Origin of the sequence: Winogradskyella sp., from assembly GCF_025210595.1 — a bacterium.
Lineage (GTDB): Bacteria > Bacteroidota > Bacteroidia > Flavobacteriales > Flavobacteriaceae > Winogradskyella.
In genome coordinates, this window is record NZ_JAOARH010000047.1 from 1 (window position 1) to 52,778 (window position 52,778).

43 protein-coding genes and 5 tRNA genes are annotated in these 52,778 nt (G+C 32.4%); 8 read left to right on the forward strand and 40 right to left on the reverse strand.

The annotated features are described in order from the left end of the window. A partial coding sequence (locus tag N4A42_RS05070; protein WP_294070825.1) for a hypothetical protein occupies positions 1–5,022 on the reverse strand: 5,022 nt, incomplete at its 3' end. Between the two features lie 386 nt (positions 5,023–5,408). On the opposite strand from N4A42_RS05070, the gene N4A42_RS05075 reads away from it, so the two are divergent. Together N4A42_RS05075 and N4A42_RS05080 are read left to right on the forward strand one after the other, a co-directional pair. Beyond that, positions 5,409–6,998 carry a peptide chain release factor 3 gene (locus tag N4A42_RS05075; RefSeq protein WP_294070828.1) on the forward strand — a complete coding sequence of 530 codons (1,590 nt, stop codon included), beginning with the start codon at positions 5,409–5,411 and terminating at the stop codon, positions 6,996–6,998. A gap of 140 nt (positions 6,999–7,138) precedes the next feature. Next, positions 7,139–7,369 (forward strand): (4Fe-4S)-binding protein, encoded by a 231-nt coding sequence (locus N4A42_RS05080; protein WP_294070831.1) that lies wholly within the window; start codon positions 7,139–7,141, stop codon positions 7,367–7,369. A 324-nt stretch (positions 7,370–7,693) separates the two neighbouring features. On the opposite strand, the gene N4A42_RS05085 is transcribed toward N4A42_RS05080, so the two are convergent. The 26 genes from N4A42_RS05085 to N4A42_RS05210 all read right to left on the reverse strand — a co-directional run bounded on the left by N4A42_RS05085 (position 7,694) and on the right by N4A42_RS05210 (position 32,455). After that, positions 7,694–8,011: a DUF3467 domain-containing protein gene (locus tag N4A42_RS05085; RefSeq protein WP_294070834.1), complete on the reverse strand. Its 318-nt coding sequence runs from the start codon at positions 8,009–8,011 to the stop codon at positions 7,694–7,696. 169 nt (positions 8,012–8,180) lie between these two features. After that, on the reverse strand, positions 8,181–12,482 hold the full coding sequence (gene rpoC / locus N4A42_RS05090) for a DNA-directed RNA polymerase subunit beta' (protein ID WP_294070837.1): 4,302 nt from the start codon (positions 12,480–12,482) through the stop codon (positions 8,181–8,183). Positions 12,483–12,558: 76 nt separating this feature from the next. Next, the gene (rpoB, locus tag N4A42_RS05095) at positions 12,559–16,371 is read right to left on the reverse strand and encodes a DNA-directed RNA polymerase subunit beta (protein WP_294070840.1); all 3,813 of its coding nucleotides are present in this window, start codon (positions 16,369–16,371) and stop codon (positions 12,559–12,561) included. Between the two features lie 122 nt (positions 16,372–16,493). Continuing rightward, on the reverse strand, positions 16,494–16,868 hold the full coding sequence (gene rplL, locus N4A42_RS05100; protein WP_294070843.1) for a 50S ribosomal protein L7/L12: 375 nt from the start codon (positions 16,866–16,868) through the stop codon (positions 16,494–16,496). Positions 16,869–16,925: 57 nt separating this feature from the next. After that, a complete protein-coding gene (gene rplJ / locus N4A42_RS05105; protein ID WP_294070846.1) occupies positions 16,926–17,447 on the reverse strand; it encodes a 50S ribosomal protein L10 in 522 nt (173 codons plus the stop codon). Between the two features lie 19 nt (positions 17,448–17,466). After that, entirely contained in the window at positions 17,467–18,156 is a 690-nt protein-coding gene (gene rplA / locus N4A42_RS05110; RefSeq protein WP_294070849.1) for a 50S ribosomal protein L1, read from the reverse strand. Between the two features lie 10 nt (positions 18,157–18,166). Continuing rightward, the gene (gene rplK / locus N4A42_RS05115; protein ID WP_073081885.1) at positions 18,167–18,607 is read right to left on the reverse strand and encodes a 50S ribosomal protein L11; all 441 of its coding nucleotides are present in this window, start codon (positions 18,605–18,607) and stop codon (positions 18,167–18,169) included. A 69-nt stretch (positions 18,608–18,676) separates the two neighbouring features. Further along, positions 18,677–19,222: a transcription termination/antitermination protein NusG gene (nusG, locus tag N4A42_RS05120; RefSeq protein ID WP_111684314.1), complete on the reverse strand. Its 546-nt coding sequence runs from the start codon at positions 19,220–19,222 to the stop codon at positions 18,677–18,679. Between the two features lie 20 nt (positions 19,223–19,242). Continuing rightward, positions 19,243–19,437 (reverse strand): preprotein translocase subunit SecE, encoded by a 195-nt coding sequence (gene secE / locus N4A42_RS05125; RefSeq protein ID WP_294070859.1) that lies wholly within the window; start codon positions 19,435–19,437, stop codon positions 19,243–19,245. Between the two features lie 111 nt (positions 19,438–19,548). Then, positions 19,549–19,621: transfer RNA gene (locus tag N4A42_RS05130), tRNA-Trp, on the reverse strand. 65 nt (positions 19,622–19,686) lie between these two features. Continuing rightward, the gene (gene tuf / locus N4A42_RS05135; RefSeq protein ID WP_294070862.1) at positions 19,687–20,874 is read right to left on the reverse strand and encodes an elongation factor Tu; all 1,188 of its coding nucleotides are present in this window, start codon (positions 20,872–20,874) and stop codon (positions 19,687–19,689) included. 73 nt (positions 20,875–20,947) lie between these two features. Continuing rightward, positions 20,948–21,019: transfer RNA gene (locus tag N4A42_RS05140), tRNA-Thr, on the reverse strand. Positions 21,020–21,117: 98 nt separating this feature from the next. Further along, positions 21,118–21,190, reverse strand: a tRNA-Gly gene (locus N4A42_RS05145). 77 nt (positions 21,191–21,267) lie between these two features. Continuing rightward, positions 21,268–21,350, reverse strand: a tRNA-Tyr gene (locus N4A42_RS05150). Between the two features lie 61 nt (positions 21,351–21,411). Then, a tRNA-Thr gene (locus tag N4A42_RS05155) sits at positions 21,412–21,485 on the reverse strand. 110 nt (positions 21,486–21,595) lie between these two features. Beyond that, positions 21,596–21,904 carry a ribosome-associated translation inhibitor RaiA gene (gene raiA, locus N4A42_RS05160; protein ID WP_294070865.1) on the reverse strand — a complete coding sequence of 103 codons (309 nt, stop codon included), beginning with the start codon at positions 21,902–21,904 and terminating at the stop codon, positions 21,596–21,598. 70 nt (positions 21,905–21,974) lie between these two features. Beyond that, positions 21,975–22,865 carry a tyrosine-type recombinase/integrase gene (locus tag N4A42_RS05165; protein WP_294070868.1) on the reverse strand — a complete coding sequence of 297 codons (891 nt, stop codon included), beginning with the start codon at positions 22,863–22,865 and terminating at the stop codon, positions 21,975–21,977. 157 nt (positions 22,866–23,022) lie between these two features. Continuing rightward, the gene (locus N4A42_RS05170) at positions 23,023–24,189 is read right to left on the reverse strand and encodes an acyl-CoA dehydrogenase family protein (protein ID WP_294070871.1); all 1,167 of its coding nucleotides are present in this window, start codon (positions 24,187–24,189) and stop codon (positions 23,023–23,025) included. Positions 24,190–24,204: 15 nt separating this feature from the next. Continuing rightward, positions 24,205–25,080 carry a helix-hairpin-helix domain-containing protein gene (locus tag N4A42_RS05175; RefSeq protein ID WP_294070874.1) on the reverse strand — a complete coding sequence of 292 codons (876 nt, stop codon included), beginning with the start codon at positions 25,078–25,080 and terminating at the stop codon, positions 24,205–24,207. An 18-nt stretch (positions 25,081–25,098) separates the two neighbouring features. Continuing rightward, positions 25,099–26,973, reverse strand: coding sequence for a sodium:alanine symporter family protein (locus N4A42_RS05180; RefSeq protein WP_294070877.1), 1,875 nt, complete (start codon positions 26,971–26,973; stop codon positions 25,099–25,101). 234 nt (positions 26,974–27,207) lie between these two features. Then, complete coding sequence (locus N4A42_RS05185) at positions 27,208–28,239, reverse strand: TrkA family potassium uptake protein (RefSeq protein WP_294070880.1); 1,032 nt, start codon at positions 28,237–28,239, stop codon at positions 27,208–27,210. A 3-nt stretch (positions 28,240–28,242) separates the two neighbouring features. Next, positions 28,243–28,470, reverse strand: coding sequence for a PspC domain-containing protein (locus N4A42_RS05190; protein ID WP_294070883.1), 228 nt, complete (start codon positions 28,468–28,470; stop codon positions 28,243–28,245). Between the two features lie 13 nt (positions 28,471–28,483). Continuing rightward, a complete protein-coding gene (locus N4A42_RS05195; protein WP_294070886.1) occupies positions 28,484–29,755 on the reverse strand; it encodes a DUF2851 family protein in 1,272 nt (423 codons plus the stop codon). 111 nt (positions 29,756–29,866) lie between these two features. Continuing rightward, the gene (locus N4A42_RS05200; protein ID WP_294070889.1) at positions 29,867–30,847 is read right to left on the reverse strand and encodes a PLP-dependent cysteine synthase family protein; all 981 of its coding nucleotides are present in this window, start codon (positions 30,845–30,847) and stop codon (positions 29,867–29,869) included. 106 nt (positions 30,848–30,953) lie between these two features. Next, positions 30,954–31,151 carry a hypothetical protein gene (locus tag N4A42_RS05205; protein ID WP_294070891.1) on the reverse strand — a complete coding sequence of 66 codons (198 nt, stop codon included), beginning with the start codon at positions 31,149–31,151 and terminating at the stop codon, positions 30,954–30,956. A gap of 62 nt (positions 31,152–31,213) precedes the next feature. Then, complete coding sequence (locus tag N4A42_RS05210; RefSeq protein WP_294070893.1) at positions 31,214–32,455, reverse strand: FtsX-like permease family protein; 1,242 nt, start codon at positions 32,453–32,455, stop codon at positions 31,214–31,216. A gap of 9 nt (positions 32,456–32,464) precedes the next feature. On the opposite strand from N4A42_RS05210, the gene N4A42_RS05215 reads away from it, so the two are divergent. Next, positions 32,465–33,748: a DUF1343 domain-containing protein gene (locus N4A42_RS05215; protein WP_294070896.1), complete on the forward strand. Its 1,284-nt coding sequence runs from the start codon at positions 32,465–32,467 to the stop codon at positions 33,746–33,748. On the opposite strand, the gene N4A42_RS05220 is transcribed toward N4A42_RS05215, so the two are convergent. The 5 genes from N4A42_RS05220 to N4A42_RS05240 form a co-directional block, all read right to left on the reverse strand. After that, the gene (locus N4A42_RS05220) at positions 33,749–34,180 is read right to left on the reverse strand and encodes a hypothetical protein (protein ID WP_294070899.1); all 432 of its coding nucleotides are present in this window, start codon (positions 34,178–34,180) and stop codon (positions 33,749–33,751) included. Positions 34,181–34,330: 150 nt separating this feature from the next. Beyond that, positions 34,331–35,158, reverse strand: coding sequence for a glycerophosphodiester phosphodiesterase family protein (locus N4A42_RS05225; RefSeq protein ID WP_294070902.1), 828 nt, complete (start codon positions 35,156–35,158; stop codon positions 34,331–34,333). A 28-nt stretch (positions 35,159–35,186) separates the two neighbouring features. Continuing rightward, entirely contained in the window at positions 35,187–36,035 is an 849-nt protein-coding gene (locus N4A42_RS05230; RefSeq protein WP_294070905.1) for a sterol desaturase family protein, read from the reverse strand. Positions 36,036–36,040: 5 nt separating this feature from the next. Beyond that, the gene (locus N4A42_RS05235; RefSeq protein ID WP_294070908.1) at positions 36,041–36,940 is read right to left on the reverse strand and encodes a hypothetical protein; all 900 of its coding nucleotides are present in this window, start codon (positions 36,938–36,940) and stop codon (positions 36,041–36,043) included. 48 nt (positions 36,941–36,988) lie between these two features. After that, on the reverse strand, positions 36,989–37,483 hold the full coding sequence (locus tag N4A42_RS05240; protein ID WP_294070911.1) for a YkgJ family cysteine cluster protein: 495 nt from the start codon (positions 37,481–37,483) through the stop codon (positions 36,989–36,991). A gap of 72 nt (positions 37,484–37,555) precedes the next feature. On the opposite strand from N4A42_RS05240, the gene N4A42_RS05245 reads away from it, so the two are divergent. After that, positions 37,556–38,269 (forward strand): bifunctional 2-polyprenyl-6-hydroxyphenol methylase/3-demethylubiquinol 3-O-methyltransferase UbiG, encoded by a 714-nt coding sequence (locus N4A42_RS05245; RefSeq protein ID WP_294070949.1) that lies wholly within the window; start codon positions 37,556–37,558, stop codon positions 38,267–38,269. 85 nt (positions 38,270–38,354) lie between these two features. On the opposite strand, the gene N4A42_RS05250 is transcribed toward N4A42_RS05245, so the two are convergent. The 3 genes from N4A42_RS05250 to N4A42_RS05260 are packed head-to-tail and all read right to left on the reverse strand — an operon-like array spanning position 38,355 to position 43,733. Then, positions 38,355–40,082: a TonB-dependent receptor gene (locus tag N4A42_RS05250; RefSeq protein WP_294070914.1), complete on the reverse strand. Its 1,728-nt coding sequence runs from the start codon at positions 40,080–40,082 to the stop codon at positions 38,355–38,357. Positions 40,083–40,114: 32 nt separating this feature from the next. Continuing rightward, entirely contained in the window at positions 40,115–40,657 is a 543-nt protein-coding gene (locus tag N4A42_RS05255; RefSeq protein ID WP_294070917.1) for a gliding motility-associated C-terminal domain-containing protein, read from the reverse strand. A gap of 55 nt (positions 40,658–40,712) precedes the next feature. Next, complete coding sequence (locus tag N4A42_RS05260; protein ID WP_294070920.1) at positions 40,713–43,733, reverse strand: tetratricopeptide repeat protein; 3,021 nt, start codon at positions 43,731–43,733, stop codon at positions 40,713–40,715. 191 nt (positions 43,734–43,924) lie between these two features. On the opposite strand from N4A42_RS05260, the gene N4A42_RS05265 reads away from it, so the two are divergent. The 3 genes from N4A42_RS05265 to N4A42_RS05275 are packed head-to-tail and all read left to right on the forward strand — an operon-like array spanning position 43,925 to position 46,468. After that, on the forward strand, positions 43,925–44,608 hold the full coding sequence (locus N4A42_RS05265) for a cell division ATP-binding protein FtsE (protein WP_294070923.1): 684 nt from the start codon (positions 43,925–43,927) through the stop codon (positions 44,606–44,608). A 31-nt stretch (positions 44,609–44,639) separates the two neighbouring features. Continuing rightward, positions 44,640–45,533 carry a glycosyltransferase family 2 protein gene (locus tag N4A42_RS05270; protein ID WP_294070926.1) on the forward strand — a complete coding sequence of 298 codons (894 nt, stop codon included), beginning with the start codon at positions 44,640–44,642 and terminating at the stop codon, positions 45,531–45,533. Beyond that, a complete protein-coding gene (locus tag N4A42_RS05275; protein WP_294070929.1) occupies positions 45,530–46,468 on the forward strand; it encodes a glycosyltransferase family A protein in 939 nt (312 codons plus the stop codon). The genes N4A42_RS05270 and N4A42_RS05275 overlap by 4 nt, the downstream gene beginning before the upstream one ends. Here the strand turns inward: N4A42_RS05275 and N4A42_RS05280 are convergent. Both N4A42_RS05280 and N4A42_RS05285 read right to left on the reverse strand, forming a co-directional pair. Then, positions 46,448–46,861: an FdtA/QdtA family cupin domain-containing protein gene (locus tag N4A42_RS05280; RefSeq protein ID WP_294070932.1), complete on the reverse strand. Its 414-nt coding sequence runs from the start codon at positions 46,859–46,861 to the stop codon at positions 46,448–46,450. The two genes, N4A42_RS05275 and N4A42_RS05280, sit on opposite strands and share 21 nt — an antisense overlap. A 15-nt stretch (positions 46,862–46,876) precedes the next feature. After that, positions 46,877–47,971, reverse strand: coding sequence for a glycosyltransferase (locus N4A42_RS05285; protein WP_294070935.1), 1,095 nt, complete (start codon positions 47,969–47,971; stop codon positions 46,877–46,879). 37 nt (positions 47,972–48,008) lie between these two features. On the opposite strand from N4A42_RS05285, the gene N4A42_RS05290 reads away from it, so the two are divergent. Continuing rightward, positions 48,009–49,154, forward strand: a complete 1,146-nt coding sequence (locus N4A42_RS05290) for a glycosyltransferase (protein ID WP_294070938.1) — start codon at positions 48,009–48,011, stop codon at positions 49,152–49,154. 3 nt (positions 49,155–49,157) lie between these two features. On the opposite strand, the gene N4A42_RS05295 is transcribed toward N4A42_RS05290, so the two are convergent. From N4A42_RS05295 to N4A42_RS05305, 3 genes are all read right to left on the reverse strand, one after another. After that, positions 49,158–50,447 (reverse strand): O-antigen translocase, encoded by a 1,290-nt coding sequence (locus N4A42_RS05295; RefSeq protein ID WP_294070941.1) that lies wholly within the window; start codon positions 50,445–50,447, stop codon positions 49,158–49,160. Positions 50,448–50,458: 11 nt separating this feature from the next. Next, positions 50,459–51,766, reverse strand: coding sequence for an O-antigen translocase (locus tag N4A42_RS05300; RefSeq protein WP_294070943.1), 1,308 nt, complete (start codon positions 51,764–51,766; stop codon positions 50,459–50,461). Next, positions 51,767–52,778 (reverse strand): DegT/DnrJ/EryC1/StrS aminotransferase family protein (locus N4A42_RS05305; RefSeq protein ID WP_294070946.1); only part of this gene is annotated, 1,012 nt, incomplete at its 5' end.

Genomic DNA, 52,778 nt, shown 5'->3' on the forward strand with positions numbered 1-52,778 from the left:
TATGAAATTTAAAATAGCAGGATCAAATTGGTTTGCACCTGTGTTAACATCAAATGTTACATCCCCTGCTAATAATGCTGCTGTTGGATTTCCTGTTGGAATCACGTCAAGACAGGCATCATCACTACACTCATAGGGGGCAGTAAATACATTTGTATTATTTAACGTACAAGATACTTCATCAGAAAATGTTGCCATTAAATCTATTGCTCCACCATCTGCAGGAAGAACTACATCGACAAATGTATGTGGTGAGGTTAATCCAACTACTGAAACCGATGCCGAACCATCACCAGAAAGATCTAGAGTTCCAGAAGATGGAGCGCCAACAAAGGTTACTGTTATATCAGCAGTAAAAGTATCATCTAATAAATTACTTGGTGTACTATTGTCGTCGCAAGGATCAATATTTGAAGATGTAATATCGGAAATATTACAAATAACACAAGCAGACGTATTACTTGGGTCCGTAACACCAATATTTGTTCCAGGGTAAGTTGCTGAAACCACTGTTCCATTAGCGTTAACCTCTCCTTCGCCTAAAGTTAATGGATCTCCTAGTCCATATTGTTCTCCATCACCTGCATCAGCAGTAGGGTCTATATATGCTTCATTAGCATCGCTACAACCATCACCATCACTGTCTGTATCTAAATGGTTTGGCGTGCCATCATCATCTGAATCATACACGTCTGGTATACCATCATTATTAGTATCTGTATAATCTGTAGTTGATCCATCTCCGGTACCACCATTATCATTATTATCTGCAAAGTTTGGAACACCATCTCCATCTTCATCTCCTAAAGGATCATTTCCACCTTCGCTTTCAGCGGTATCGTAAATACCATCGTTATCATCATCTAAATCATCACTATCTACAACACCATCATTATCTGAGTCCAAAACATCTCTAAAATCAACATCATTTATTCCATCTGTATTTTGTAAAATAGCAGTATCATTTATTATACCATTAGGGTCTTCTAATCCTGTTGTAATATCAATGGCATCATCTAAACCATCAAAGTCTATATCATTTCCTGATAACGTAATTACCGCTTCAACTGTATCGCTTAAACCATCATTATCTGAATCTGGATCTAAATAGTCTGGAACAGTATCTGAATTTATTAATACTCCATCTGTATTAACTGGTGTAATACCATTACTACCTGCTGCTCCAGCTCCTGGAGTAGCATCATAAGTATCCGCCAATCCATCATTATCTGTATCATCTGGAATACCGTCACTATTAGAATCTAAAGGCGGTGTATAACCTGTTGTAGTTTGTGCTTCATTATTATCTGGCACACCATCACCATCAGAATCTAAATCATATCCATCTGGTATACCGTCACCATCTGTATCTGTAAAGTTTGTTAATGGATTATTGTCACCATCTATATTTGCATCTTCCTCTGTATCTAAAATACCATCATTATCATCATCAATATCTACTGTGTCTAAAATTCCGTCACCATCCCAATCAAGAGGATTTGGACCAATTTCACAACCAAAACCATCATTTGTTCCTGATGGATCAGCTACTAATATTTTCGTAAAGGCTGTTCCTGTAGTTGCAGTAGCAACATCAACTATTTGATAAATGTCACCATTACCATTGTTAAAGGCATAAAAATTTCCTTGAACATCTTGCCATACAGCACCAAATGTATTGGATGTCATTGGGTCTGTATTTGTTGTAGCATTTGCTATAGTTAGATTGAATCTTTGAGAAACACCTGTAGTAACATCTATTTTAGTTAGTCTAGGTATACCGCTATTTCTGGTCATACCATAAATATGGTTTCCTACTAAATCATAATCTGCTGCCGAACTAAACACCCCAGAGATGCTCACCTCATTAACAGGAATACTAGCTGGATAAGATGCAATACCTGTTACATCAAAAGTTACAATGGTACCACCACCTCCGCCATTCACGTATCCCACTTCATTTCCTAGTGAGAATAAGGTATTGTTAGTATTAACAGAAGCTCCAGTTAAAGTAATTACACCTATTTGATTGAAATTATCTGCAGGATCATAAACTCTAATTTCATTTCCACCTGATGGAGATGAATACACTAACTGTGTTGCTGCATTATAAGCACTATTCGTTGCATTAGTATTAGTTGAGCCTTGTAAAGTTCCTACTTGAACATAAGCTTGTAAAAAAGGGTTTAATCTAAAAACCTCTGCTGTAGACCCAGTACCTCTTGTTTGATATAAAGAATTAATAACACCGCACTGCAAAACAGCCGCAGCACAAACTGAAGATATACCATCGGTAACGTTAAAATTTGTACCCAAAGAATAAACGACACCTACTTCTATAACCAAACCATTTCCATTTACAGTAGCAGGATCAGTAATACCAAATTGACCTCCATCACCACCATCAGCTCCATTGTAACCATATGCCTCATTAGCATCACTACATCCATCGTTATCACTATCTAGATTTTGAAAATCATAACTACCATCTGTATTTGTATCTATTGGAGTTGCCAATTCTGCAGTATCATCTGCACCATTTGTATTGGTATCTGAAAAGCCTACATCATTTGAATCTATTTCACCATCATTATTGGTATCTTGTATACCATAGCCTGCTTCATCTACATCATAAATACCGTCATTATCGCTATCTAGATCTAAATAATCAGGAATACTGTCACCATCTGTATCTGTTGGGTTAGTTGTTGGATTATTATCACCATCTAAATCTTCATCTTCAACACTATCTAAAACACCATCATTATCATTATCTACATCACATATGTCGCTAACATTATCAAAATCCATATCTGGATTACCAGAAGCTGAAGCATCACAAGGGTCTAATGCATTGACATTTAAAACAACACATTCAATATTTTCACATAAATTATTTGAATTAGTAATAACAACACAATATTGATTTCCATCTAACGATAGATTTGTAACAATATCTAAACTTGCTGTTGTTACACCTGAATATACTGCATCATTATTTAATGCTGTTCCACCAGATGATGGATCACCTAAATACCATTGATAACTAAATCCTGTTGACACAGTATTTGCTGAAGGATCTAAATAATCTGGTGTTGTATTTGGCAATGCACCTGTATAAACAGCTGTGCTAGTTATAGTAGCACTGTTTACTTCTAAAGTAGCAGTATTACCTTCTGTTTCTGTCTGATTAGTTGGAGCTACATAATTTACTTGTGTAGCAACCGTCTCATCTCCAGAATACCCATCATAACCATCTGTAATACTTCCGCCTGTAGTTACTTGACCTGAAGTATTAAAACCATCACCATCTAATATACCATCATCATTAGAATCTGTACCTCCAGATTCAATTGTATCAAAACATCCATCATTATCACTATCTAAATCTTGAAAATCTGGTGTTCCATCACCATCTGTATCATATACATCGTTTATACCATCACCATTAGTATCTACAAAAACAGGAACTCCTGGATCGCTCTGATCCAAGTAATTTGGAATACCATCAGCATCAGCATCTAAAGAAGGATCTATACCTGTCCCACCATCTTCAACTGAATCTAAAATCCCATCGTTATCAGAATCAAGATCACACAAATCTGGAATACTGTCATTTAAAACAGAATTACTATCTGTATCTATAGTTTCAACTAAGTTATAATATGTAATTATACCTCCATTACTACCTGGTTGAGCATTATGTGCGTTCCCTATATTAGGAGCGTTGTTATGTACACCAGCACTACCTCCAGAAAGCAAAACATTTATTCCTGCTGGTAAGCTAGACAAGTTGTGCAATAGCACACCTCCACCACCTCCACCACCTGGACCATGGATTACACCTGTATTCAAACTTTGACCATCACCACCTGTAACGTCAATATTTAAATTTCCAGAATAAGATTTTATATCAAAAGCAACTGAACCACCAGCGCCACCGCCACCACCACCATCAATTCCGGTAGCTGTTGGTGTAGCATCAATTCCTGATACGTCTATTGTATTATTATTTCCTACTAAGGTTGTTGCTCTAATAACAACAATACCCCCTCCATTTGAAGCAATTGCAGAATTATTTGATGTTACAAAACCTGCTCCACCAGCACCACCAAAGAAAACTCGTCTTTGATTACTAATAAAAGGAGCAAGTGCATTTCCACCTATTCCTCCAGCTGTTGCGCCATTAACATCACACCATCTATCTCCACCAATTCCACCAGCACCATAGTTGGCACCACCACCACCACCAGAATCTCCTGATACTCCAGCTCCACCACCATTTCCTAATGGTGATCTACCTTTTTGGTTATTTACTCCTGGTACAGCAACACCTCCACCTTTAAACCAACTATCTGTATTAGCTACATTTAAATTATATTGAACATTTGGATTGATAAAACAATTATCTGGAGAGCCATTAGAAGTCATTTCAACACCTATATACCCAGAACCTGAAGCATTAACATTTGCATTAAGTGTTAGAGTGCCTTCAACAAATAATGCAATAATACCACCTTCGCCAGTAGCTGGATTCCAAGGCTGAGCTTGTAATTCAGATATTACATTAACATCACCAGAATAATTTGGAACACGAACTAATTGAATCACTCCGCTTGAATCATATGCGTTTTTTAAGGGTGCGGAAGGAGAAATTGTATTTCCTACTATGGCTCCTACATCAAAAAACTCATAATTACCAGCATTTCCTAAATCAATGATATCTCCACCTGTTGATGTATTAGTTTGATCTATTGTAGCACCTTTTAATTGTACTATTAAAACTTTGTCTCCAACAGAAAAAGCAGAGGCATCAGCAACATCAATATCATTAATACATAAAGGATTAGTGTCACATGTACCACATCCTGGATTAGTAATACTTGTAACAGATTCATAATCATTGATTATACCTCCAATATTTGTTTGAGAATGTAAACTTGAAAATATTAAAACTGCAAAAAATACTATCTTATATTTTACAATTTTAAAATTTAACGAGAATCGAGTAGTGATTTTCATATTTTTATATAGTTGATATGTAATTCATTATAACACAAAAGGCAGATGTATCTGCCGATAAAATGCAAATATATTCGTTGAAATGTAAAAAACAAATTTTTTTAACAAGAATATTCTGTTGTAAACAATGTTAATTATCTAAAAATCAATTCAGACGTGTTAGGAAGTCTGTAGGTTAAAATTGGAACTAAACTGTTTTTGTAATGAAGAGATTTGCTATTAATCAACTCCATTTCTAGTATAGTAAAAAATTATAAAAATTTCTTAAGGTAAAATTAATAAAAAGATTTATACAACAACAATAATTAAATAAATTAATCGATAACATACATCAAAAAAAAATGTTTTATACTATTATATTTGCATCACCTTTTCAAAAAGTTTAAATGAGTTTTATAGAAGAAATTAAAAGAAGAAGAACATTTGGTATCATTTCGCATCCAGATGCAGGTAAAACAACACTAACCGAAAAACTTTTATTATTTGGTGGTGCTATACAAGAAGCTGGCGCTGTAAAAAGTAATAAAATAAAGAAAGGAGCTACCAGTGATTTTATGGAAATTGAGCGCCAACGTGGTATTTCTGTTGCAACTTCTGTTTTAGCTTTTGAATATAATGGTGTAAAGATTAACATTCTTGATACGCCTGGGCATAAAGATTTTGCTGAAGATACATTCAGAACTTTAACTGCTGTAGATAGTGTTATCGTAGTAATTGATGTTGCCAAAGGTGTTGAGGAACAAACCGAAAAATTGGTAGAGGTGTGTAGAATGCGCAACATACCAATGATTGTTTTTATAAACAAACTAGATCGAGAAGGTAAAGACGCCTTTGATCTTTTAGATGAAGTAGAACAGAAATTAGGTCTTAGAGTAACTCCCTTAAGTTTCCCAATAGGAATGGGTTATGATTTTAAAGGCATTTATAATATTTGGGAGAAAAATGTTAACCTCTTTAAAGGAGAAAGCAAACAACATATTAATGACACCGTTGAAATTTCTGATTTAAATTCTGAAGAGCTAGATAAGTTAGTAGGCGAAAATGCTGCCCAAACACTTAGAGATGAAATAGAGTTGGTAGATGGTATTTATCCTGAATTTGACAAAGATGCTTATCTTAATGGTGAACTACAGCCTGTATTCTTTGGTTCTGCTTTAAATAATTTTGGTGTGAGAGAGCTATTAGATTGCTTTGTAGAAATCGCTCCTAAACCAAGACCTAAACATAGTGATGAACGCTTAGTAAAACCTGATGAGGAAAAATTCACAGGATTTGTATTTAAGATTCATGCTAATATGGATCCTAACCACAGAAATCGTTTAGCCTTTGTGAAAATAGTTTCTGGTGAATTTAAGAGAAATACTCCTTATCTACACGTAAGACATAATAAAAAGCTTAAGTTTTCTAGTCCTAATGCGTTTTTTGCAGAAAAAAAACAAATTGTAGATGTATCGTATCCTGGAGATATTGTAGGTCTGCAAGACACCGGTAATTTTAAAATTGGCGACACATTAACAGAAGGCGAAATACTTAATTATAAAGGTATTCCAAGTTTTTCTCCAGAGCACTTTAGATACATTAACAATGCCGACCCAATGAAATCTAAGCAGTTATACAAAGGTATTGACCAATTAATGGATGAAGGTGTTGCTCAACTTTTTACGTTAGATTATAATGGTAGAAAAGTAATAGGAACGGTAGGTGCTTTACAATATGAAGTTATTCAGTATCGATTAGAGCATGAATATGGTGCTAAATGCAACTATGAAAATCTAAATGTTCATAAAGCTTGTTGGGTACAAACAGATGATGAAAAGAGCGAAGAGTTTAAAGATTTTATGAGAGTAAAACAACGCTACTTAGCTAGAGATAAACAAAATCAATTGGTATTCTTAGCAGACTCTATGTTTACATTACAAATGACACAGCAAAAATACCCAAGCATTACCTTTCACATGACTTCAGAATTTGAATAATTCGGAGTGTATTTCGTCGAAAATCGCATTAAATCAATGCATTTGGTCGATGTAATTTGTTTTTTGACGATATTTTAATTATACTTGAGTATCAATATCTAATTTGATAATAAGATTAACCCCAAACTAATCTACTTATTATGGATATAAATGCAAATGTTTTCAGTAATGAAGATATTACTGTTACCTACGAACCACGTTGCTGCGTAAATGCAGGTATTTGCGCTAAACAACTCTCTGAAGTCTTTAGAAATTCTGTTATTCCATGGATTGATCTTGATGGTGCTAAAACTAAAACTATCATTAATCAAATAAAAAAATGTCCTTCTGGTGCATTAAAATACTATTCAAACAAAAAAGATGTCGCTTAAATTTTAATTATGTGCTAAAAAAATCCTTAAGGATATACCCTAAGGATTTTTTATTTTATCGTCTATTTTTGGCCTAAATAGTAAAATACCTCAATTAAACTCTTTTAAGAGCGTTTTAAAATTATTACATCAGATTACAAAGCCTAAAAATTTAAATCTAATAAAAGCAAAATATACGACTCATTTTTAATTGACTAATTAAATAGTAAAATGATCTTACATAAATAATTTCTATGTTAATAAAATACTATATCTGACATGTAATTCCGAAAAAATTTAAAGGAATATCATTGAAAACATTTCTCTAAACCACAAATTATAAATCTATGCCTGACCTGTTGGTCCGAAATTTAAAGGAATAGGTGGTTGATCGTAATCTTTGATTTCACCATGGGCTTTTTCGAAACGTTGTACATTATCGCCTAAAGCTTTTAATAATCGTTTTGCGTGTTGTGGAGTTAATATTATTCTAGATTTCACCTTACTTTTTGGTGTTCCTGGCATAATACTAACAAAGTCTACAACAAATTCTGATACGGAATGATTTATAATAGCTAAATTGGAGTACGTACCCTCAGCTACCTTTTCATCTAACTCTATATTTATCTGCCCTTTTTTCGGGTTGTTTTTTTCGTCTGCCATTGAAAATTTATTTTTGCTCCCAATACTAATTGAAAGCTTTATTAATGATTTATTTATAATTATACTTAGAAAAGCTCAGTACGAGCTACAATTAAAAAAGCCTTCAATCTATACAAGAATGAAGGCTTTTACTTTATTTAGATTTCTGCCTTCGCAGAAATGAAAAATTTTAATTGAAATTCATTTCTTGCTTAGCCTTCATCATTTCATCAAACTCTTCTTTAGAACCTACAATAATGCTATCGTATTCTCTCACACCTGTACCTGCTGGTATTCTGTGACCTACAATTACATTTTCTTTAAGTCCTTCTAAAGTATCTACCTTACCATTTACTGCTGCTTCGTTAAGAACTTTTGTAGTTTCCTGGAACGATGCTGCTGAAATAAATGACTTAGTTTGTAATGAAGCTCTTGTAATACCTTGCAATATTGGAGTTGCAGTTGCTGGACTTGCATCTCTTGCTGTTACAAGATTTTTATCTTCTCTTCTTAAAATAGAATTCTCATCTCTTAATTGTCTTACAGAAACGATTTGTCCTGATTGTAAATTCTCAGAATCACCAGCATCTTCTACTACTTTCATACCGAAAATCTTATCATTTTCTTCTATAAAATCAGACTTATGTACTAATTGATTCTCTAAGAAAATAGTATCACCAGAATCCATAATCTTAACTTTACGCATCATCTGTCTTACAACAACTTCGAAGTGTTTGTCGTTAATCTTCACTCCTTGTAAACGATATACTTCTTGTACTTCATTTACTAAATATTGTTGTACTGCTGAAGGGCCTTTAATGTTAAGGATATCGTTTGGTGTAATAGAACCATCAGATAACGGCATACCAGCTTTTACATAATCGTTTTCTTGTACAAGAATCTGATTAGATAACTTCACTAAGTACTTCTTAACTTCACCTAATTTAGACTCTATGATAATTTCTCGGTTACCACGCTTAATCTTACCGAATGACACAACACCATCAATCTCACTAACAACAGCAGGATTAGAAGGGTTACGTGCTTCAAATAATTCAGTTACACGAGGAAGACCACCAGTAATATCACCAGATTTAGAAGATTTACGTGGTATCTTAACTAAGATTTTACCAACTTCAATCTTTTCTCCATCATCGATCATAATATGAGCACCAACAGGTAAGTTATATGAACGAATTACATCACCGTTATTATCCTCTATCAATAACGTTGGTATCAACTTCTTATTTCTAGATTCTGAAATTACTTTTTCTTGACGGTTAGTTTGTTCGTCTATCTCTACTTGATAAGTTATACCTTGCTCAATGTTTTCATACTTCACCTTACCAGCAAACTCAGAAATAATTACACCATTAAATGGATCCCATTGACATATAGTGTCACCTTTCTTAATTTTTGATCCTGGTTTTACGAAAATATGAGAACCATAAGGAATATTATCTGTACTAAGAACAATACCTGTTTTAGCATCAACTAATTTTAATTCTGAAGTTCTAGAAATAACTACATCTACCTCATTACCTTCATTATCTTTAGTTTTTACAGTTTTAAGATCTTCTATTTCTGCAATACCATCAAAATTAACGATAAGCTTATTTTCTGCTGAAATGTTAGAAGCAACACCACCAACGTGGAACGTACGAAGTGTTAACTGAGTACCTGGCTCACCAATAGACTGAGCAGCTACAACACCTACAGCTTCACCTCGTTGTACCATTTTACCTGTTGCAAGGTTACGTCCGTAACATTTTACACAAATACCTTTTTTAGCTTCACAAGTTAATGGCGAACGTACTTCAATAGATTCAATTGCAGAATCACCAATTTGTTTAGCAACAGTATCATTAATATGACCACCAGCTTCAACAATTAATTCCTCTGTATGAGGATCGTAAACATCATTAAGTGATGTTCTACCAACTATTCTATCTTCTAGTTTTTCAACAACTTCATCTTTTTTCTTAAGTGCAGAAACTTCAATTCCTCTTAATGTACCACAATCTTCTTCATAAACAATAACATCTTGAGACACATCTACTAAACGACGTGTTAAGTAACCAGCATCTGCTGTTTTAAGAGCGGTATCTGCAAGACCTTTACGAGCACCGTGAGTAGAAATAAAGTATTCTAAAATTGAAAGTCCTTCTTTAAAGTTAGAAAGAATTGGATTCTCAATAATCTCACCACCACCTGCGTTAGATTTTTTAGGTTTTGCCATTAATCCACGCATACCGGTTAACTGACGAATCTGTTCTTTAGATCCACGAGCACCAGAATCTAACATCATAAATACTGAGTTAAATCCTTGCTGATCTTCTCTAATACGCTTCATAGACAATTCTGTCAACTCAGCATTAGTAGAAGTCCAAATATCAATAACCTGGTTGTAACGCTCGTTATTAGTAATAAGTCCCATATTATAGTTACCCATAATACCATCTACCTTCTTATTAGCAGCATCAATCATTCCGTGCTTTTCCGCTGGAATAATAATATCACCTAAACTAAATGATAATCCGCCTTGAAATGCAAAATTATATCCTAAAGTTTTAATTTCATCTAAGAACTCAGCTGTTTCAGGAACAGATGTTACTTTAAGAATACCATGAATAATATCTCTTAAAGACTTTTTAGTTAAGACTTCATTGACATAACCTGCAGCTTCAGGCACTTTTTCATTGAAAAGTACACGACCAACTGTAGTTTCTATAATTTGAGTAGTTAACTCACCTTCTTCATTAAAATCTTTAGTTCTTACTTTAATACCAGCATTAAGATCTACTCGCTTCTCATTGTAAGCAATTGTAACTTCTTCAGGTGAATAGAACGTTAAGCCTTCTCCTTTTACTGTAAAATCTTTGTCAGTCTTACGTAACTTAGTCATATAGTATAGACCAAGTACCATATCTTGAGATGGTACAGTTACTGGCGAACCGTTTGCAGGATTTAAAATATTATGGGAAGCCAACATTAATAATTGTGCTTCTAAAATAGCTTCTGGTCCTAATGGTAAGTGCACAGCCATTTGGTCACCATCAAAATCGGCATTAAATGCAGTACATACTAATGGGTGTAACTGAATTGCTTTACCTTCGATAAGCTTTGGCTGGAATGCTTGAATACCAAGTCTGTGAAGCGTAGGAGCACGGTTTAGTAATACTGGATGTCCTTTAAGAACATTCTCTAAGATATCCCAAACAACTGGCTCTTTTCTATCTATAATTTTCTTTGCAGATTTTACAGTCTTAACAATACCTCTTTCAATTAACTTTCTAATTATAAAAGGTTTGTATAGCTCTGCTGCCATATTTTTTGGCAATCCACATTCGAATAATTTTAATTCTGGTCCTACAACAATTACAGAACGTGCAGAATAATCAACACGCTTACCAAGTAAGTTTTGACGGAAACGTCCTTGCTTACCTTTAAGTGAATCTGATAATGATTTTAATGGTCTATTAGAATCTGTTTTTACAGCTGATGACTTACGTGTGTTATCAAATAAAGAATCAACTGATTCTTGTAACATACGTTTCTCATTACGTAAAATTACTTCTGGTGCTTTTATCTCAACTAATCTTTTAAGACGGTTGTTACGGATAATTACACGACGATAAAGATCATTTAAATCTGAAGTAGCAAAACGACCACCATCTAAAGGCACTAATGGTCTTAATTCTGGTGGAATTACAGGAACAGCCTTCATGATCATCCACTCTGGTCTATTCTCTCTATTTAAATTAGACTCTCTAAATGCTTCAACAACTTGTAAACGCTTTAAAGCTTCTGTTTTACGTTGTTTAGACGTTTCATTATTTGCTTTGTGTCTTAAATCGTATGACAATTGATCTAAATCAATTCTTGCCAATAAATCAATTAAACACTCAGCACCCATTTTAGCAATAAACTTGTTTGGGTCTGTATCTTCTAAATACTGATTTTCCTGAGGAAGAGATTCTAAAATATTAAGGTACTCTTCTTCAGTTAAGAAATCCATTTTTTGAACAGGTTCACCTTCTTCATTTAATGCACCACCTGGTTGAATCACCACATAACGCTCATAATAAATGATCATATCTAATTTCTTAGATGGTAATCCTAATAGGTAACCTATTTTATTTGGTAAAGAACGGAAATACCAAATATGAGCTACAGGTACAACTAAATTAATATGACCTACTCTATCTCTACGTACTTTCTTTTCTGTTACTTCTACACCACAACGGTCACAAACAATACCCTTGTAACGTATTCTCTTATATTTACCACAAGCACACTCAAAATCCTTTACAGGACCAAAAATGCGTTCACAGAACAAACCATCACGTTCTGGTTTGTGTGTTCGATAATTAATAGTTTCCGGCTTTAGTACTTCACCACGAGATGCTGCTAAAACAGATTCAGGTGATGCTAAACCAATAGAAATTTTATTAAACTTCTGTACTGTATTCTTATCTTGTCTTCTTGCCATGTTTTTTTATAGTCTTGAGTCTTGAGCCGTTAGTCGATAGAAAGAATTCTACCGACTATTGACTACTAACTATTTTTTACTCTTCTAATCTAATATCTAATCCTAAACCTTTTAATTCATGCATTAATACATTGAATGATTCAGGTAGTCCTGGTTCTGGCATTGGCTCACCCTTAACAATAGCTTCGTAAGTTTTTGCTCTACCAATAACATCATCTGATTTTACAGTTAAGATTTCTCTTAGAGTGCTCGATGCTCCATATGCTTCAAGTGCCCAAACCTCCATCTCACCAAAACGCTGACCACCAAACTGTGCTTTACCACCTAATGGCTGTTGTGTAATTAATGAGTATGGTCCTATAGAACGTGCGTGCATCTTATCATCAATCATGTGACCAAGCTTAATCATATAAATAACACCAACTGTTGCTGGTTGATCAAAACGATCACCTGTACCACCATCATATAGATATGTATGACCAAATCTTGGAATACCAGCTTCGTCTGTGTATGAATTAATCTGATCTAAAGTTGCACCATCAAAAATTGGCGTAGCATAAGTTCTTCCTAAATCTTTACCTGCCCAACCTAAAACGGTTTCATAAATCTGACCAATATTCATACGAGAAGGTACACCAAGTGGATTTAATACTATATCTACTGGAGTTCCATCTTCTAAGAATGGCATATCTTCTTGACGTACAATACGTGCCACAATACCTTTGTTACCGTGACGACCTGCCATCTTATCACCAACTTTAAGCTTACGTTTTTTAGCAATATAAACTTTAGCTAATTTGATAATACCTGCTGGTAATTCATCACCTACAGAAATGGTAAACTTCTCACGTCTTAATGATCCTTGTAGGTCATTTTCCTTAATCTTATAATTGTGAATTAAGTCAGCAACCAACTCATTTGTATGATCATCTGTAGTCCACTTACCAGATGTTAAATGTGTATAATCATCTACAGCATTAAGCATCTTTAATGTGTACTTTTTACCTTTAGGTATAATTTCTTCACCTAAATCATTATAGATACCTTGAGCAGTTTTTCCGTTTACAATAGTAAATAGTTTATCTACTAATATAGCTTGTAAATCATCGAAACGATTATCATAAGCATTTTCTAATGCTTCAATATCTTCTTTATCTTGTGCTCTCTTACGCTTGTCTTTTAAAGCTCTTGCAAATAATTTCTTATCTATAACAACACCATTTAATGATGGAGAAGCTTTTAAAGATGCATCTTTTACATCACCAGCCTTATCACCAAATATGGCTCTAAGTAACTTCTCTTCTGGTGTTGGATCTGATTCACCTTTTGGTGTAATCTTACCAATTAAGATATCACCTGGCTTAATCTCAGCACCAATACGAATCATACCATTTTCATCAAGATCTTTTGTTGCCTCTTCAGAAACATTTGGTATATCGTTTGTTAATTCTTCATTACCTAGTTTAGTATCTCTTACTTCTAATGAATATTCATCAATATGAATTGAAGTAAAAATATCATCGCGAACAACTTTTTCTGAGATTACAATTGCATCCTCAAAGTTGTATCCTTTCCATGGCATAAAGGCCACTTTCATATTTCTACCAAGAGCTAATTCACCGTTTTGCGTTGCATAACCCTCACAAAGTACTTGTCCTTTTGTTACCGTATCACCTTTTCTAACGATAGGCTTTAAGTTTATTGAAGTTCCTTGGTTTGTTTTTCTAAACTTAACAAGTGGATATTCTTTAATATCACTATCAAAGCTTACCATAGCTTCTTCTTCTGTACGTTCGTACTTTATAACTATCTTTTGTGCATCTACATACTCAACAACACCTTCTCCTTCAGCATTAATTAACACTCTAGAATCTGATGCTACCTGACGCTCTAAACCAGTACCTACAATTGGTGCTTCTGGGCGTAATAATGGAACTGCCTGACGCATCATGTTAGATCCCATTAAGGCACGGTTTGCATCATCGTGCTCTAAGAATGGAATTAATGACGCTGATATAGAAGCTATTTGGTTTGGTGCAACATCTGTATAGTTTACATTAACTGGATCTATAACAGGGAAATCACCTTCTTGACGAGCAATTACCTTATCGTGCTCAATTTTACCATTATCATCAACTTCTACAGTTGCCTGTGCTATTAACTTTTCTTCTTCTTCTTCTGCACTTAAATATGTTGGTGCATTTTTAATATCAACAACACCATCTTCTACTTTTCTATATGGAGTTTCAATGAATCCCATTGAGTTCACTTTAGCAAATACTGAAAGTGAAGAAATTAATCCAATATTTGGTCCTTCTGGTGTTTCAATAGGACATAAACGTCCGTAGTGTGTATAGTGAACGTCACGAACCTCGAAACCTGCTCTTTCTCTTGATAATCCACCAGGTCCTAAAGCTGATAAACGACGTTTGTGAGTAATCTCTGCTAATGGATTTGTTTGATCCATAAATTGAGATAACTGATTGGTTCCAAAGAATGAATTAATTACAGACGATAATGTCTTTGCATTAATTAAATCTATTGGAGTAAATACTTCGTTATCGCGTACATTCATTCTTTCTCGAATTGTACGTGCCATACGTGCTAAACCAACACCAAACTGTGATGATAATTGTTCACCTACTGTACGTACACGACGGTTAGATAAGTGATCAATATCATCAATCTCTGCTTTAGAGTTGATAAGCTCAATTAAGTATTTTATAATGGTAATAATATCTTCTTTGGTAAGTACTTGCTTATCCATTCCGATATCAAGACCTAATTTCTTGTTCATTCTGTAACGACCTACTTCACCTAGAGAGTAACGTTGGTCTGAAAAGAATAATTTGTCAATAATACCACGTGCTGTCTCCTCATCTGGCGGCTCAGCATTACGTAATTGACGGTAGATATGTTCAACAGCCTCTTTTTCAGAATTTGTTGGATCTTTTTGTAATGTATTGTGAATAATTGCGTAATCACCTTGTTGTGCGCTTTCTTTGTGTAAAAGAATTGTTTTAACACCAGCTTCTAAGATTTCTTCAATATTATCTTTATCAACAATAGTATCACGATCTAATACGATTTCGTTACGCTCAATAGATACAACTTCACCAGTATCTTCATCTACGAAATCTTCGTGCCATGTATTAAGTACACGTGCAGCTAATTTACGTCCTATAACTTTCTTTAAACCAGATTTAGAAACCTTTACTTCTTCTGCAAGGTCAAAAATTTCTAAAATATCCTTATCGCGTTCAAAACCAATTGCACGGAAAAGTGTTGTTACAGGTAATTTTTTCTTTCTATCAATGTATGCATACATTACGCTATTGATATCAGTAGCAAACTCTATCCAAGATCCTTTAAAAGGAATTACTCTTGCAGAATATAACTTAGTACCATTAGCGTGAAATGATTGGCTAAAGAATACACCAGGAGAACGGTGTAATTGAGATACAACTACACGCTCTGCTCCATTGATACAAAAAGTACCACTAGGAGTCATGTAAGGGATTGTACCTAAATAAACATCTTGAACAATAGTTTCGAAATCTTCATGCTCAGGATCTGTACAGTATAACTTTAATCTAGCTTTTAAAGGAACACTATATGTTAATCCTCTCTCAATACACTCTTCTATAGTATAACGTGGAGGATCGATAAAGTAATCTAAGAATTCTAGTACGAATTGATTACGTGTGTCTGTAATTGGGAAGTTTTCCATGAAGGTATTGTATAAACCTTCATTTTCTCTTGCCTCTGATTTTGTTTCTAATTGGAAAAAATCCTGGAAGGATTTAATTTGAATATCCAAAAAGTCTGGGTAATCTGTTCTATTTACAATAGAAGAGAAATTAATTCTTTCAGCCTTTTTTGCTAACATTGATGAACGAGATTTTTATTATATAAAAACTAAAAATGTATATAACGGTTATATACACAAAAGGGTTTAGGTCTTAGAGTGCTACTCCAGACCTAAACCATATGTTGTAGGTTAAGCTAAGCTTACTTAAGCTCAACTTCAGCTCCAGCCTCTTCTAAAGAAGATTTTAAGCCTTCAGCTTCATCTTTAGAAACACCTTCTTTAATTGTACTTGGTGCATCATCTACTAAACCTTTAGCATCTTTTAAACCTAAACCAGTTAATTCTTTAACTAATTTTACTACTGCTAATTTAGAACCACCAGCGGCTTTAAGGATTACGTCAAATTCAGTTTGCTCTTCAGCAGCTTCTCCGCCACCTCCTGGTCCAGCTTGCACTACTGCAGCAGCAGCAGCAGGCTCAATACCATACTCATCTTTTAATATAGTTGCTAATTCGTTAACTTCTTTTACTGTTAAGTTAACTAATTGTTCTGCGAAATCTTTTAAATCTGCCATTTTTCTATTGTTTTAATCTGTGTGTTTTATAATAAATTTTTGTGTGTAATTATGGAATTATCCTTCTCTTTCAGATAATGTTTTTACTAAACCAGCGATTGTTCCACCACCTGACTTAAGTGCTGAAATAACATTCTTAGCAGGAGATTGTAATAATGTAATGATATCTCCAAGAAGTTCTTCTTTAGACTTAATTTCAACTAATGTATCTAATAAATCATCGCCGATGTAAATTGCCTCTTCAATAAAAGCTCCTTTTAATAAAGGCTTTTCAGACTTTTTACGAAACTCTTTAATTACTTTCGCTGGCGCATTACCAGTTTCAGAATACATTACAGAAGTATTACCTTTTAAAGTTGTTGGTAAGTCACCAAAATCTTTATCTGATGCTTCCATTGCCTTTTCTAAAAGTGTATTCTTTACTACAGCTAACTTAATGTTAGACTTGAAACACGCTCTTCTTAAGTTTGAAGTTGTTACTGCATCTAATCCAGAAATATCTGTTAAATAGATATTAGTATTATCTGCTAACTGAGCAGTCAACTCTTCAATTACTACCGATTTTTCTTCTCTTGTCATAATATTCTAAGTTTAACTACTATCCTATTTTTGTGTCTATTGCAATACTTGGACTCATGGTACTAGACATGTAAATACTCTTCATGTATGTACCTTTTGCTGCAGTAGGCTTTAATTTCATTAATGTAGATAAAAGCTCATTAGCATTACCAACTAATTTTTCTGGGCTAAAAGACGCCTTACCAATTGGTGCATGAACAATTCCTGTTTTATCTACTTTAAAATCAATTTTACCTGCTTTTACTTCACTTACAGCTTTACCTATATCCATAGTTACTGTTCCTGTCTTAGGGTTTGGCATAAGACCTCTTGGCCCTAATATCCTACCTAATGGTCCTAACTTACCCATAACGCTTGGCATAGTAACGATAACGTCAACGTCTGTCCAACCGTCTTTTATTTTTTGTAAGTATTCATCTAACCCAACATAATCAGCACCAGCTTCTTTTGCTTCTGCTTCTTTATCTGGAGTTACTAATGCAAGAACCTTCATATCTTTACCTGTACCGTGAGGTAAAGAAACAACACCACGAACCATTTGGTTGGCTTTACGTGGATCTACACCTAATCTAACTGCTAAATCTACTGAAGCGTCAAACTTAGTGTATGTAATTTCTTTAAGTAAAGCTGAAGCTTCTTCTAAAGAGTAAAGTTTATTTTTATCAACTTTAGCTCTTGCTTCTTTTTGCTTCTTTGTTAATCTTGCCATTTCTAAAAATTTAGTTTGGAGCTTCACCTCCTTTAACAGTGATACCCATCGATCTTGCTGTACCAGCTACCATTTTCATAGCTGATTCGATTTCAAATGCATTTAAATCTTGCATTTTATCTTCTGCAATTGCTTTCACTTGATCCCAAGTTACTTTTGCTACTTTACGTCGGTTAGGTTCTCCTGATCCTTTCTTTACTTTGGCCGCTTCTAATAATTGTACTGCTGCTGGTGGAGTCTTAATTACAAATTCAAAAGATTTGTCTTTGTAAACAGAGATTACCACAGGTAAAACTTTACCTGGTTTATCTTGAGTTCTTGCATTAAATTGCTTACAGAACTCCATGATATTAACTCCAGCGGCACCTAAAGCGGGTCCAACCGGTGGCGATGGATTCGCAGCACCTCCCCGAACTTGTAACTTAACTACTTTGTCTAGTTCTTTTGCCATTTTTTAAAATTTAGTGCGATTGTCTATGTTGGAAGCTTAGACGTAACGCTATCTTTATTGTAACAATTATTATAACTTTTCTACTTGCATATAGCTTAATTCTAATGGTGTCTTTCTTCCGAAAATCTTAACCATCACTTCTAGCTTACGCTTTTCTTCAAATATTTTCTCAATAGTACCATCAAAACCATTAAATGGCCCATCGATAACCTTTACAGTTTCTCCTTTTGTAAATGGTATTGCTATGTTTGCATCTGCTTCTATAGCCAATTCATCTACCTTACCTAACATCCTGTTTACTTCAGACTGCCTTAAAGGCACTGGATCTCCACCTTTTGTTTCACCTAAAAAACCGATTACATTAGTTATAGATTTTATAATGTGAGGAATCTCACCGCTTAAATTAGCTTGAATCATAATGTAACCTGGAAAATAAACTTTTTCTTTATTTATTTTCTTTCCGTTACGTATTTGAATTACTTTTTCTGTTGGCACTAAAACTTGATCAACATAATCTTCTAAACCTAACCTAGATATTTCATTCTCTATATAGGTCTTAATTTTATTTTCTTGACCACTTACCGCCCTAACAACATACCATTTTTTATCTGACATCTTCTTTCTTGTATTTGTTATTAGCTTAAAATATCAAAATATGCTTTAACCGCTCTACTAAACACTGTATCCACACCCCAAATGGCTAAAGAAAAAATAATTGAAAAAACTGCAACAATAACAGTCAACCTTTGAGCCTCTGACCAAGGTGTCCAAGACACGTTGTTTTTCAACTCTTCAAATGATTCCTTTATGTATGTTATTAATCCTGCCATTTGCTTCTAGTTTAAAAGATTAAATAATTAATCTATTGTATTTAGCACGAGAATAAAACTCTTTATTAAATCCTTTCTAACAAAGCTCTCTTCTCGTTGTATTTTTGATTGCACGGGTTGAGAGACTCGAACTCCCGACACCTGGTTTTGGAGACCAGTGCTCTACCAACTGAGCTAAACCCGTAAACAATAATCAAGGCATCCTGATATTTCAGGACACCTTAATTAATTTATTTATAACTAATTTGTTTAGTCTAAAATTTCAGTTACCTGACCAGCACCAACTGTTCTACCACCTTCACGGATAGCGAAACGCAAACCTACGTTCATTGCAATTGGCTGAATCAACTCTACAGTAATTGTTAAGTTATCACCAGGCATTACCATCTCAACTCCATCAGGAAGCGCAATGTTTCCAGTTACATCAGTTGTACGAACGTAGAACTGTGGACGGTAGTTATTATGGAATGGTGTGTGACGACCACCTTCTTCTTTCTTAAGGATATAAACCTCAGCTTTGAATTGTTTGTGTGGAGTTACAGATCCTGGCTGAGTAATTACCATACCTCTAGAGATTTGGTTTTTATCAATACCCCTTAATAAAATACCAGCATTATCACCTGCCTCACCTCTATCTAAGATTTGACGGAACATCTCGATACCAGTAATTGTAGAAGTTAACTTCTCAGCACCCATACCAATGATCTCAACAGGATCACCTGTATTAGCAACACCAGTTTCAATACGACCTGTCGCTACAGTACCACGACCAGTAATAGAGAACACATCTTCAATCGGCATTAAGAATGGCTTATCCATATCACGCACAGGCTCTTCGATCCATGCATCAACTTCTTTCATTAAGTCTAACACAGTATCAACCCACTTTTGCTCACCGTTAAGTGCACCTAAAGCTGAACCAGCAACAACAGGACCATTATCACCATCATACTCATAGAATGATAACAAATCTCTAATTTCCATTTCTACTAACTCTAAAAGCTCTTCATCATCAACCATATCCACTTTATTCATGAATACAACGATACGAGGAATACCTACCTGACGACCAAGTAAGATATGCTCACGAGTTTGAGGCATAGGACCATCAGTTGCAGCAACCACTAAAATAGCACCATCCATTTGAGCAGCACCAGTAACCATGTTCTTTACATAATCGGCGTGACCAGGACAATCAACGTGCGCATAGTGACGATTAGCTGTTTGATACTCAACATGAGATGTATTAATAGTAATACCTCTTTCTTTCTCTTCTGGAGCGTTGTCGATTTGATCGAAATCTTTAGCCTCAGACAAACCTGCATCTGCTAATACTTTTGTAATTGCAGCAGTTAACGTTGTTTTACCGTGATCTACGTGTCCAATAGTACCAATATTTAAGTGTGGTTTTGAACGATCAAAAGTTCCCTTTGCCATGTTTAAATTTATTTAATCTTAATTTAATATTAGTGTTCAATAATTATTCTAAAGTTTATTTCAGAAAAAAAAGAGCCAACGACGAGATTTGAACTCGTGACCTCTTCCTTACCAAGGAAACGCTCTACCCCTGAGCTACGCCGGCGCAAAGTGCTTACATCCTCACTCCATAATGAGATTCTTACTTCCGCAAGAATATTAGAATAGAAGATCACGCTTTCCACATGATGACATTCCTTTTTGAGCGGGAGACCGGGTTCGAACCGGCGACATTCAGCTTGGAAGGCTGACGCTCTACCAACTGAGCTACTCCCGCATTTATAATTAAGCTTACTTAATTAATGGTATTCAAAATTTCAAAATATTAAATTTCCGCCTACACAGAAATTTTAGTGGGGAGAGCAGGATTCGAACCTGCGAAGTTAAAAAACAACAGAGTTACAGTCTGTCCTCGTTGGCCGCTTGAGTATCTCCCCTTCGCCTTAAATTCAAAAGTAAAAACATCTAGAAAACTCACAATTATCCTAAACATTTTAGAGCCGATAGAGGGACTCGAACCCACGACCTGCTGATTACAAATCAGCTGCTCTAGCCAGCTGAGCTATATCGGCTTTTTACTACTTTTATAATGTCAAAAAACGCTTATAAAAAAGCCCGCTATTTCTAACGGACTGCAAATGTAACGTTTTATTTTTTTATTCAAAACATTTTTCAAAAAAAATTAATTTTTTGTTCGAGATCTTAATTTTTCCTTTCGCTTTTTTATCTGTCTTTCTAAGGATGAAACGGCAATATCAGCCCCTTCTTCAAAAGTTTTACATTGCTTTTTTACCACGAAACTATCGCCTGGTACTAGCACTTTAGCTTCAAAAACCTTATTCTCTTTATCACTTGTGTTCTCTACTTTCAAATAAACATCGGACTGTATTATTTTGTCATAAAATAAATCTAACTTATCCATTCTTCTTTGAATGAAATCTATCAACTTTTTGTCTGCTGTGAAATTAACAGATTGTGTGTTTACTTTCATACGCTGTTTTTTTAGTTAAACAATAGCACTGAAAAATCTTCAATACTCATTTTTATGTTAAGACCTTTCCTTAACGTTTATTTCTTGGATGAGATTTAGCGTACACTTTTTTTAATTCTGCAATACTATTATGCGTGTACACTTGTGTTGCTGCTAAACTGGTATGTCCAAGAAGTTCTTTTACTGCATTTAAATTTGCTCCTTCATTTAATAGATGTGTTGCAAATGAGTGCCTTAACACATGTGGACTACATTTTGCCTTAGAAGATGCCATACTAAAATACTTATTTATTATTCTGTAAACAAGCATTTCGTAAACTTTAAGACCCTTTTTGGTTAAAAACAATGCATCTTTATCTTGCTTTTCTGATAAACTATCTCTAAAGCTTAAATACGTTTTTAATGTTTTTATTAAAGAATCTATTAATGGAATATATCGTTCTTTATTTCTTTTTCCTAGCACCTTTATTTGCTTATTGTTAAAATCGATATCAGATAACCTTATATTAACCAACTCTATACGTCTAATCCCAGTTGCGTAGAACAACTCTATAATGAGTTGATTTCTCGCACTTTCAAAATCGTTAACATCAATTGTTTTTTCAAGCACTTGCTTCAACTCTTCTTTGGAAAACGGTAATTGCGCTTTCTTACCTACCTTTAAAGCTTTATGCCTTTTTAAAGGATTATTTTCTATTTGTTGTGTCTTCTGTAAAAATTTAAAATAAGAATTTAAAGATGAAATTTTTCTATTAATCGTTCTATTAGAAATTCCGCTATTCACTAATTCTACGATCCATTGTCTTATTTCAGAATAATTAACATTGTTTATCTGTTCTGAATCGTGATTCTCTTTTAAGAATTCTTGAAACATTTCTAAATCCCTTATATAAGCTAAGACTGTATGCTTAGAATAATTCTTTTCTAAGGATAAATACTCTGAAAACGCTTTTATACTCATACCTCTACATGTAAAGTGATTCAAACTTTTCTAATTTCTTAAAAGTTAAAAGTCACTTCGATATGATTAAAAATAACTTTTTAGTTTGAATTATATGAATTCATGACAAAAAAATCCTGCGAAAAGCAGGATTCAAAATTCTTTTAAACTATTAAAATTAAGTTGCTGGTTTATATGATTTCTTATCTATTATCATTTTAGATAAGATTTCTTTTAATATCTCTGAAGTTCCTCCTCCAATAGGACCAAGTCTGCTATCTCTAAACAACCTTGCTAAAGGATATTCTTCCATATAACCATAACCACCTAAGAACTGAAGACAGTTATACGCAACTTCATCTGCCATTTTTGTAGATTTTAATTTAGAAATTGTTGCTTCTTCAACTACATATGCTCCTTTATTGAGTTGATCTGCTACCATGTAATTATAATTTTTACACAGTTGCATATCTGCATGCATATCTACAAATCTGTGGCGTAGTGCTTGGTAAGTGTCTAAAGAATTACCAAAGGTTGTTCTTTCAGACATATATTGCAATGTATATTCTAAAGCATATTCTGCTCTTGCATGAGCATTTATTCCCATAACCAAACGCTCTAGAGCAAAATGTTGCATTATGTAAGGAAATCCTTTTCCTTCTTCTCCCATAAGTTGGCTTACAGGAACTTTAACATTATCAAAAGCTATTTCACCAGTATCTGAAGCTCTCCAACCTAACTTATCTAATTTAGTAGCCGACACTCCTTCTGTATCACTATCTACCACAAATATACTTATACCTTTATTACCTAACTCAGGATTTGTTTTTGCTGCAACAACCATATAATCACCATAAACACCATTAGTAATAAATGTTTTTGACCCATTTATTATATAGTAATCTCCTTCTTTAACAGCTGTAGTTCTCATACCAGCTACATCACTACCTCCAAAAGGTTCTGTAACACAAAGGCACCCTATTTTATCACCAGATATACTAGCTGATAAATATTTTGATTTTATAGCATCATCGCCTTCTTTATTAAGATGCGTCATAGCCAAATAAGCATGCGCCCACATAGCTGCTGCAAAACCACCTGAATTAATTCGCTGTAATTCTTCAAGCAATATTACAGTATAGAACAAATCTAAATCTAAGCCGCCATATTTTTCTGGATAAGCCAAACCGAAATAACCCATATCTCCAAACTTTTTCCATATAAAACGTTCTATATAACCCGTTTCTTCCCATTTTTCAATATGTGGTACAACTTCTTTTTGTAAAAAGTCTCTAAGACTTTCTCTAAACAAATTATGTTCTTCTGTGAAATAAATACTAGACATTCAATTTAATTTTTTTTACAAACGCAAATATAACTTAATTATACCTATCTTTTTGATTGGAAAATCTTCAACTTTTGTTAATTCTTCTAAAGAATTAAAACCTTCCCTTAAAGTACGTTCTTCAATAATATTATTTGCTACTTCATAATCTATATACTTAACTGTAACCAACTCATCTCTTGTTGCTGTATTTAGATTATATGTTTTAATTACTCGAGGTGTCTTAACTGTAAAGTCATTTTTTATTCGCTCTATAACCTCTGGCATTAAACCGTAAACTTCAGATAATTCTATGTCAGATACAAAACCTCCTTTATACTTATTCCTATACTTAATAATACGTTCCGAAAGTTTTTCACCTACACCATAAACCTTCTGAAGTTGAACTGCAGAAGCCGTATTTAAATCTATCTTTTGCTCGAATGACTTTGACGTATTGTTATTAGAATAAGAATTGCTGTATGTTTTTGATTTTGGCTTTGGATTAATTACCCAATCTGGAAATTTAAAATATGGTGAAATTTTCACCAATAATGAATCGGAAACTTTAGTAACCTCTTGAAACTGTTTAGCTGAATTCACCCATTGATTAGCTTTTCTAAACTTATGAAGTCTATCTATTTCTTCATTTGTCATGCCAAGTGAATAGCCTTTATAATCGGAGATATAATTTGGATTAAAGGGATAAATTTTGGGTTTAGAATTTTCAATTTCAACCAAACGCAATGAATCTAACTCATTTCTAAAAGCGTTTAATTCATCAGTATTTACCGGAGTCTCATCCTTAGAAAAATCAACAAAAGCATATATGCATTGTAGCGCAACAATTATTAGTAATAACAAAAAAATCCCATTTCGCTGTTGATTAGAAAACTGAAAATGGGACTTCATATTATTTTATATCGTTAACTACGCTTTTTTAGCTTTTATAGCATCCATATATCTTTTAAGTTCGGATTTAACTTTTGGAGCTAATAGAACTAAACCTATCATATTTGGTACCATCATCGCAAAAATCATAGCATCTGAAAAACCAATTACAGAACCTAAACTTGCAGCTGCACCTATGATTACAAAAACACAAAATATAACTTTGTATGTATATTCAGCTTTTTTCGTTCTTCCGAATAAATAAGCCCAACCTTGAAATCCATAATAAGACCAAGAGATCATTGTACTAAACGCAAATAATACCACTGCAATGGTTAACACATAAGGGAACCAAGAAATTGCAGATTCAAAAGCACCAGACGTTAATAAAATTGCTTGCGCATCGTTTAACCCAGCATTTGCAGCAGTAACATTTCCTGTAATAATTAAAACTAAAGCTGTCATTGTACATACTACAACTGTATCTATAAATGGCTCTAACAACGCCACCATACCTTCACTAGCAGCATATTTTGTTTTTACTGCAGAATGCGCAATTGATGCAGAACCAACTCCTGCTTCGTTAGAAAATGCAGCTCTTCTAAATCCTTGCACTAAAACTCCGATTGCTCCACCAGCAACACCTTCTGGACTAAATGCACCATCAAAGATTTGCCCAAAAGCATCACCAATCATATTAAAGTTTGCGAAGATGACGAACAAAGAAGCCGCAACATAAATCACTACCATAAAAGGCACAATCTTATCAGTTACCTTAGCAATTTTCTTAATACCTCCAATAATTACTATACCTACAAGTATTGCCATTACTAGACCAAATGCCCATCCATATCCATGAAGAAATGATTTTTCTCCTCCTGTAATATTTTCTACTAATTGAAACGCTTGGTTAACCTGAAACATATTTCCTCCACCAAATGACCCACCAATTACAAATACGGCAAATAAAGCTGCCAATACTTTTCCTAAACCTGTATAACCTTTAGATTTAAGTCCTTTTGTAAGGTAATACATTGGACCACCATACACCGTTCCATCTTCAGCAATATCTCTATACTTAACACCTAAAGTACACTCAACAAATTTTGATGCCATACCCAGAAAACCTGCTACAATCATCCAAAACGTTGCGCCAGCACCACCAATAGAGACTGCAATTGCAACACCTGCAATATTACCTAAACCTACGGTTGCAGATAAAGCTGCTGTTAATGCTTGAAAATGCGAAACTTCACCTTCATGACCCTCAACTGCAATTGTCTCAATAGCATCTCCTCCTGGTGTAGAATCACCAGCACCTTCTAAAGATTCATGATGGTCTATTTCGTCATACTTACCTCTTACAATATTTACTGAAGTAAGAAAGCCTCTAAAATTGATAAACTTAAAATAAAATGTAAAGAATATCGCCCCAAGAATTAGAGGAAATAATACCCAAAAAACTTTGGTAAAAGGCGCATAAACCTTAATCTCAAATAAAGAATTATTATTTATATCGGAATTAGCAATAGATAACGAGCCACCATTTATACTAACTGGAATATCTTTTGAAATTAATTCAATTTTTTCAGCGACCTGATCACCTGTTAAAGATATATTGGATATATACAAAGAATCATTTTTTGAAAGATATCTGATTCCTTTTTCAGAAGCATAAGTCTTATCTCCATTATCGTCTACAGAAAGCTTGTTATTTATATCTACTAAATCAATAGCTACATTATCATCAACTTCACCAATTGGTATTTGATAAAAAATGGCTTGTACAAACCAACCTGTTGCATTACCAAATGCTTGGTCTATTTTTTCATCAACGCCCAATTCCTTAGCTTCTTGAGCAAAATTTAACAAGGGTAATATTAATGCAAAAAGTGATAGAAGAAATTTCTTCATAAGAGTAGTTATTAGTTAGTTTTAGTTATTTATAGCTGACAAGATGCTAAAAAAAATTGAGTTTTTAAAGTATCGCATCAAGTTAATCTCAAAATGCTATATTATAACATACTCATTTTAGGCTTTATTTTATAAATAAAAAAATAAAGTAATCAAGGTTATAAAATTGGATATCAAAAAAGAAATTTTGCTTTAAAAAACTGTAAACCAATAATATTAAGAAGTAAAGAACAGTTAAGCTTCTTGCTCTATATTGTATTCTGAATTAAGTCTTTTAATTTGTTCTGGGCGACCTAAAACAATAATTTTTGAACTTGGCACTAACCTAGTATCTGCCTCAGGATTAACAATATATTCTCCATTTTCATTTTTAAAACCAATAACAGTACAGCCTGTTTTTTTTCTAAGGTCTAATTCTCTAATAGTTTTAATCTGCGCAACATCATAAAGTTGCTCAACTTTAACCTCTTCAATGTTAATATTTTTTTCTCCTACAATTCCTAAATTATCTATAAACTCAACTAAATCTGGAATTACAACTAAAGATGCCATATGATCTCCTCCTATTCGATCTGGAAGTATAACATTGTTTGCGCCTGCTAACTTTAATTTATTATAAGACGTTTCTTGAGAAGCTCTACTTATTATACTCATAGAGTTATTTATCTGTCTTGCAGATAACACCACAAACAAATTATCTGCATCACTAGGTAGTGCACTTATTAAAGTACTGGCTCTTTCTATACCTGCTTCAATTAAAGTCTCATCTTCATTAGCATCACCTAAGACATAAGGCAAATCTTCTTCTTGCAAACGCTCAATAATTTCTTTATTACGCTCAATAATTACAAAGGGCTTTCCATAATCTTGTAATTTTTTTGCAGCTTGCTTTCCGTTTCTCCCAAAGCCACATATTATAATATGACCAACCATAGCTTCAATTTCCTTTTGCATCTTACGTTGTTTTATATCTTCAAAATTATTTTTACTTAATATATATTCTGTAATTATAGATATGGCATATCCTACTATAACAACACTAGATAAAATTAAAAATATTGTAAATATTTTTGCTTCTGTATCTAAAGGCTGAACTTCCCCAAAACCAACAGTGGTTATGGTAATAACAGTCATATAAACTGCATCAATCCATGTGTAGTTTGAAACAAATCTATAACCTATTATACCTACAAAAAGGACAAAAAGAAGCAGAAGTAATGCTGTATAAATTTTTGACCTAAAAAGTTTAATTAATGGATTATTCATATGTTATAAATCGAAAACAGATGTGCGTTTTGTATAAATTATATCTTTAATTCTTATCCAAAAAGCCAAAAACAAGTACAAGGCAAAACCAAATCCAACAGTTACAAAAGTAAGATACATAAAAGAGGTTCTTACAATTTTTGCTCTAATACCTAAACGATCGGCAATTCGTTGACACACATAATACCCTCTTTTTTGAAAATAGTGTAGTAACTTATAGAATAAATTCATGACCGCAATTTACTCAATTTTTAACGATTAGACTATTACCTATAGCACATTGCAAACATTTATTTTTTTCGCAATAACATGCTTTTAATTGCAAGAGTGCTTGAGAGGTTAATGCATTTTTTTCTAAAGACCTTAGTTGCATATATTTTTTCACAATAACATTACTTTCTACATTTACTTCTTTAATTAGTTCAAATAATCCGTCTTCAATATTTTCTCCTCGTGATTTGGCATAGCTAAACTTTAGAGGGATTATAGTATTAATAATAAGCAAATCAACAAAAGCCTTTGTTAGTATTTTATTTGAATTAACAGAAGTTGAATTAAAAGTGTAATGTATTTTCCAATATGTTGTTACACCTTTATTAAAGAGCTTATAAAAATCATCTTTTGCATTTAAACTCATTATCTTAGAAAAAAGCTGATGTTCTGCTACATAGAGATTAGCAAATTGCGATAATCTTATAGTCGGAAAGTTTGATGGTCGTAATCTAAAGAATCGAATAGGCAAAACACCTTGATTATTCAACTTAAATTTTTGTTTAAAAAACTGAAACCGTTTTTTTAAATCTAAAAAATATACCTCTTGAATATCTTCTTGCAAGAAACCTGCTTGTCCAAATAGTAAAGCTTCTAGATCTAAAACATTATTTTGAAGCTTTCTAACCAGTGAATAATCCACTGAATTCCCTAAACTTAAAAACGCTTCACCATTTACTTTTAGTCCAAAGTTCTTTAATAACATTTTAAACAAAACAGCTTCCCAATCGTTTCTAGACTGTTGTAATAATCTCGAAATATCTTTAGACTTTCGCTCTAAGCGTTCTACAAATAATCTTTCTAACCAATTATTTATTACAAAATCATCAACTTCAGACAAATTAGATTCACAATTTATCCAGAGTTTAGATTGCACTAATTTTTTATAACTATAAAGTAAATCTTTATCTACATATTGTTTTAGTTGTAATGTAGGTATTTCGGTATTGTCTTTTCTGTAAATTGCTGTGTCGTGTTCCCAAACCACATGTAAAATAACATTGTCGTAGGCATTATCTTTTTCGTGCCCATGAATATACCAATCAGATGATTTTACATGAATTTCTACATTACCTGCCCAAAGTTGGCCATTAATACTTAATTGCGCATTAAAAAAATCTGGACCAGAATTAAGATTATGAGCACCAAACTGTTTTATTACAACAACCTCACCTGTTGTGGTTTTAAGCGAGGAGGTTAAAAACGCTTTGTGTTTCCAGATATAATGAAGAAAATCTTCTTGCATGCTCCTAAAATAAAAAATCCTGAGCAAAACTCAGGATTTTCTATTAAGTTGATTAAGATTTCTGCTTTGCGCCTCCGCTAAAGCTTCAGCGAACGCAGCCGCAGAAATTATTTACTCTATATAACCCATCTCACGCATCCAATCGTCATTAAACATTTTACCGACATAACGGCTACCATGATCGTGAAACAATACCACAACCACATCATCTGGACCAAAATGTTCTTTAAGCTGAAGTACACCTTTAATTGCTGCACCAGCTGAATTTCCTAAAAACATGCCTTCTTCCTTAGCTAACCTCTGTGTATAAACAGCTGCATCTTTATCGGTTACTTTTGTAAAACCATCAATAATATCGAAATCTACATTAGCTGGAAGAATATCCTCTCCTATACCTTCGGTGACATAAGGATAAATTTCATCTTCATCAAAAACACCTGTTTCGTGATATTTTTTAAACACAGAACCATAGGTGTCTACTCCCCAAACTTTTACATTAGGGTTTTGTTCTTTTAAATATTTACCTACTCCAGAAATAGTTCCACCTGTACCAACACCAACTACAAAATGCGTTATCTTTCCATCGGTTTGTTCCCAAATTTCTGGCCCTGTGCTTTCGTAATGTGCTTTTGCATTACTCGGATTATCATATTGATTTACATACCAAGAATTTGGTGTTTCTTCTCCTAATCGCTTAGATACAGAATAATAACTTCTTGGATCATCTGGCTCAACAGCAGTAGGGCAAACAATAACCTCAGCACCAACAGCACGCATCATATCTACTTTTTCTTTAGACTGTTTATCTGCCATTACAAAAATACATTTGTAACCTTTTATGATAGCTGCTAAAGCTAAACCCATACCTGTATTACCTGAAGTACCTTCTATAATAGTACCCCCTGGTTTTAAACGACCATCAGCTTCGGCATCTTCTATCATTTGTAATGCCATACGATCCTTTACCGAATTTCCTGGATTAAACGTTTCGTATTTAGCAAGTACTAAACATGGTAGCTCTTCTACCAACTTATTCATTTTTACTAATGGTGTATTACCAATTGTTCCTAGTATATTTTCTACGTATTCCATAGTTTAATTTTGCTTTGCAAATTTAAGCTAAAAGCAAAAAGAACAAAGTTAAAAATAGGTTATGATCTTAATGAGACTGAAATGACTCTATGTATTAATACTGCCTTTAAAAAAACAACATTACTAACCTGACTAGCGCAACAATAAAAATTAATACAGCAATAATTGATTTTACAGATATTGATTCTTCAGAAATTGATTTTGGAGGTCCTGAAGAAGATGTATTGACAGTAGAACAAAAAGGACAAACTACTTTTTGTTTATAAAATTTTTCTCCACAATTTTTGCATTCAATTACATCCATAATAATAAGTCTGAACTAATTAAAAAACTAAAGATAATAGAAAAGTTCTGAATTTAAAGGACTTAATCAAACCGAATTGCTTTTGCTGGAGAAATCTTAGAAATAATAACAGAAGGAATTAAAAGCATAAACAAGCACGCAATAAAAGTTCCTATGCTCAATAACAGCACAAAATCTAAGCTTATATAAACTGGTGCTTCACTTACATAATAGGTGTCTGGATCTAAAGGGAATAGTTTAAAATATTTTTGAGCAAACAACAATCCTAAGCCAATAATATTTCCCCAAAGTAATCCTAAGCCAATTAAATAAGAAGCATTATAAAGAAATACTTTTCTTATTGACCAATTTGAACTTCCTAACGCCTTTAAAAGCCCTATCATATTGGTACGTTCTAAGATAAGCACCAACAATGTTGTAATCATATTAATACCAGCAACAATTATCATAATAGCTATAATTATGTTGGTGTTAGAATCAAAGATTTTAATCCATTCAAAAACCGTATAATATTTTCTATTAACTGGTGTTGCATTAAGTAATGAAGGAATTTCTTGAAACACCTCACTATACTTTTCATCTATTTTAGAAAAATCATCAATATATACCTCAAAACTTCCTATTTGATCAGCTTCCCATTTATTGAGACGCTGAATATGCCTTAAGTCAGCAATGCAAAATTTCTCATCCAATTCCTGAAAACCAGAATTGTATATTCCAACAATTGTAAAAGCCATTTGTCTTGGTCGGCTATTAAGGGTAGCTTCATTATCAGTAAATAATGTTTGAAATTTATCTCCAAGTTTAAAACCTAATCGATTGGCTAAATAATTAGAAATTAAAACTTCCTCATTACGCTTTCCTGAAAAATCAGGCACACGACCTTGCACTAAGAATTCTTCAAAATATTCCCAATTATAATCTCCACCAGCACCTTTAACAACAACACCTTCAAAATCTGTTTCTGTTCTAATGACTGCAAATTTTGAAGCCACACCTTGAATATGTTTAATACCCTCTACTTTATTGAATTTAGGGTAAAATTCTTGATTAATAGAAATTGGCACTTGAGATTCGTCTGAGGCATTGGTATCATAGTTGGTGATTTCTATATGACCACTAAATGCAACCACTTTATCTCTAATTTTTTGCTGCAAACCCAAACCTGTTGAAATAGCTACAAGCATTACAATAACACCTATAGCAATCGCAGCAATACCAATTTTAATTATTGGTGCCGAAACACTATTTTTATACGCTTTATTACCAATAATGCGTTTAGCTATAAACAATTCAAAATTCAAAACTAAAATATGAGTTTTAAGGTTTTCAAAAATACAGTTTTATTATTTGTCTTGGTAGTGATTTCTTGTGCAGGAAAAGGAGGTTGTCCTGTGGTAGAAAATAATCGATCAGAAATTGATAGCATGCAAGTAAATGAAATTCTGAAACAAGTTCAGGATGACAATAATATTATTGTCGGTGCTAACCAAATCGAAGCTTATTTACCCTTACTTAAAGGAAAGCGTGTTGGTATTGTCGCAAACCAAACAAGCGTTATATTTTTAGAAATAAGAGACAAGAAGCAAGAAACAAAACGATATACACATATTGTTGATTCAATGCTAAACTTGAAGGTTGATATTAAAAAAGTATTTTCACCTGAGCATGGTTTTAGAGGCAAAGCTGATGCTGGCGAAAATGTAAAAGATGGTGTAGATACCAAAACAGGTTTACCTATTTTTTCGCTTCATGGAAAACATAAAAAACCTACTAAACAACAATTAGAAGATTTAGATATTGTTGTTTTTGATATTCAAGATGTTGGTGTACGCTTTTACACTTACATTTCAACATTACATTATGTGATGGAAGCTTGTGCAGAAAATAATGTACAGCTACTTATTTTAGATCGTCCAAACCCAAATGGTAATTATATAGATGGTCCTGTTTTAGAAAAAGAACATCGTAGTTTTTTAGGAATGCACCCAATTCCTTTGGTTCATGGTATGACCATTGGTGAATACGCACAAATGATTAACGGTGAAAACTGGCTTAACAATAGCATAACTTGCGACATTACAGTTGTTAAAATGGAACATTACATTCATAACAGTACTTATAGCCTACCTATTAGACCTTCACCAAATTTACCAAATGACCAAGCTATAAGTTTATATCCTAGTTTAGGCTTATTTGAAGGCACCAACATTAATGCTGGTAGAGGCACTGAATTTCAGTTTCAACGTTATGGAGCACCATTTTTAGATAAAAATCATTATAAGTTTAACTACACACCTATTCCTAATTTTGGATCTAAACACCCAAAACATAAAAATGAAGTTTGCTTTGGCGCAGATTTATCTAAAATTAAAGCTAAAAGACGTTTTACTCTAAAGTATGTTATTGATGCTTACAAGAATGCAACGGATAAATCTAAAGTGTTTAATACAGCTAATTTTACCAAACATGCTGGCACTGAAAAGCTACAACAGCAAATTGAAGCTGGCTTAAATGAAACTGAAATAAAAGCAAGTTGGAAAGAGGGTTTAAAGGCCTTTAAAAAAATTAGATCTAAATATTTAATCTATAATTAGCTAATTCTTTATCATTGAGCTACTCTTTTTTAATTCTGTAGCCACCACTTTTTTAGAAGCAATCTTTACTGACTCTGGTTTTGGGATTTCTTTTAATATATTAACGACAAACACAATGCGTTTGGGTGATTGTACAGCAACAAAAATGTGTCTACCTTTTGGCAACTTATTAAGTGGTAACTTATAGAAAGTTGTATCTACATAAGCATCAAAATCTCTTCCGTAATCTTTGTTTATAGAATAGAGGTAGTTTATTTTTTTATCACTCTTAAGAATTAAAGTGTCTCTGGTATTGTTTAATTTATGTATTAAACCTTTAGCCTGAATATTTCTATTCATTTCAAGGTTTGCATAATGCTCTTGAGCTTTTAAGGAAAAACTTAATAAAAAAACGAGGACAACGATGAGGAGAATTCGGATTAAATTTTTCATTACAGCAAAGCTTTAAGTTAAACATAAGGGTGTTTAGCTCAACGGTAATTAATTAATCCATAACAAACATAATTGGATAATTGATTGAGATGACAAAAAACCCATCAACTACGCAGAAATTAGAGGAACGACGTTTTTGTTAGCAAACTATTAATTAGAACGAATTTCTATAAGCCTATCTGGATAGTCTGTAATAATACCATCAACATTCCATCGCAACATCTTAAACAAATCTTGTTCATCGTTGACTGTCCAAGGAATTATTTGATAATCTTTAGCATGATATTGCTTTATCGTTTCAAACGTTAAGAGTTTAAAATATGGACTTATAATTTCAGGTTTGTATGACAACTTTGCCAGTTTCCCGGAAATAGTTTCGTCTTCATCTACCAGCAAAGCAACTGGCATTTTGGGTGACTGTTTTTTTATTTCTTCAAGAATAACCAAATCAAAAGACTGTAGGTTTACCTGATTGAACATTTTATTTTCTATAATTTCATCTAAAACAATTTTCACATATTCCTTTGGATGTGGTGTGTAAACACCGTAATATCTTGGCTTAGACTTTATTTCTATATTCAGCTTAACTTTAGGATTCTTTGCTTTTACTAAATTAAAAACTTCTACCAACAAGGGTTTATAGGTTTTTATTTTCTTTTGATTAGGATAGGTTGGATGGAATTTTGTCCCACAATCAAATTGCTTAATTTCTTTATGAGTCATTTCATAAAGATTGTACTTCATATCCATTTCTTCTGTAATAACAGTACCTTTTGGATTAAAACAAATGGTTCTACTCATAAAAGGCTCATGAGAAACCACAACTTCTTTGCCTTTAGTAATAGCAATATCTAACTCTAAGGTGGTAACACCTAATTCTATTGCTTTTTCAAATGCTGGTAAAGAATTTTCAGGATATAAACCTCTACAGCCTCTGTGTCCTTGTATATCAAGTTGTTTATTAGAATTGCAGCTCATTAAAAAACTTATTAGAAGAAAAAGCATACTATTTTTCAACATCTGCTGAGAGTGTTGGTTTCTCATATTTTTGAAAAGGTTGCTTTAGTAATTCAACTATTTGGCCATTCTTTTTTTCATCAGGAAACACATCTACTCCATACACAATATTTTCGCGATCCATATACATATAAGTGCCAAAAATACGATCCCAAATACTAAAAATATTACCATAGTTAGAATCTGTATATGGCAATCTATAATGATGGTGAATCTTATGCATATCTGGTGAAATAATAAAATAACTCAGAACTCTATCTAAGCCTTTTGGCATTTTAATATTAGCATGTGTAAATTGCGTAAACACTAAAGACATAGCTTGATACAACATCACCAAAGCAAAAGGTGTACCTACCACAAAAACACCCAATAATGTAAATGTAAACCTAATGATACTCTCTATAGGATGGTGTCTATTTGCTGTTGTAGTATCTACCTTATGATCTGTGTGGTGCACCAAATGCACCATCCACAATGGTTTTACTTTATGCTCTACAAAATGCGCTAAATAGGCACCAAAAAAATCTAATAATAAAATACCAAGTAAAACATATAACCACAAAGGTTGTTCGTTTGAAAACAACCAATTAATAACTCCAAAATTATTATCAGCTACCCATTTTGATGACCAGAACAACAAAGAAGCTAATGTAAAATTAATAATTACCGTAGTAAGGGTGAAAAACAAATTAGGCAATGCATGTTGCCATTTGTTGTATTTAAATTTAAACAAAGGTAAACCACCTTCTAATAACCAGAAAAAAGTTAATCCGCCAATTAAAATTAGGCTTCTGTGTAGCGATGGAATATTTTCAAAATAATTAACTATACTTTCCAAAAAAACTATGAATTAAGATTTATAAGCTTTTGGGCTTTCTTCAAATTTACTGAAGAAATTTTAGATTTCCATAGCTCTGCTTCATCAGGCTTATCTAAACTCATATAAGCTGTGTAATATAAAAACGCTATAAAAATAGTATTGCTTTCATCTATATCTTCTTTTTTTAGTTTCTTCAGTAACCTAATTACTTTCTTTGGCTTTTTAAGAAGTAAATTCTCTTGAATTTTAAGCAAATGGCAACGTTGTTTTAATCTAGCTTTTTCCTCATCCCCTTGTTCATCAATTAATTCAACAGCTTCTTGAAGATATATGTTGGATAGCTCCACAATATTAGATCTTGTTTTCTTATTAACATACAATCCTGTATCTAAATATTTTGAAGCCAAAAAGTAAGCTGAATAAAACGTTTTTTCTTTTTTATAATCTTTGAGTTCTTGCGAGATAAAGGATGTATTAAGAGCATAACGTTCAATAATCTCTGTAATATTCTCAAAGTCTTCCACTAAATAATCTACATTAAGAATGTTGCCATTAATGTCCATAATTTTTATGGAGTCATCGTTGAACTTATCTATATACTTTTGGGTTCGTTTTCCTTTAATTTTTTCAAATAAATCAGCGTATTTATACTCAGAAACAATAACTGGCACAAAGTGCTCCCAAATTAAAGGACTCACTTGTTCGTCTTCAAATAAATTATTAATAAAAATAGTTCTACCTCTATCATCTTTTACAAACACAGGATATTGATACTGGGTAGTATCTTCCCAAACCATCAATATCATTTTGTTTTGCACATCTGCCAAACGTTGTGCAATTTCTAAGTTGGTCATCCAAGCTTGAGCAGAAGTCAGGTTAACTGCAAATAAGATGAATAAGGATTTTAATAGAACTTTTTTCATTTTTAGTTTTCTCAAAATTGCATCAAAAATTATTCCGAAGCATTTGTATTACAGGTTAATTCTCTTTTTCATTTCCTCTACAATATTATAAGCTGCAGGACAAATAGCTACATTTTTGAGTGTTAAGTTAGAAATTTGCTGAAACTTTTTACGATCTGTATGCGGAAATTCTCTGCAAGCTTTTGGCCTAACTTCGTAAATTGAGCAATAATTATCTGCATCTAAAAACGTACAAGGCACAGATTGTAGTACATAATCATTCTCCTCATCTAATCTCAAATAAGTTTCAATAAACTGTTGTTCCTTCATTCTGAAAAATTTTGAGATTCGTTGAATATCTTTACCTGTAAACAAAGGTCCAGTAGTTTTACAACAATTAGCACACTCTAAACAATCTGTACGCTCAAACTCATCCTCATGCAACTCTTGCATAATGTAATCTAATTGCTTTGGTGGTTTTTTTCTAAGCTTTGTAAAAAAGGTTTTGTTTTCCTTATGCTTATCTTTGGCAAGCTTAGGCAGATTATTGATTTGGTTTTGCATATAACAAATTTAACTAAAGTTCTCGATACAATTTCGATAAATCGAAATCACTCGAACTGACAACTATTTATGATTAGAGATATTTTTGGAAAGGCTTTAATAGACTATCAGAATGATAATTATTCTGAAGACATCATCACTTGGACTAGCATTTCTGAGAAAGATATGTTACCGCTTCCTTATTTATTTAGAGACTATTCTGAAATGCCACAAATTGAAAAAAAGGCTTTACAACTATGTAAAGGAAACGTCCTTGATGTCGGTTGTGGCGCAGGAAGTCATAGTCTATACTTACAAAAAAAAGGGTTTAATGTAAAAGCGATTGATAATTCTAAAGGTGCTATTAAAGTTTGCAAACAACGTGGAATTACTAATACTGAATATAAAGCGCTTTTAGAAGAAAAAGAAGCTTTTGATACAATTCTTTTACTAATGAATGGTACTGGAATTTTTCAGAAATTAGAAAACATTACAACATACTTAAACCATTTAAAATCGCTTTTAAAGCCCAATGGACAAATCCTCATTGACTCTTCAGATATACAATATATGTATGGCGATGAAGATGGAGGTATGTGGTTAGATTTAAATAATCACTATTATGGTGAACTAGATTATTACCTCAGTTATAAAGGCGAAGAAGGACTTCCAATGAAATGGTTGTATCTAGATTTTGATACTTTAAAAACCGCATGCCAAACCGTTGGTCTTAACTGCGAAAAAGTAATGGATGGCGAACATTTTGATTATTTGGCCAAACTTTCACTTAATAAAACAAAGTCCTGAAATAGCACTTCGACTACACTCAGCAAAGGCTTACTCAATGTGACAATTCAGGATGACAATAGAAAGATTCCTGCATTCACAGGAATTAGAAATCAAACTGATAAGTAGCACCAGCTAATGCTTGAAAACCTTGTACTGGGAAATTTAAATAGCGTTGATAATCTTGATTTAAAATATTATTCACCTTTGCAAATACAGACAGTTGGTCATTAATCTTATAGCCTACATGTGCGTTGGCATCAAAATAACTATCTAAAGTTATTACAGAACTAGGATTTTGTGGTGTTAACACAGCAACTAAATCTTGCTGATCTTTTCTTTCACCAACATAAACAGCACTTGCGCCTGCAAACCATTGTTCTGAAATTTGAACATCCATAAATATAGAACCTGTAACATCTGGTAAATTCCAAGCTTCAGATTCATCATCCATACTGTAATTAAAGTATTCTCCTTTAATACCCAAAGTAAAGTTTCTATTAATATCTATATTTAACTCACCAGCAACAGAAAATGTAGTCACATCATCATAAACAACTCCAAATGAATTTCCATATTGATAATTTTCAGACGCATCTCCTCTAGCATCATTAGCTTTAAAAAGGGCTTTGTTTTCTTCAGCAAAATAATTTCCTTTTACATTATAACTTACATTATTAGACAGTTTTCCTTTTAACCCTAAAAAGCCATTATAACGTTGATCTGTTGGTGTTATAAATAATGTTGGTGACACAAACGGATTCTCATTAGCAAAATCGTAATACGAGTTTTGTTGCAATTGCCCTGTTATTCCACCATAGGCTATTAAAATCTCATCTACTAAACGATACGATGCTTTAATATTTGGATAGATAAAAAACTTATTATCGCTCAATTCAGTATCATTAAGATATACTAATCGCAATCCTAAATTTACCGTTAAATCATCTTGCGTTAATTGGTAAGATGGTGACAAACCAAAGGTAACATTGCCATAATTGATGGCTTCATTAGAGAAATAATTCTCATCAAAACTTCCACCAATATAGTCGATGTAAAATTCTGTTTTAATAATTTCATCTTGCACAGGAATATCAAAACCTGCTTTGGCAACAAATCTGTTTTCACCAGAATCTTGGTTATCTCCAAATCGTCTAAAACGTACACTACCATCATTGATAATAGCATCGTCAAATTTTAATTTTCCGCCTAAATAAAAACTATTAAATGTATGACTTGGATCTATATCATCTGCTTCGGTTTGCCCAAAGAAATTCTGTGGTAATCCATACCAATTGTAAGTCATTAAATCAAAGCCTCCATTAACTTTCCAAGAAAAATCTCTAAGTTTTTGCGAATAATGTGCATTAAGGTGTGTGTTAGAAAAATCATCATCTAAAAGCAAATCTTCAATACCACCTTGAGAGGAATGATGACTGAAATAGCCTCCTACATTTTCGGTATTACTTAACTCATGGTTTAAATAAACCTCACCTAAAATAGTGGTGTAAGTACCAAAACCTAAAGACGCATAATTGTCGTACAATTTTACTGATTTTGCCTTATCTACATTGGCAGCTTTACCTTTAGCTGGTGTGAATGTTGATGCCACAGGAATAGAAAAAATATTATACTTCACTTCTTTTTTCTTTACCAAATTAGAGTCTTGCAATTTTGGTGTATCCTTAATTTTAAAGGCATCTGAAATTGTAGGCTTGTATGGTGTCACCACATTAACTACCTGATCGTCTAAACTATCTTTTGCGCGCTCTTGAGCAACTAATGATAAACTACTTGATATGGTGATTATAAAAATTAAAAATTTGATTTTCATTATTTAATGTTTTGATTGAATCTTTTATTGATTTATAGACCTGTAATTAAAGGATCAAATTCATCTGGTTGCAATGGATCACATTCTGAAAAATTTTGTTCTATAACTGGATTATTTGTAAACAAACAAAAGAAGCCAGATTTTGAAAAAACATTTTCACTCTCTACTACGACTTTATACTTATATGTTCCATCTGGAATACCATCAACACCGAACTCGTCATAGGGTACATTCGGAAAGAGCTCATCAAAATCACTCCCATAATTATTGCTCTCAAAAATCACATCATCGTTAATATTATAAATTGTTACAGTATGATTGTCATACAATTCAATATTTTCGATTGCTAATCTATCGTTGAATCCATCATTATTTGGTGTAAATAAATTATCGACTATTATTTCTCCTTGAGATTGATCTAAATTATCAACATCATCACCAAAAGCAGTCAATCCCGAGCAACAACCAGCAAACACATCTTCTTCTTGGTTATTATCATCATCTCCACATGAGGCAAAGGAAATAGTCATTAGTGTAATGATGAAAAATGATATATAATTCTTAAAGCTTTTCATGGCTAAAATATTGGTTTTGGAAATCCGATTTTGAGATTCCTGCCTGCGCAGGAATTTAGTTGTCAGTTTCAATTGATGAATTTGTTTTGGCTTCTTCGGTTTTAATCTTATTGAGCTCTATTTGTGCTTCTTCTACAACATCATTAAACTCTGTGAAATTTGAAATAACACTTTCTAAAATATAATTTGCTTGAAACGCATCACCTAAAGCATAGAAATTCTTAGCCATAACCACCAAACCTTTAGCACTATAGTATTTATAACTACTATAATCTTTTGCTAAACGCTGTATGGTAGTATTTGAGGCTTCAAACTGTGATGCTTTATTCTGAAAATAACCTTTATAAAACAAGGCTTCAGCAGCAACAACACCTGTTGCAATTTGCTCTACATCTGCATAAGCATCTTTAGCTTTTGCCTCATTGCCTGTTTTTATAGCAGAACGCGCTATAATAATTTTAGCATCGCTTTTTATCTTATTATCTAAATTAGAATTACCTAAAACTTTTTCTGCATAGGCTTCCGCTTTAGTGTAATCTTCGGTTTGATAATAGGCATTCATTAAATTAGACTGGGCATATAATACATTTTGCGGATAGTCTGCTTCTGTCTCTAGAGTTTTTAACACAGGAATTGCCTGAACCCAATCGGAATCTTTTAAATAAATCTCACACAACCTAACTGTAGCTTGTTCGGTATATTCACTTTTTGAAGTTTCAACAACATATTTGTAATGTGGTTGTGCATTTTCAAACAAGTCTTTTTTGTAATACAATTGTGCCAAATAGAAATGTGATTTTAAAGCATGTATCCCTTTCGGAAACTGATTTAAATACTTATTAAATTGACGAATTGCCTTATCTGTATCATTATCTAAATACGGCTTTTCAGCTGCGAGATACATGGTATTATCTAACTCAACATCTGTTACCTCAACATAGTCTAACGATTTTACCCAATTTGCATATTCATCTACACGTCCTAAATCAATATAGATTAAACGCGCTGTTGATACTGCTTGCACAGCTTCAGCAGAGTTTGGAAAATCAGATGCTACTTTTTTAAATTTAGTAAGTGCATGCTCATTATCATTTGCATTATAATACACCAAACCTTGTCGTAATAATGCCTTAGATGCAAAAGCACCCTTTTTATATTCAGAATTTAAACGATCATACATTTTCATGGCCTTATCTGTATCGCTTGCTTTTACATAAGAGTTTGCCAACTCATACATAGCATCATCTCTTAAAGCAGATTTTGGATACCCCTTTATAAATGTGTTTAACTCTGAAATTTTAGTAGATGATTTTCCTAAATAACCATGACTCATCGCTTTTTGAAATGACGCATAATCGGTTTCAATTTCATTAATTTGAATAGCTTTATCATAAGCATTTATAGCACTTTGATAATTACTAGATACAAAATAACCATCTGCCAATCTTAAATAAGCATCATTTCTACGTGGTCTATCACTCTTATTTTTATCAATGAATTTTTGAAAATATTTAGAAGCATTACTGTAATCTTTAAGTTTAAAATAGGTGTATGCTAAATTATAATCTAGGTTGTTATTTTCTATTAAGCTTGACGCTTCAGACATACCATTAAACTGTTTAAAGCCAATTAATGCATCATTATAATTGGTAAGATTGTATTCGGTTTCTGCTTTCCAAAATGTAGCTTTAGCCACAAAAACAGGCTCTCTAGGTTCTTTAAGTGAATTATTAAACATCTCTAAAGCTTCACTATACTTAGTTTCGTTATATAGTTCTATTCCTCTAAAAAAGGCTACTTTTTGATAAGCTACTTTGTTTTCAAAACTGTTTTTTCCTTTTAAAAGCACAAGTGCTTCTTTATAGTTTTTTGAAGTAATGTAAGAATCAATCAACAGTGTTTCTATTTCTTCTCTATAACTTGTCTCTGGATATTTATCTAAGTAACCTGCTAAAACCTGTGGCACGGACTGATACGGATTACCAATCTCATAACTAATCTTTGCATAATTTAACCAAGCATCTTCCTGGATTTTAAGGTCGTAATCCATTTCTGAGGCATTTCTAAAGGCATTTAAGGCTTCTTGTTTTTTATCTAGATTGATATAACTTTCACCTAAATGGTAGTATGCGTTTTGGGCCACTGAATTATTACCATCTATAATTTTATTGAATTCAGATATTGCTTTTTCAAAGTCGTTTTGCTTGTAATAAGCATAGCCTAATTGATAGTAGTCGGTATTATTCCATTTGCCTTTTTTACCTTTATAGTCTTGAAGGTAAGGAATAGCTTCAGTGTACTTTTCGAGATTAAAATAGCTTTCTCCAATAATTTTTGAAAGTTCAGATTTTTCATCACCTCTACTATTTGGCAACTGCTCTAAAGCCAACTCAATAGCTTTTTCAAACTTTCCTAATTTAAAATTTAAATCTGCCTGATAATAAGACAGTTTCTCTTTATATTTTTCGTTATCACTTACTTGATCAAAGTATTCATTTGCCGTATCATAATCGTCTCCTTCATAAGCCATATAACCAATATAATATTTGGCTTGAGAACCGTATTCTTTAGAATTCACTACTCTGTTTAAATACTTTGTAGCTTCTTTTTTACTCTTTGTTGAGTATAGTGTATAACCATAATTAAAATTAAAACGGTCGCGCTCAGAACGTGATATACTTCCTTCTTCAACCTTCTGGTACCATTTGCGTGCATAGGCATATTTAGAATTCTCAAAATAATAATCAGCAACATCTAAAAACGCGGTATTTCGTTTGGTACTTGTTGGGTATTCTTCAACAAACTCAGTAATTAAATCATCTGCGTTTCTCTGGTTTAATCGCACTGCACAATTGGCTATATAATAGGAACAATCTGACTTTAACACCTCGTCTTTGGTATTGTATTTAATGTCATCAAATAAAGATTGTGCTGCTTTATATTGCTTATTATTATATAATGCTAATGCTTTTTGATAATCTTTTAAACCGCTAGTATAAACTGCAGACTTTTGCGCAAAACCCAAAAAGGAAAAGGCAAGATAAACGATAATTAATTGTCTTTTAAAAAGTAACATCAGTGTCGTTTTTTGATTCATAATTATTGATGTATTCCAATCACTTTCAAATATACTTGAATACAAATGTTATAACGATATAATTTTACGTTAATTATAAACGGGCTTATTAAAATTTAAATTCAAGGCATAGGTTTGGGTTTTGGAATTTTCCGCCATACATTTACAGTTACCTAAATTTTAATTACAATATGTCCGAAACTATTTTACAACTCAAAGATGCTACAATTTATCAAGGAGGTAACATGGTACTATCTAACGTTAATTTTGAAATGCAAAAAGGCGACTTTGTTTACCTTATCGGAAAAACAGGAAGTGGTAAAAGTAGTTTTATGAAAACCCTTTATGGCGATTTAGAATTAAATGAAGGCGATGGTCATGTTGTGGATTTTAACTTAAGAACCATGAAAGAAAAAGACATTCCTTTTTTACGCAGAAAATTGGGTATTGTTTTTCAGGATTTTAAGTTATTACCAGATCGTACCATCAATGGTAATTTAGAATTTGTTCTAAAAGCTACTGGCTGGAAAGATAAAGACAAAATAAAGGAACGTATTGAAAAGGTCTTAGATAAAGTTGCCATGAAAACCAAAGGCTTTAAATTTCCGCACGAGCTTTCTGGTGGTGAACAACAACGTATAGCTATAGCCAGAGCTTTACTTAATGACCCTGAATTGATTTTAGCCGATGAGCCAACCGGAAATTTAGACCCTCAAACCAGTATTGAGGTTATGGAAGTACTACAAGATATTAACAAAAACGGCAATACCATTTTAATGGCCACACACGATTATGCTTTGCTTTTAAAATACCCAAGCAAGACTTTAAAATGTGATGAAAATAAAGTTTTTGAAGTGGTGCAACGTAAAAGCTAACAATAACTACAAGGTTTTTTTGATATAAACCATGCTTTCAATACTTATACCAACATACAATTACAATGTTAGTGAGCTTATTACTTCTCTCAATAGAATATGCAACCAATTAGATTTTGATTATGAAATTTTATGCTGGGAAGATGGCTCTCATCTTTATTTAGAAGAGAATAGAAATGCATGCAATAATGTAAGATTTGCCACTCATCATATTTCAAAAAACAACAAAGGAAGTATAACATCTCGTCATATTTTAGCCAAAAAATCCAAATACGATTGGTTACTTTTTTTAGATGCTGATATAGAAATTATAGATAATCATTTTATTGAAAATTATTCAACCTATTTTAACAATAGATTAGATGCCATATATGGTGGTTGTTCTTATGATTTAAAAAAACCAAGGGCTTCTAAAATATTACGATGGAAGTATGGGAAAACCTACGAGGAAATTGAATCAAAAACCAGAAATAAAAACCCATATAAATTTATTGTTTCGGTAAACTTTATAATAAAGAAAAACATATTCTTAAAATTAGTTTCTAAAATAAATGCTGATGACTATGGTTATGACATCTTTTTAGGTGCTCTAATGAAAGATAGCAATACTAAAGTTTTACATATTAACAATCCAATAATTCACAAAGGTCTCGATGACAACTTTATTTTTCTAGATAAGGTAGAAAGAGCTGTAAAAACCAATTATAAATTGTTATCTGAAAAAAAAGTTAGCACTTCAGATAATAGCCTTTTAAAAGTATACAGATTGATTAAAACGTTGAAATTATTGAAAATCATCAATACGATTTTTAAATGGTTTAAAAAGTCAATTAAAAATCAATTATTAAGTAACAATCCAAATGTTAAACTACTTCAGTTTTATAAATTAGGCTACCTTTGTTCTTTAAGTCTTAAAAGAGAATGACTCCATTTTTTTCAGTTGTAGTAAGTGTTTACAACAAGGCCCATTTTGTTAAAAAAACCATAAAAAGTATTCTAAATCAATCTTTTAGAGATTTCGAATTAATAATTATTGATGATGGTAGTACTGATAACAGTCTTGAAATTTTACAAACTATAAAAGATGATAGAATTTCTATTTACACTACAAAAAATCAAGGTGTTTCTAAGGCAAGAAATTATGGATTAAACAAAGCTAATTGTAATCATATAGCCCTATGTGATGGTGATGATATTTGGTTAGAAAACCATCTGTTAGAATTAAAAACTTTAATAGAAAACTATCCTGATTGTGGTATATATGCAACAGCTTACGAAAAACATTTTTTCAACAATTACATAACAAAGCCTAAATTTAACAATGTTGACCATCCTTTTTTTGGTATTGTTGAAGACTATTTTATGACTAGCCTCTCTGATAATATCCTTTGGACATCTTCAGTTGCTATACCCAAGAGTATTATTAACAACGATTTTCAATTTGATGAAAATTTAGGATGGGGAGAAGATACAGACTTATGGATAAGAATCGCTAATAATTATAACGTTGCATTTTCTTCAACTTCTACAGCTCACAAAATGATTCACAGTGAAGAGAATCATCTGTCATTGACTAAAAACATTCCTAACTTAATGTTAATGATAAGCAAACATATAGAAGAGGAGAAAAAAAACCCTTCATTAAAAGCATTTATAGATACAAACAGGTTCATGATTGCTATGGAAGCTAAACTGAGACATGACTTCAACAACTATAAAAAAGTAAAAAACGATATTAATCTAAAAAACTTAAACTCTTGGCGCAGGTTATTATTATATCTACCTACAAATGTTTTAATTTTTTTAAAACACTTAAAGTTTTATCTCCTTAAAAAGAAATTATACCGTTCGCCTTTGTAATTTACAAAACAAATCATAATCTCTCACATATTCATTTTCATTATAATTTGTTGATGCTAGCACCAAACAAACAGCACCAGAAGAGAAATTATCTATTTCTCGCCAAATATTGGTTGGAACATACAATCCTTGAGTTGGCTTATTAAGCATAATTCTCTTGTGATCATTACCGTCATCTATAATTACTTCAAAACTACCACTAAGTGCTATAATTACAGATTCTTGTTCTTTGTGAGCATGTCCTCCTCTGAAGCTATCACTAGGCACATCGTATAAATAATAAACACGTTTCATTTCAAATGGAATAACATCTTTTTCCACAACAGCTAATGAGCCACGCTCATCATGTACTTTTGGTATTTCTATTAAAGTGGTATTATTTAAGGTATTCATCTAACTTTTAAAATTTTATTTTAATAAAGCTTGCCATTGTAAACCTATAACCTCGTTTGACAAATGCTTTACGCTAGATTTAGCGTTAGATTTGCAATGTTGGTATAATTCTTTATCCTCTATCATTCTATTCATTGCTTTAGCAAAAGCTTTAACATTATGATTTTCTACTAAAAGTCCGTTATATTCATTAATAATTATTTCATTTGGGCCAGATTTACAATCTACAGAAACTACTGGAACGCCTAAAGAGAGGCTCTCTGGAATCACCATAGGAAAACCTTCATATTTGCTTGTTAAAACCATAAAAAGACTATTTTTCACATACGGGTAAGGATTCTTTTCAAAACCCTGAAAAACAACACTTCCCATAACATTAATCTCTCTAGCATAATCTTTTAGCATTACTTCATCTAATCCATTGCCCAATATTAAGAGCCTTATTTTATTTTGATTAAGTTTTGACAACTTAAAGGCATTGAGCAACAATTTTAAATTTTTATGCTCATCATCCAACCTTCCATAGTAGATAATATAATTATTAATACTGTTGCTCACTTCTTCATTAGCACAATTATTGATGTTTTCAAAATCAAAACCATTATAGATAGTTTTTATATCCTCTAATTGATAAATTTCCCTAAAATATGTTTCAGCTTCTTTAGAGACAGCAACCATTGTTGCTTTTCTATATAATATTTTATTTAACCATTTATAAGGTGTAAAAGCTTTTTTAGAATTACAATTATGAATTACATAAACAACTGAAAATAATCTATATATCAATTTTGTTATTATAAATTCCCTATAAAATTGCACTCTTGTTCTTGCATCAATAATATAATCAAACTTATGTTTATTAAGATAATTTTTAAAAACTTTTAATCTTTGTAATCTTCCTAAAACATAATCATTTTGAGCTTTGAACTTTCCTAAATTGAGCAACTTTCCTTTATAAGGATAATCTATTTGATCTAATACCGAAACAATATGAACATTATAACCCAAATCAAATAACATTTCAGACAACAAAGCTGAAGAACGTTCTGCACCACCACCACCAAGTGAAGACACTACGATACAGATTTTTTTAGCATTAGGTTTAATCATTAAAAAGTATATTTGAAAAGCAAATGTAACTATATAAATGAACATATTACTCGTAGGCGAATATAGCCGACTACATAATTCCTTAAAAGAAGGCTTAGAGAAACTAGATCACAATGTTACTATTGTAGCACCATTTGATGGTTTTAAAAAATACAGCGTTGATTTACTTATTAGTAAAAAATATCAAAAAGGTTTTAAACAAAAAGTAAAAAATCTTTTATACCGATTATTCGATTACGATTTAGAATCTAAAAATGTAAAAAGTCAAATTTTAAAATTATGTTCTCAACTTAGTAACTATGATATAGTACAATTCATAAATGAAGCTCCATTTGGTTGTACCTCCAAGATAGAAAAAGATATTTTTGATTTAATAACATCCTGGAACAAAACCACGTACTTGTTATCTTGTGGTACAGATTACATAAGTGTTTCTTATGCTAAGGAAGAAAAATTTAGATACTCCATTTTAACTCCTTATAAAAATGGAAAAGATAAAAATTCTATAAGTGCTTATGGTTTACAATATATAACACCTGAATTCAAAACACTTCATAAGCATATTTACAAAAACATTGAAGGAGTAATTGCTTCAGATATAGATTACCATTTACCTTTAAAGAATCATCCAAAATATTTAGGCTTAATTCCAAATCCAATAAACACAGAAATATTGCATTATAAAAAGCCAGAAATAAAAGGTAAGATTGTTATTTTTCATGGTATAAACTCTCATAATTATTACAAAAAAGGCAATGATATTTTTGAAGAAGCTCTGGCAATAGTAAAAAAAACACACTCCAAAAGCATTATAATTACAACTGTAAGGAGCTTACCCTATAGCGACTATATTAAAGCTTATGATGAAGCTCACATTTTATTAGATCAAATCTATGCTTATGATCAAGGTTATAATGCCCTAGAGGCTATGGCAAAAGGAAAAGTTGTTTTTACAGGCGCTGAACAAGAGTGGTTAGAGCACTATAATTTAGAAGAAGACACAATTGCTATAAATGCATTGCCAGACGCTAAAGCAATTGCAAAAAAGCTTGAATGGTTAATAACCAACCCTAATAAAATCATCGAAATTTCTAAAAACGCGAGACAGTTTATAGAAAAACACCATCATTATATTAGCTCTGCTGAAAAGTATTTAAACACTTGGACTAATAATAAAAAATAAGATTTATATTCCTTTTTCTGAACTGTTTTTAAAACCCATACCTATAACAAATATTATAATTACAAAATATATAATATATCTCACAAGGTGAGCAATCACAACTCCTTCGGTATTAAAATAACTTATAAAAACAACGGTAAGCACATAAAAAAGGATAAGCGATATAATCTCTGTAATCACAAAGCTTTTAACCATTTTTTTGGCTAAAAACTGATGTGCTATTACCAAAGCGCATAGACGCACAAAATCACCCCACAACTGCCACTTAAATAGAGGTTCCATCCCTTTAAAATCTGGGTAAATAATATCTATAATAACATTACGTAAAAGATAAACCAATAGCATTCCTAAACCAAAAATTGGTAGTATGGTTTTATAAATCTTAAAAACTTCTTGCTTAAATGCTTCCTTAGTATGAATGTTAGCAAATCTAGGAATAACATAAAGTGTAAATAACCCAGAAGCAAATACCATATAATTTTTTGAAATAAAACTAACGGCTGTCCAATAACCTGCTTCATTAACACTAATCTTATGCTCTACAAGACCAATAATATTTAACTCTATATAATTTAACAAAAAAGTGGAAATAAAAGACATTAACGTAAATGCCAATAAACTGTTTTTATAATCTAAACCAAAGCTCAAGCTTTTATAGCTAACATAGCGTTTTACTACTTTACCAAAGACAACAATTATTACAATTAGCTGAATAATTGGCGCAATAGCGATGGCTAACATTGCTGCTTTTAGATTAGCATTATATATAGCTAATACAAATACTGAAATTGACAAAACATAACTTAGCAATTCTATCTTAGCATAATTCTTATACTCAGACAAACCATTTACAATACCATTTACAGACCTGTTTAAAGCTATAAAAGGTATGATGAATGAAATGATTCTAAGAACATAGCCAAACTCATCTGACTTAAAAATGAGTCTTGAAAAAAAATCTGCTCCAAAGAAAAGTACGATTCCAGATATTAAGGAGCCAACAATTATAAAGACTGTAGCTGTAGAAAATAATTTATTTAACTCTGGCTTATTTCCCTTATGCTCAGCAACATATTTTACAATACCGTTAAATATTCCTAAAGAAGAAATACTGGTTAACATTCCCATTATATTTCTAATCTGCCCTATACGTGCAATACCTACTTCACCTAATGTTGATGCTAACAACCATTGAACAAACCCAGAAATAACAAGTCTAATCGTAATTACTACAGCATTAAGAGACGTAATTTTAAGAACAATATTTTCTCTAATAAATTTAGGAATCTTCACAGTTGTTGTCTTTAAAATTCATCTACATCATCCACACTTATTACTCCAAACAATGAGCTGCCAAAAATGAGTAAAACTATCGCAAAATGCATAAAATAGCTTAAACAATATCCCATTACAGCACCTTTTAACCCAAATGCATCTATAAGATAAATACTAGAGAAATACATAATAACAAACAAAAAGGCTTCAATAATAATAAAATGCGCAAACATCTTCTTTGCCAAAAACTTATAAGCAATAACCATAGACATTACACGAATAAGATCACCCAAGATCTGATACCCCATTAAGTCTTCTACAGGTCTAAATTCTTCAGTAAACAACAAATTAACCAATATACTTCTACTTAAATAAATAACTCCTAAAATGGCAGCAAACAAAGGAAGTACGGTCTTATAAAAACCAAACACCTCTTTTCTAAATTCTGTTTTAGAGGTTAACTCAGCAAATTTTGGTAAAAAATACAATGCCATTAATGAGTTAATAAACATTAAATAATAGTCTGAAACTCGGGTTACGGCTGTCCAATAACCAGCTTCCTTAATTCCTATTTCTGTAATAATATAATTTCTAATAATGATATAAACAACAGGCAAAGCTATTGAAGACACCAAAGCCATAATCATAAAAGGGCATAAATTTCTTAAAATAGCATTACTAACATCTGTAATTTTTATATAAGACATTAGGTTTTTTCTAAAAGCAATACCAACTATTGTAATTAAAAGATTAAGAGCTGGTGTAATTACTACTGCGATTAATGCCCCGTCTATATTTTCTTGCTTAATTAAAAGCAACGTTATAAGTAATCCTAAAATTTGCCCTGTTATGTTTATTATTAACAGAATCTTGTACTTAGAAAAACCATTCATTATTGAAAACGCAAACATATTTAGCGAGTAGAATGGTAAGACTATAGCCAAAGTCTTTATAACATACGTGTAATTGTTATTTAAAAAAATAAAATTATTAATATACTCTGCATTATAATAGCACAAAAATGCTAAAAGCACTGTAGAGAAAAATCCAAAATAAAATATAGTTGATAACGTAGCAGTAAGTACCTTAATATCATTTTTACATTTACCAATGAATTTAACGGCACCATCATAAAGACCTAATATTGATAATGATTGAATTGCACTAAAAAAGTTTCTCAAATTACCAATGAGCGCCATACCTTCTGGCCCAATAAACAGGGCTATAAATTTAGATATTAAAATTCCGGCTATGATTTTAATACTAATATTAGCTGTATTAAGATTAGCGGCTTTTATTAAAACCTCAGTATTTATGTAGTGAAAAAACTTTTTCAATTAATAAGCATTTAAGACATCAATAACGGTTTGCGTTTCATTTTCCGTCATTACTGGACTGATTGGCAAACTTATAATTCTTTTATGAATTTGTTCGGTTATAGGTAATTTTAAATAAGAAAATTCTTGAAGTGCTTTTTGTTTATGTGGAGGAATTGGATAATGAATTAACCATCCTATTTTATGGTTATCTAAATAAGCTGTAAAGTTAGCCCTATCGTCTACTTCTATTACAAAAGCATGAAAAACATGATTCTGTGAACCATCGTAAAAAGGTAAACTCAATTTAGGGTTTTTCACCTCATTTAAATAGCGCTTAGCAATATTTCGCCTTTTTGCATTATCTGAGTCTAAATGTTTTAGCTTTATACTTAAAAAAGCCGCTTGCATATCATCTAACCGACTATTATAACCTATAATTTCATTTTCATATTTTACTTTACTACCATAGTTTCTCATTAATGAAACTACTTCAAAAAGTGCTTTATCCTTAGTTGTGATAGCACCTCCATCACCAAGAGCTCCCAAGTTTTTACTAGGATAAAAACTAAAAGCTGCTGCATCACCTAAATTTCCTGCTTTTAGCTGTTGGCTGTTGGGATTTAGTTCTTGGAATTGGGAATTTGTTACAGCTCCATGCGCTTGTGCAGCATCTTCAATTAATAATAAATTATGCTTAGCTGTAAAAGCTTTTAGTGCTTCTGCTTGTGATAACTGCCCATACAAATGCACCATTAAAATTGCTTTAACATCTTCTGTTAATTTAGCATAAAGATTATCTATAGAAAGATTATAGGTTTTTGGATTAGGCTCCACCAACACCGGCTCTAAACCTGCATGTAAAACCGATAAAACACTGGCTATATATGTATTTGCAGGCACAATAACTTTGTCCTCTTTTTTAAGCTTACCTAATTCTATATAGCCTTTAAAAATTAAGGTTAAAGCATCTAGACCGTTACCTGTACCAATACAATATTTTGTATCGCAATAATGCGCAAATTCAGTTTCA

Excerpts from the sequence above, each read along its gene's own strand:
- N4A42_RS05205 (WP_294070891.1), bottom strand. The coding sequence starts at position 31,151 with ATGGATGTAATTGAATGCAAAAATTGTGGAGAAAAATTTTATAAACAA.
- N4A42_RS05255 (WP_294070917.1), bottom strand. The coding sequence starts at position 40,657 with ATGAAAAGCTTTAAGAATTATATATCATTTTTCATCATTACACTAATG.
- N4A42_RS05175 (WP_294070874.1), bottom strand. The coding sequence starts at position 25,080 with ATGAAGTCCCATTTTCAGTTTTCTAATCAACAGCGAAATGGGATTTTT.
- N4A42_RS05185 (WP_294070880.1), bottom strand. The coding sequence starts at position 28,239 with ATGAATAATCCATTAATTAAACTTTTTAGGTCAAAAATTTATACAGCA.
- tuf (WP_294070862.1), bottom strand. The coding sequence starts at position 20,874 with ATGGCAAAGGGAACTTTTGATCGTTCAAAACCACACTTAAATATTGGT.
- N4A42_RS05275 (WP_294070929.1), top strand. The coding sequence starts at position 45,530 with ATGACTCCATTTTTTTCAGTTGTAGTAAGTGTTTACAACAAGGCCCAT.
- rplA (WP_294070849.1), bottom strand. The coding sequence starts at position 18,156 with ATGGCAAGATTAACAAAGAAGCAAAAAGAAGCAAGAGCTAAAGTTGAT.
- rpoC (WP_294070837.1), bottom strand. The coding sequence starts at position 12,482 with ATGGCAAGAAGACAAGATAAGAATACAGTACAGAAGTTTAATAAAATT.
- rpoB (WP_294070840.1), bottom strand. The coding sequence starts at position 16,371 with ATGTTAGCAAAAAAGGCTGAAAGAATTAATTTCTCTTCTATTGTAAAT.
- N4A42_RS05265 (WP_294070923.1), top strand. The coding sequence starts at position 43,925 with ATGTCCGAAACTATTTTACAACTCAAAGATGCTACAATTTATCAAGGA.
- N4A42_RS05235 (WP_294070908.1), bottom strand. The coding sequence starts at position 36,940 with ATGAAAAAAGTTCTATTAAAATCCTTATTCATCTTATTTGCAGTTAAC.
- N4A42_RS05220 (WP_294070899.1), bottom strand. The coding sequence starts at position 34,180 with ATGAAAAATTTAATCCGAATTCTCCTCATCGTTGTCCTCGTTTTTTTA.
- N4A42_RS05270 (WP_294070926.1), top strand. The coding sequence starts at position 44,640 with ATGCTTTCAATACTTATACCAACATACAATTACAATGTTAGTGAGCTT.
- N4A42_RS05170 (WP_294070871.1), bottom strand. The coding sequence starts at position 24,189 with ATGTCTAGTATTTATTTCACAGAAGAACATAATTTGTTTAGAGAAAGT.
- N4A42_RS05190 (WP_294070883.1), bottom strand. The coding sequence starts at position 28,470 with ATGAATTTATTCTATAAGTTACTACACTATTTTCAAAAAAGAGGGTAT.
- N4A42_RS05200 (WP_294070889.1), bottom strand. The coding sequence starts at position 30,847 with ATGGAATACGTAGAAAATATACTAGGAACAATTGGTAATACACCATTA.
- nusG (WP_111684314.1), bottom strand. The coding sequence starts at position 19,222 with ATGTCAGATAAAAAATGGTATGTTGTTAGGGCGGTAAGTGGTCAAGAA.
- N4A42_RS05075 (WP_294070828.1), top strand. The coding sequence starts at position 5,409 with ATGAGTTTTATAGAAGAAATTAAAAGAAGAAGAACATTTGGTATCATT.
- N4A42_RS05285 (WP_294070935.1), bottom strand. The coding sequence starts at position 47,971 with ATGATTAAACCTAATGCTAAAAAAATCTGTATCGTAGTGTCTTCACTT.
- rplK (WP_073081885.1), bottom strand. The coding sequence starts at position 18,607 with ATGGCAAAAGAACTAGACAAAGTAGTTAAGTTACAAGTTCGGGGAGGT.
- N4A42_RS05085 (WP_294070834.1), bottom strand. The coding sequence starts at position 8,011 with ATGGCAGACGAAAAAAACAACCCGAAAAAAGGGCAGATAAATATAGAG.
- raiA (WP_294070865.1), bottom strand. The coding sequence starts at position 21,904 with ATGAAAGTAAACACACAATCTGTTAATTTCACAGCAGACAAAAAGTTG.
- N4A42_RS05225 (WP_294070902.1), bottom strand. The coding sequence starts at position 35,158 with ATGAGCTGCAATTCTAATAAACAACTTGATATACAAGGACACAGAGGC.
- N4A42_RS05180 (WP_294070877.1), bottom strand. The coding sequence starts at position 26,973 with ATGAAGAAATTTCTTCTATCACTTTTTGCATTAATATTACCCTTGTTA.
- N4A42_RS05250 (WP_294070914.1), bottom strand. The coding sequence starts at position 40,082 with ATGAAAATCAAATTTTTAATTTTTATAATCACCATATCAAGTAGTTTA.
- N4A42_RS05080 (WP_294070831.1), top strand. The coding sequence starts at position 7,139 with ATGGATATAAATGCAAATGTTTTCAGTAATGAAGATATTACTGTTACC.
- N4A42_RS05280 (WP_294070932.1), bottom strand. The coding sequence starts at position 46,861 with ATGAATACCTTAAATAATACCACTTTAATAGAAATACCAAAAGTACAT.
- rplJ (WP_294070846.1), bottom strand. The coding sequence starts at position 17,447 with ATGACAAGAGAAGAAAAATCGGTAGTAATTGAAGAGTTGACTGCTCAG.
- N4A42_RS05215 (WP_294070896.1), top strand. The coding sequence starts at position 32,465 with ATGAGTTTTAAGGTTTTCAAAAATACAGTTTTATTATTTGTCTTGGTA.
- secE (WP_294070859.1), bottom strand. The coding sequence starts at position 19,437 with ATGGCAGGATTAATAACATACATAAAGGAATCATTTGAAGAGTTGAAA.
- N4A42_RS05260 (WP_294070920.1), bottom strand. The coding sequence starts at position 43,733 with ATGTTACTTTTTAAAAGACAATTAATTATCGTTTATCTTGCCTTTTCC.
- N4A42_RS05165 (WP_294070868.1), bottom strand. The coding sequence starts at position 22,865 with ATGAGTATAAAAGCGTTTTCAGAGTATTTATCCTTAGAAAAGAATTAT.
- N4A42_RS05290 (WP_294070938.1), top strand. The coding sequence starts at position 48,009 with ATGAACATATTACTCGTAGGCGAATATAGCCGACTACATAATTCCTTA.
- N4A42_RS05195 (WP_294070886.1), bottom strand. The coding sequence starts at position 29,755 with ATGCAAGAAGATTTTCTTCATTATATCTGGAAACACAAAGCGTTTTTA.
- rplL (WP_294070843.1), bottom strand. The coding sequence starts at position 16,868 with ATGGCAGATTTAAAAGATTTCGCAGAACAATTAGTTAACTTAACAGTA.
- N4A42_RS05240 (WP_294070911.1), bottom strand. The coding sequence starts at position 37,483 with ATGCAAAACCAAATCAATAATCTGCCTAAGCTTGCCAAAGATAAGCAT.